Annotated in this window: 54 protein-coding genes, 2 tRNA genes and 1 pseudogene (2 of these 57 only partly in view); 17 read left to right on the plus strand and 40 right to left on the minus strand. The window is 72.3% G+C overall.

The genetic code is table 11. The features are described 5' to 3' along the window. Positions 1-737 carry the 3' portion of a Ppx/GppA phosphatase family protein gene (locus ABZK10_RS16990; protein ID WP_353810470.1) on the plus strand. It extends 190 nt beyond the left edge of the window, so only the last 737 of its 927 coding nucleotides appear in the window; its start codon lies beyond the left edge, outside the window; its stop codon occupies positions 735-737. 46 nt (positions 738-783) lie between these two features. Here the strand turns inward: ABZK10_RS16990 and ABZK10_RS16995 are convergent, their stop codons facing one another. Together ABZK10_RS16995 and ABZK10_RS17000 are read right to left on the minus strand one after the other, a co-directional pair. Next, the gene (locus ABZK10_RS16995) at positions 784-2,394 is read right to left on the minus strand and encodes an ABC transporter permease (RefSeq protein ID WP_353810471.1); all 1,611 of its coding nucleotides are present in this window, start codon (positions 2,392-2,394) and stop codon (positions 784-786) included. Continuing rightward, on the minus strand, positions 2,391-3,287 hold the full coding sequence (locus ABZK10_RS17000; protein ID WP_353810472.1) for an ABC transporter ATP-binding protein: 897 nt from the start codon (positions 3,285-3,287) through the stop codon (positions 2,391-2,393). Before ABZK10_RS17000 ends, ABZK10_RS16995 begins: the two co-directional genes overlap by 4 nt. A 143-nt stretch (positions 3,288-3,430) precedes the next feature. Between ABZK10_RS17000 and ABZK10_RS17005 the strand changes: the two genes are divergently transcribed. From ABZK10_RS17005 to ABZK10_RS17020, 4 genes and pseudogenes are all read left to right on the plus strand, one after another. After that, complete coding sequence (locus tag ABZK10_RS17005; RefSeq protein ID WP_353810568.1) at positions 3,431-3,820, plus strand: PadR family transcriptional regulator; 390 nt, start codon at positions 3,431-3,433, stop codon at positions 3,818-3,820. Between the two features lies 1 nt (position 3,821). After that, positions 3,822-4,181, plus strand: a pseudogene (locus tag ABZK10_RS17010) (DUF1048 domain-containing protein); the annotation flags it as partial. Positions 4,182-4,309: 128 nt separating this feature from the next. Beyond that, complete coding sequence (locus ABZK10_RS17015) at positions 4,310-5,110, plus strand: ABC transporter ATP-binding protein (protein WP_353810473.1); 801 nt, start codon at positions 4,310-4,312, stop codon at positions 5,108-5,110. Next, positions 5,107-5,871, plus strand: a complete 765-nt coding sequence (locus ABZK10_RS17020) for an ABC transporter permease (RefSeq protein WP_353810474.1) — start codon at positions 5,107-5,109, stop codon at positions 5,869-5,871. Before ABZK10_RS17015 ends, ABZK10_RS17020 begins: the two co-directional genes overlap by 4 nt. 104 nt (positions 5,872-5,975) lie before the next feature. Here the strand turns inward: ABZK10_RS17020 and ABZK10_RS17025 are convergent, their stop codons facing one another. The 10 genes from ABZK10_RS17025 to ABZK10_RS17070 form a co-directional block, all read right to left on the minus strand. Continuing rightward, a complete protein-coding gene (locus ABZK10_RS17025; protein ID WP_353810475.1) occupies positions 5,976-6,212 on the minus strand; it encodes a hypothetical protein in 237 nt (78 codons plus the stop codon). A gap of 116 nt (positions 6,213-6,328) precedes the next feature. Continuing rightward, positions 6,329-6,402, minus strand: a tRNA-Leu gene (locus tag ABZK10_RS17030). Between the two features lie 126 nt (positions 6,403-6,528). Beyond that, positions 6,529-7,935 (minus strand): NAD(P)/FAD-dependent oxidoreductase, encoded by a 1,407-nt coding sequence (locus tag ABZK10_RS17035; protein ID WP_353810476.1) that lies wholly within the window; start codon positions 7,933-7,935, stop codon positions 6,529-6,531. Positions 7,936-7,999: 64 nt separating this feature from the next. Then, positions 8,000-9,301, minus strand: a complete 1,302-nt coding sequence (locus tag ABZK10_RS17040; protein ID WP_353810477.1) for a S8 family serine peptidase — start codon at positions 9,299-9,301, stop codon at positions 8,000-8,002. Next, positions 9,298-9,858 carry a DUF501 domain-containing protein gene (locus ABZK10_RS17045; protein WP_353810569.1) on the minus strand — a complete coding sequence of 187 codons (561 nt, stop codon included), beginning with the start codon at positions 9,856-9,858 and terminating at the stop codon, positions 9,298-9,300. Before ABZK10_RS17045 ends, ABZK10_RS17040 begins: the two co-directional genes overlap by 4 nt. Then, entirely contained in the window at positions 9,855-10,295 is a 441-nt protein-coding gene (locus tag ABZK10_RS17050) for an FtsB family cell division protein (RefSeq protein WP_353810478.1), read from the minus strand. Before ABZK10_RS17050 ends, ABZK10_RS17045 begins: the two co-directional genes overlap by 4 nt. Positions 10,296-10,356: 61 nt before the next feature. Then, positions 10,357-11,637 (minus strand): phosphopyruvate hydratase, encoded by a 1,281-nt coding sequence (gene eno / locus ABZK10_RS17055; RefSeq protein ID WP_353810479.1) that lies wholly within the window; start codon positions 11,635-11,637, stop codon positions 10,357-10,359. A 115-nt stretch (positions 11,638-11,752) separates the two neighbouring features. After that, the gene (locus ABZK10_RS17060; protein WP_353810480.1) at positions 11,753-12,793 is read right to left on the minus strand and encodes a glycosyltransferase family 2 protein; all 1,041 of its coding nucleotides are present in this window, start codon (positions 12,791-12,793) and stop codon (positions 11,753-11,755) included. A gap of 43 nt (positions 12,794-12,836) precedes the next feature. Next, a complete protein-coding gene (hisS, locus tag ABZK10_RS17065; RefSeq protein WP_353810481.1) occupies positions 12,837-14,093 on the minus strand; it encodes a histidine--tRNA ligase in 1,257 nt (418 codons plus the stop codon). Between the two features lie 166 nt (positions 14,094-14,259). Then, complete coding sequence (locus tag ABZK10_RS17070; RefSeq protein ID WP_353810482.1) at positions 14,260-15,033, minus strand: MazG family protein; 774 nt, start codon at positions 15,031-15,033, stop codon at positions 14,260-14,262. Positions 15,034-15,282: 249 nt separating this feature from the next. Between ABZK10_RS17070 and nhaA the strand changes: the two genes are divergently transcribed. Beyond that, positions 15,283-16,560 (plus strand): Na+/H+ antiporter NhaA, encoded by a 1,278-nt coding sequence (gene nhaA / locus ABZK10_RS17075; protein ID WP_353810483.1) that lies wholly within the window; start codon positions 15,283-15,285, stop codon positions 16,558-16,560. A 302-nt stretch (positions 16,561-16,862) separates the two neighbouring features. Here nhaA and mfd read toward each other — a convergent pair whose 3' ends face one another. Both mfd and ABZK10_RS17085 read right to left on the minus strand, forming a co-directional pair. After that, positions 16,863-20,681: a transcription-repair coupling factor gene (mfd, locus tag ABZK10_RS17080; protein WP_353810484.1), complete on the minus strand. Its 3,819-nt coding sequence runs from the start codon at positions 20,679-20,681 to the stop codon at positions 16,863-16,865. A gap of 196 nt (positions 20,682-20,877) precedes the next feature. Further along, positions 20,878-22,248, minus strand: coding sequence for an HNH endonuclease signature motif containing protein (locus tag ABZK10_RS17085; protein ID WP_353810485.1), 1,371 nt, complete (start codon positions 22,246-22,248; stop codon positions 20,878-20,880). 117 nt (positions 22,249-22,365) lie between these two features. Here ABZK10_RS17085 and ABZK10_RS17090 point away from each other — a divergent pair, with 117 nt between their 5' ends. After that, positions 22,366-23,271, plus strand: a complete 906-nt coding sequence (locus ABZK10_RS17090; RefSeq protein ID WP_353810486.1) for a ribonuclease H family protein — start codon at positions 22,366-22,368, stop codon at positions 23,269-23,271. A gap of 327 nt (positions 23,272-23,598) precedes the next feature. Here the strand turns inward: ABZK10_RS17090 and pth are convergent, their stop codons facing one another. After that, positions 23,599-24,225 carry an aminoacyl-tRNA hydrolase gene (pth, locus tag ABZK10_RS17095; RefSeq protein WP_353810487.1) on the minus strand — a complete coding sequence of 209 codons (627 nt, stop codon included), beginning with the start codon at positions 24,223-24,225 and terminating at the stop codon, positions 23,599-23,601. Positions 24,226-24,446: 221 nt separating this feature from the next. Further along, the gene (locus ABZK10_RS17100) at positions 24,447-25,073 is read right to left on the minus strand and encodes a 50S ribosomal protein L25/general stress protein Ctc (protein ID WP_353810488.1); all 627 of its coding nucleotides are present in this window, start codon (positions 25,071-25,073) and stop codon (positions 24,447-24,449) included. A gap of 281 nt (positions 25,074-25,354) precedes the next feature. Between ABZK10_RS17100 and gnd the strand changes: the two genes are divergently transcribed. From gnd to ABZK10_RS17120, 4 genes are read left to right on the plus strand one after another with little or no spacing between them, the layout of a single operon-like run. Beyond that, positions 25,355-26,812: an NADP-dependent phosphogluconate dehydrogenase gene (gene gnd / locus ABZK10_RS17105; protein ID WP_353810489.1), complete on the plus strand. Its 1,458-nt coding sequence runs from the start codon at positions 25,355-25,357 to the stop codon at positions 26,810-26,812. Positions 26,813-26,849: 37 nt separating this feature from the next. Beyond that, on the plus strand, positions 26,850-27,203 hold the full coding sequence (locus ABZK10_RS17110) for a YidH family protein (protein WP_353810491.1): 354 nt from the start codon (positions 26,850-26,852) through the stop codon (positions 27,201-27,203). 7 nt (positions 27,204-27,210) lie between these two features. Next, the gene (locus tag ABZK10_RS17115) at positions 27,211-27,552 is read left to right on the plus strand and encodes a DUF202 domain-containing protein (protein WP_353810492.1); all 342 of its coding nucleotides are present in this window, start codon (positions 27,211-27,213) and stop codon (positions 27,550-27,552) included. Then, complete coding sequence (locus tag ABZK10_RS17120; protein WP_353810493.1) at positions 27,549-27,902, plus strand: hypothetical protein; 354 nt, start codon at positions 27,549-27,551, stop codon at positions 27,900-27,902. The genes ABZK10_RS17115 and ABZK10_RS17120 overlap by 4 nt, the downstream gene beginning before the upstream one ends. A gap of 111 nt (positions 27,903-28,013) precedes the next feature. On the opposite strand, the gene ABZK10_RS17125 is transcribed toward ABZK10_RS17120, so the two are convergent. The 15 genes from ABZK10_RS17125 to ABZK10_RS17195 all read right to left on the minus strand — a co-directional run bounded on the left by ABZK10_RS17125 (position 28,014) and on the right by ABZK10_RS17195 (position 39,139). Beyond that, entirely contained in the window at positions 28,014-28,334 is a 321-nt protein-coding gene (locus tag ABZK10_RS17125) for a hypothetical protein (RefSeq protein WP_353810494.1), read from the minus strand. A gap of 268 nt (positions 28,335-28,602) precedes the next feature. After that, positions 28,603-28,932 (minus strand): hypothetical protein, encoded by a 330-nt coding sequence (locus tag ABZK10_RS17130; protein WP_353810495.1) that lies wholly within the window; start codon positions 28,930-28,932, stop codon positions 28,603-28,605. Between the two features lie 140 nt (positions 28,933-29,072). Then, the gene (locus tag ABZK10_RS17135; RefSeq protein WP_353810496.1) at positions 29,073-29,390 is read right to left on the minus strand and encodes a hypothetical protein; all 318 of its coding nucleotides are present in this window, start codon (positions 29,388-29,390) and stop codon (positions 29,073-29,075) included. Beyond that, positions 29,308-29,697 carry a Hint domain-containing protein gene (locus tag ABZK10_RS17140; RefSeq protein ID WP_353810572.1) on the minus strand — a complete coding sequence of 130 codons (390 nt, stop codon included), beginning with the start codon at positions 29,695-29,697 and terminating at the stop codon, positions 29,308-29,310. The genes ABZK10_RS17135 and ABZK10_RS17140 overlap by 83 nt, the downstream gene beginning before the upstream one ends. 231 nt (positions 29,698-29,928) lie before the next feature. Beyond that, positions 29,929-30,279, minus strand: a complete 351-nt coding sequence (locus ABZK10_RS17145; protein ID WP_353810497.1) for a hypothetical protein — start codon at positions 30,277-30,279, stop codon at positions 29,929-29,931. Then, positions 30,279-30,719 carry an Imm26 family immunity protein gene (locus ABZK10_RS17150; protein WP_353810498.1) on the minus strand — a complete coding sequence of 147 codons (441 nt, stop codon included), beginning with the start codon at positions 30,717-30,719 and terminating at the stop codon, positions 30,279-30,281. Before ABZK10_RS17150 ends, ABZK10_RS17145 begins: the two co-directional genes overlap by 1 nt. A 64-nt stretch (positions 30,720-30,783) precedes the next feature. After that, positions 30,784-31,227, minus strand: coding sequence for an SRPBCC family protein (locus tag ABZK10_RS17155; protein WP_436408541.1), 444 nt, complete (start codon positions 31,225-31,227; stop codon positions 30,784-30,786). Between the two features lie 19 nt (positions 31,228-31,246). Beyond that, positions 31,247-32,551, minus strand: a complete 1,305-nt coding sequence (locus ABZK10_RS17160; RefSeq protein WP_353810499.1) for an MFS transporter — start codon at positions 32,549-32,551, stop codon at positions 31,247-31,249. Continuing rightward, a complete protein-coding gene (locus tag ABZK10_RS17165; protein ID WP_353810500.1) occupies positions 32,548-33,195 on the minus strand; it encodes an ArsR/SmtB family transcription factor in 648 nt (215 codons plus the stop codon). The genes ABZK10_RS17160 and ABZK10_RS17165 overlap by 4 nt, the downstream gene beginning before the upstream one ends. Before the next feature lie 116 nt (positions 33,196-33,311). Next, positions 33,312-35,009 carry a long-chain-fatty-acid--CoA ligase gene (locus ABZK10_RS17170; RefSeq protein ID WP_353810501.1) on the minus strand — a complete coding sequence of 566 codons (1,698 nt, stop codon included), beginning with the start codon at positions 35,007-35,009 and terminating at the stop codon, positions 33,312-33,314. Further along, positions 35,010-35,987 carry a ribose-phosphate diphosphokinase gene (locus ABZK10_RS17175; protein ID WP_353810502.1) on the minus strand — a complete coding sequence of 326 codons (978 nt, stop codon included), beginning with the start codon at positions 35,985-35,987 and terminating at the stop codon, positions 35,010-35,012. 23 nt (positions 35,988-36,010) lie between these two features. After that, complete coding sequence (glmU, locus tag ABZK10_RS17180) at positions 36,011-37,465, minus strand: bifunctional UDP-N-acetylglucosamine diphosphorylase/glucosamine-1-phosphate N-acetyltransferase GlmU (RefSeq protein WP_353810503.1); 1,455 nt, start codon at positions 37,463-37,465, stop codon at positions 36,011-36,013. A gap of 1 nt (position 37,466) precedes the next feature. Continuing rightward, positions 37,467-37,538 (minus strand) — tRNA-Gln (locus ABZK10_RS17185). Positions 37,539-37,632: 94 nt separating this feature from the next. Next, positions 37,633-38,142: a flavodoxin domain-containing protein gene (locus ABZK10_RS17190; protein ID WP_353810504.1), complete on the minus strand. Its 510-nt coding sequence runs from the start codon at positions 38,140-38,142 to the stop codon at positions 37,633-37,635. Positions 38,143-38,272: 130 nt separating this feature from the next. Further along, on the minus strand, positions 38,273-39,139 hold the full coding sequence (locus ABZK10_RS17195; protein WP_353810505.1) for an ETEC_3214 domain-containing protein: 867 nt from the start codon (positions 39,137-39,139) through the stop codon (positions 38,273-38,275). Positions 39,140-39,229: 90 nt separating this feature from the next. Here ABZK10_RS17195 and ABZK10_RS17200 point away from each other — a divergent pair, with 90 nt between their 5' ends. Then, positions 39,230-39,733: a MarR family winged helix-turn-helix transcriptional regulator gene (locus ABZK10_RS17200; protein WP_353810506.1), complete on the plus strand. Its 504-nt coding sequence runs from the start codon at positions 39,230-39,232 to the stop codon at positions 39,731-39,733. Positions 39,734-39,950: 217 nt separating this feature from the next. Here the strand turns inward: ABZK10_RS17200 and ABZK10_RS17205 are convergent, their stop codons facing one another. The 8 genes from ABZK10_RS17205 to rsmI all read right to left on the minus strand — a co-directional run bounded on the left by ABZK10_RS17205 (position 39,951) and on the right by rsmI (position 48,922). Further along, positions 39,951-41,777 carry an ABC-F family ATP-binding cassette domain-containing protein gene (locus ABZK10_RS17205; RefSeq protein ID WP_353810507.1) on the minus strand — a complete coding sequence of 609 codons (1,827 nt, stop codon included), beginning with the start codon at positions 41,775-41,777 and terminating at the stop codon, positions 39,951-39,953. A 34-nt stretch (positions 41,778-41,811) separates the two neighbouring features. After that, on the minus strand, positions 41,812-42,738 hold the full coding sequence (locus ABZK10_RS17210; RefSeq protein ID WP_353810508.1) for a 4-(cytidine 5'-diphospho)-2-C-methyl-D-erythritol kinase: 927 nt from the start codon (positions 42,736-42,738) through the stop codon (positions 41,812-41,814). A gap of 9 nt (positions 42,739-42,747) precedes the next feature. After that, positions 42,748-43,290 (minus strand): hypothetical protein, encoded by a 543-nt coding sequence (locus ABZK10_RS17215; protein WP_353810509.1) that lies wholly within the window; start codon positions 43,288-43,290, stop codon positions 42,748-42,750. 10 nt (positions 43,291-43,300) lie between these two features. Next, the gene (gene rsmA, locus ABZK10_RS17220; RefSeq protein WP_353810510.1) at positions 43,301-44,191 is read right to left on the minus strand and encodes a 16S rRNA (adenine(1518)-N(6)/adenine(1519)-N(6))-dimethyltransferase RsmA; all 891 of its coding nucleotides are present in this window, start codon (positions 44,189-44,191) and stop codon (positions 43,301-43,303) included. A 25-nt stretch (positions 44,192-44,216) separates the two neighbouring features. Beyond that, a complete protein-coding gene (locus tag ABZK10_RS17225; RefSeq protein WP_353810511.1) occupies positions 44,217-45,230 on the minus strand; it encodes a TatD family hydrolase in 1,014 nt (337 codons plus the stop codon). Next, a complete protein-coding gene (gene metG / locus ABZK10_RS17230) occupies positions 45,227-46,786 on the minus strand; it encodes a methionine--tRNA ligase (protein WP_353810512.1) in 1,560 nt (519 codons plus the stop codon). Before metG ends, ABZK10_RS17225 begins: the two co-directional genes overlap by 4 nt. Before the next feature lie 42 nt (positions 46,787-46,828). Beyond that, entirely contained in the window at positions 46,829-47,926 is a 1,098-nt protein-coding gene (locus ABZK10_RS17235; protein ID WP_353810513.1) for an NADP-dependent oxidoreductase, read from the minus strand. A gap of 171 nt (positions 47,927-48,097) precedes the next feature. Then, on the minus strand, positions 48,098-48,922 hold the full coding sequence (gene rsmI, locus ABZK10_RS17240; RefSeq protein ID WP_353810514.1) for a 16S rRNA (cytidine(1402)-2'-O)-methyltransferase: 825 nt from the start codon (positions 48,920-48,922) through the stop codon (positions 48,098-48,100). A gap of 55 nt (positions 48,923-48,977) precedes the next feature. Between rsmI and ABZK10_RS17245 the strand changes: the two genes are divergently transcribed. The 4 genes from ABZK10_RS17245 to ABZK10_RS17260 all read left to right on the plus strand — a co-directional run bounded on the left by ABZK10_RS17245 (position 48,978) and on the right by ABZK10_RS17260 (position 53,643). After that, positions 48,978-50,777, plus strand: a complete 1,800-nt coding sequence (locus tag ABZK10_RS17245) for a dolichyl-phosphate-mannose--protein mannosyltransferase (protein WP_353810515.1) — start codon at positions 48,978-48,980, stop codon at positions 50,775-50,777. A 199-nt stretch (positions 50,778-50,976) separates the two neighbouring features. Continuing rightward, positions 50,977-51,528, plus strand: coding sequence for a cysteine hydrolase family protein (locus ABZK10_RS17250; protein WP_353810516.1), 552 nt, complete (start codon positions 50,977-50,979; stop codon positions 51,526-51,528). Positions 51,529-51,745: 217 nt separating this feature from the next. After that, positions 51,746-53,038, plus strand: a complete 1,293-nt coding sequence (locus ABZK10_RS17255; protein WP_353810517.1) for an O-acetylhomoserine aminocarboxypropyltransferase/cysteine synthase family protein — start codon at positions 51,746-51,748, stop codon at positions 53,036-53,038. Next, positions 53,038-53,643, plus strand: coding sequence for a CoA-binding protein (locus tag ABZK10_RS17260; RefSeq protein ID WP_353810518.1), 606 nt, complete (start codon positions 53,038-53,040; stop codon positions 53,641-53,643). Before ABZK10_RS17255 ends, ABZK10_RS17260 begins: the two co-directional genes overlap by 1 nt. A 59-nt stretch (positions 53,644-53,702) precedes the next feature. On the opposite strand, the gene ABZK10_RS17265 is transcribed toward ABZK10_RS17260, so the two are convergent. Next, positions 53,703-54,704, minus strand: coding sequence for a calcium/sodium antiporter (locus ABZK10_RS17265; RefSeq protein WP_353810519.1), 1,002 nt, complete (start codon positions 54,702-54,704; stop codon positions 53,703-53,705). Positions 54,705-54,962: 258 nt separating this feature from the next. Between ABZK10_RS17265 and ABZK10_RS17270 the strand changes: the two genes are divergently transcribed. Continuing rightward, positions 54,963-56,176, plus strand: partial view of an ABC transporter substrate-binding protein gene (locus tag ABZK10_RS17270; protein ID WP_353810520.1) — the 5' portion only. The gene runs 64 nt beyond the window's last position; 1,214 of the gene's 1,278 nt are visible here — the first part of the coding sequence; its start codon is at positions 54,963-54,965; the stop codon falls past the right edge of the window.

The following is a 56,176-nucleotide window of genomic DNA, read 5'->3' on the forward strand; positions in this document are numbered from 1 at the left end:
TCGCGACCGCCGAGGAGGCGGGCGTGGAGGAGCTGCTTCCGCTGGCGACCTCGGCGCTGCGCGAGGCACGCAACGGCGAGGAGGTGCTCGCGCTCATCGAACGCGAGACCGGCGTCGAGCTGCGGGTGCTCTCGGGCGAGGACGAGGCGCGCATCACCTTCCTCGCCGTGCGCCGCTGGTACGGCTGGTCGGCCGAGCAGATCCTGCTGTTCGACATCGGCGGCGGGTCGCTCGAGATCGCCGCGGGCGGCGACGAGCAGCCCGAGGTGGCCATCTCGGTGCCGCTCGGCGCCGGACGTTCGACCATCGGCTTCCTGCCGCACGACCCGCCCACCGAGGACGAGCTCGACGCGCTGCGCGCCCACGCCGCCGAGGTGCTGGGCGAGGCGCGGGAGGCGTTCGCCGACCTGCCCGCGCCGGCGCACGTCGTCGGCTCGTCGAAGACGATCCGCTCGCTCGCCCGGCTCGCCGGATCGGTCGTCGACGGCATCGGCACGAACGAGCGGAGCCTGCTCCGTCGCAGCCAGCTCGACGACTGGGTGCCGCGTCTGGCGAAGATCCCCGCCGACGCGCGCACGGCGCTGCCCGGCATCACGGCAGACCGCACGTTCCAGATCGTCGCGGGCGGCGTCGTGCTCGCCGAGACCATGCGGGCGTTCGACGTGAAGGAGCTCGAGGTCTCGCCGTGGGCGCTCCGCGAGGGCGTGCTGCTGCGCTACCTCGACCTGCTCGCCTGAGTCGGCCTCGGGCGAGGGGCGAGCGGATGCCTCCGGCGGGCCTCGCTCAGCTCGGCACGTCGCGACGGCGGAACGCCAGGAGCCCGACGAGCGCCGTGGCGGCGGCGACCGCGCCGAGCCACGCCTCGGCCGCTCCGTCGACGTCGGTCGCGGGCACGTCGCCGACCACGTGCGTCGGCGAGAGCGCGAGCGCCTGGTCGGGCATGGAGAGCGTGCCGCCGAGCAGGTCGGCGAACACGGCGTAGGCGACGAACAGCCAGAGCACGCTCGTGAACCGCGGGAGTGCGCCGAGCAGCAGCATCCCGACACCGCCGAAGACCAGCAGCGCCGGCAGGTACGCGATGGTCGCCGCGGCCACCCCGTCGACCCGGTCGCCCGAGGTCCAGGCGAGTCCGGCGCCGCCCGCGAGCAGCACGAGGCACGCGAGCACCGCGGCCGTGAGGGCGTGCGTGCCGAGCCAGCCGGAGCGGCGCACGGCGCGCGCGAGCGTCGGCTCGAGGCGCCCGCCGGTCTCCTCGGCGCGAAGGCGGCCGATCGCCTGCACGAGGCATCCGATCGCCATGTAGGCGAGGATCAGCAGCGTGAGGCCCGCGTACGACTCGTTCACGGAATCGGCCGCGTCGGCGCCGAGCATGCCGGCGAGCGCGGGGTTCGCGGCGACCGCGTCGGCGATGTCGTCGGTGAACGCGCCGAACACGACGCCCACCACGGCGGCGCCGGCGATCCAGCCGACGCCGGCGGGCACGTGGGCGCGCACGGCGAGCCCGAGGGTGGACGCCTGGAACCGGCCCGCGCGCCGCGGACCCGTGCGCGACGGCACCACCGCCGCGCCCAGGTCGCGTCCGCCGACGAGCGCGAGCCCGGCGACGACGAGGGCCGCCGCCACGCCGAGCGCCAGCAGCAGCGGCCAGATGCGGGGGTCGTCGGTGAACGGGCGCGTCTCCTGCTGCCAGGCGAGCGGCGAGAGCCACTTCCATGCGTTGTCGCGCACGTCGCCGACCGCGCGCAGCAGGTACGCGCCGCCGAGCACGACGATGCCGACCGCGGTCACCCCGGCGGCCCGGCGCACGAGCTGGCCGACGAACGTCGCGAGCCCGGCGAACACCGCGCCGAGGCCGGCCATCGAGGCGCCGTAGCGCCATGCGGCGTCGGCCGGTTCCCCGTAGGCGAGCAGCACGGCCGCCATGCCCGCGCCCACCAACGTCAGCGCCACCAGCGCGACGAGCACCGCTGCCGACCAGGGCGCGCGTCGCCCGACCGCGCGTGAGCGCAGCAGCTCGAGCAGCCCGGTCTCCTCGAGCGCCCGGGTCTGGCGGGTGACGAGGAACAGCCCCATGAGCGGCACCGCGATCGCCGCGATGAAGCCGAACTCGTTCGCCGCGACGCCGCCGAGGGTGTCGGCGCCGTAGGGCGTGCCGTTGATCGCGGCCATCGCGGGGTCGGAGGCGACCGTCGCGTCGTAGGTCGCGAGCTGCTCGGGCGTGGGGTAGGTGCCGTCGACCGCGGCCACGGTCGCGAGGTAGCCGCCCACGAGCCCGGCCACCCAGATGACGGGCGCCTTCCACCCGGTGCGCAGCTGCACGCCGAGCACGGCGCGGAAGCCGCCGCCTGAGTGGCGGGTCGTCGCCTGGGCGGGAGTCGCGGTCGCGGTGGTCACCCGACGTCCTCGTACTCGCTGAGGAACAGCTCGTCGAGGCTCGGCGGTCGCACCGTGAGCGCGGTCACGCCTGCGGCGAGCACGGGCGGCAGCACGTCGTCGAGCGCGGCCGGGTCGACCGAGAACGACAGCTCCGTGCCGTCGCCGACGGGCGTGCGCTCGACGCCCGACACCGACGGGTGGTCGAGCTCGGGTGCGGGCGTGCGGGTCACGGCGTGCACGGCGGTGCGCGAGAGGCTGCGCAGCTCGGCGACGCTGCCGTCGCGCACGATGCGGCCGCGGCGCACGATGGCGACGTCCTGGCAGAGCGCGTCGACCTCGCTCAGGATGTGGCTGGACAGCAGCACGGATGCGCCCGCCGCCGCGCGCTCCTGCACGCACGCGCGGAAGACCTCCTCCATGAGCGGGTCGAGTCCCGAGGTCGGCTCGTCGAGCACGAGCAGGTCGGCGTCGGCGGCGAACGCGGCGACGAGGGCGACCTTCTGCCGGTTGCCCTTGGAGTAGTCGCGGATGCGCTTCGTGGGGTCGAGGTCGAATCGCTCGATGAGCGACTCGCGGCGCGCGGCATCCGTCGGCGGCCCCGACGAGGCGAGCACGTCGATGCACTGCCCGCCGGTGAGCTGCGGCCAGAGCGCCACGTCGCCGGGTACGTACGCGAGGCGGCGGTGCAGGCGCACGGCGTGCGACCACGGGTCCTCGCCGAACAGGCGCACCGAGCCGGAGGTCTTGCGCATCAGCCCGAGCACCACGCGTATGGTCGTCGACTTGCCGGCGCCGTTCGGCCCGAGGAAGCCGAGCACCTGCCCCTCGCGCAGTCGCAGGTCGAGGCCGTCGAGGGCCCGCACCTTCCCGAAGTGCTTGTGCAGCCCCTCGATCTCGATTACCTCCGCCATTCGGCCCCTCCGCCCGATCGATTCGGATGTCCCCGTTCGGGGTGAGTGTATCGAGATCCGCTACTCGGTCTTGCCAAGTACCGGTACTCGGCGTTACTATCTACCAGTACCTAGCGCGACAGATGACCGACGGGACGGCGATCGTGGGCAAGCAGATGACCGAGTTGCTCAAGGGCACCCTGGAGGGCATCGTGCTCGCGCTGCTCGTGGTGCGGCCCGCCTACGGGTACGAGATCACCGCACGCCTGCGCGAGCAGGGCTTCGCCGACATCGCCGAGGGCACCGTCTACGCGCTGCTCGTACGCATCGAGCAGCGCGGGCTCGTCGACGTCGTGAAGGTGCCCTCGGAGAAGGGCCCGCCCCGCAAGGTCTACTCGCTGAATGCGTCGGGCCGTGCGGTGCTCGCCGAGTTCTGGGCGGGCTGGGACTTCCTCGCCGACCGCATCGGGCACCTCCGGCCGGCGCCGGGCGATGCGCCGCACGACGACATCACCACCGACGACAGCATCACCGACGACGAAGGAGCGCGCTGACATGGCCGCCAAGTGGATCGAGGCCCTCACGGGCTCGCTCGAGCAGAAGAAGCAGTACCGACAGGACCGCGCGCGCATCGCCGGGCTCCCCGAGCCGTACCGCACCGCCGCGCAGGGCATGCACCGCTACCTCATGTACGCCGGCGGCATCACCGACGGCGACACGCTCATCACGATGTTCGGCGACCTCGCCGACCTGTGGGAGCGCGCCGCCGTCGACGGCACGCCCGTGCGCGACATCGCCGGCGACGACCCCGTCGGGTTCGCCGAGGACTTCGCGCGCGCCTACGCCGGGAAGCAGTGGATCGACCGCGAGCGCGCACGCCTGGTCGCCGCCTTCGAGGGCGCCGAGGAGGCGGATGCCCCGGGCTCGACCACATCGGGCTCGACCACATCGGGCTCGACCGGCTCAGCCCCGACCAGCTCAGCCCCGACCGGCTCGGAGCCGGCCAGCTCGGACCCGGCGGCCCCGCGCACCGACGAGGAGGCATGACCGTGGCCACCGCCATCCGCCTGCGCGGCATCGAGAAGTCGTTCGGCGACGTCGACGTGCTGCGCGGGGTCGACCTGGACGTCGCGGCGGGCAGCATCCTCGCCCTGCTCGGCGCGAACGGGGCGGGCAAGACCACCCTGGTCCGCATCCTCTCGACGCTGCTGCACGCCGATGCGGGCACCGCGACGGTGCTGGGGGCGGATGTCGCGGGCGACCCCGGCCGGGTGCGCGCATCGATCAGCCTGACCGGCCAGTTCGCCGCGGTCGACGAGGTGCTCACGGGGCGCGAGAACCTCGTGCTCGTGGGGCGCCTCCGCCACCTGCCGCACCCGGGCGCCGTCGCCGACGACCTGCTCGCACGGTTCGCCCTCGCCGACGCCGCCGACCGGCGCGTCGCCACCTACTCGGGCGGCATGCGGCGGCGCCTCGACATCGCGATGAGCCTGGTCGGTGACCCGCCGGTCATCGTGCTCGACGAGCCCACGACCGGGCTCGACCCGCAGGCGCGCATCGAGGTCTGGGACACGATCGCCTCGCTCGCCGCGGCCGGCACCACCGTGCTGCTCACCACGCAGACCCTCGACGAGGCGGAGCGCCTCGCCGACCGCATCGCGATCCTGCACGACGGCACGATCCTGCACGAGGGCACCCTCGACGAGCTGCGGCGGCTGCTGCCGCCCGCGGCGGTCGAGGTCGTCGAGCGGCAGCCGTCGCTCGAGGAGGTCTTCCTGGCGGTCGTGGGCTACCGGTCGACGGATGCCTCCTCCTCCCCTGCCACCGGAACGGAACGCCCATGACCTCCCACGCCCTCGCCGACACCCGCGTGCTCACGGGCCGCTCGCTGAGGCACGTGCTCCGCAGCCCCGACACCATCCTCACCACCGCCGTCACGCCGATCGCGCTCCTGCTGCTGTTCGTCTACGTGCTCGGCGGGGCGATCGATGTGGGCGGCAACGTGTCGTACGTCGACTACCTGCTGCCGGGCATCCTCCTCATCACCATCGCGTCCGGCGTCGCCTACACGGCGTACCGGTTGTTCCTCGACCTGCAGGGCGGCATCTTCGACCGCTTCCGCACGATGCCGATCGCGGGTTCGAGCGTGCTCTGGGCGCACGTGCTCACCTCGCTCGTCGCGAACCTCGCGTCGGTCGCCATCGTGGTCGGCGTCGCGCTGCTGATGGGCTTCCGCACCGGGGCATCCGTCGCCGCCTGGTTCGCCGTCACCGGCATCCTGGTGCTGTTCACGCTCGCCCTCACCTGGCTCGCGGTGATCGCGGGCCTCTCGGCGACGTCGGTCGACGGCGCCAGCGCGTTCAGCTATCCGCTCATCTTCCTGCCGTTCATCAGCTCGGCGTTCGTGCCGACCGACTCGATGCCGGCGCCCGTCGCGTGGTTCGCCGAGCACCAGCCGGTCACGGCGATCGTCGACTCGCTGCGCGCGCTGTTCGCGGGCGCGCCGGTCGGCGCCGACCTCTGGGTCGCGCTGGCGTGGCTCGTGGGCATCCTCGCGGTCGCCTGGACGGTGGCGCTGCTGCTGCATCGACGGCGCGTGCGGTGAGCGCCGAGTCGCGGCGCGGCGCCGCACCGAGCGCGGGCAGCGCCGACGGCCCGGAGCTCGCGCTCCGAGCCGCCGACGGCTCCCCCGTTCCCCCAGGGGGCGTGTCAGTCGGCCGCTGCGCAGACGCCCGTGGCGGTGGCGTTCTTGGCCTGGCCGCCGACGGCCTTGACGACGTCGCCGACGTTCGTGAAGCCGAGCGCGCCGACGGTGTTGATGGTCTTGTGCACCTGCCCGAAGCAGGCGTTGTCGTTGGGGCCCATGTGGCCCGCGGCCTGCGCCGGTGCGGCGAAGCCGACCACAGCGAGGCCGACGATGAATCCGGTGGCGAGAATGCGCTTCATTGGACTTTCCCTTTCAATCGGCGGGTGCCTGACGACCCGATTACCTGTAGTTCCGGCCGAGGCAGGTGTTCGGATGCACGCCGATCGAAGAATTTCCCGCGAAGGCGCGGGCACGGTGCTCCCGCTGGGATTCGAACCCAGACTCGGGCGAGTTTAAGTCGCCTGCCTCTGCCAGTTGGGCTACGGGAGCGCGGCGGCGGGCCGCGCCCTCACCTTACCGAGCGGATGCCTCGCGGCAGCCCGCGAACGCGAACGCGAACGCGCCGCCGACCTGCGTGATGCAGGCGGGCGGCGCGTTCGAACGAGGGGCGAACCGCTACTTGGCGGCTGCCGCCTCGGCGGGCTTCTTCGCGGGCGTGCGGGGCTTCTTCGCGGCGGGCGCCTTCGGGGCCTCCGCGGCCGGGGGCTTCGGGCGCGCGGCGAACTCCTCGAACGCGGCACGCGGGTGCTCGCGGGCCTCGAGCGAGACGATGTCGCGGCCGAGCCAGAAGTTGTTCCACCAGCCCCAGAAGACGCGGAGCTTGCGCTCCCAGCTCGGGATGGCGAGGCCGTGGTAGCCGCGGTGGGCGAACCAGGCGATGAGGCCCTTCATGGCGAACTTGCCCGACTGGAATGCGCCCGAGCCGATGCCGAGACCGGCGACCGCGCCGAGGTTCTTGTGCACGTACTGCTTCGGCTCCTCGCCGCGCAGCACCGCCACGATGTTCTTCGCGAGCAGCTTGCCCTGGCGCACGGCGTGCTGGGCGTTCGGCACGCAGAAGCCGCCGACGCCGCCGCCGGTGAGGTCGGGCACGGCACTGATGTCGCCGGCCGCCCAGGCGTCCTCGACGATGTCGTCCTCGTCGCCCACGCGCAGGTCGGGGCGGGTGACGATGCGACCGCGCTCCTCGACGGGCAGGTCGCTGTTGCGCACGATCTGCGGGTTCGCCATGACGCCGGCGGTCCACACGATGAGGTCGGTGTCGAAGGTCCGGCCGGTCGAGAGCTCGATGTGGCCGTCGACGGCCGACTTCAGCTGCGTGTCGAGGTGGATCTCGGCGCCGCGCTGGGCGAGGTGCTTGATGACCCAGTGGCTCGTGGGCAGCGACACCTCGGGCATGATGCGGCCCATCGCCTCGATGAGGTGGAAGTGCGTGTCGTCGAAGCTCAGCTGCGGGTAGAACTCGAGCAGCGAGCTGGCGAACGAGCGGAGCTCGGCGAACACCTCGATGCCGGCGAAGCCGCCGCCGACGACGACGACCGTCAGCAGGCGGTCGCGCTCGGGGCCGGCCGGCAGGTTCGCGGCCTTGTCGAAGTTGGTGAGCAGGCGGTCGCGGATCGCGGCGGCCTCCTCGACGGTCTTCAGGCCGTAGGCGTTCTCGGCGATGCCCGGGATGGGGAAGGTGCGCGAGACGGCGCCGCCGGTCACCACGACGATGTCGTAGTCGAACTGGTAGTCGTCGGCGCCCTCGGGCGAGATGGTCGCCTGCTTCGACGCGTGGTCGATCTTGGTGACCTTGGCGGTGACGACGTTGGTCTTGCGCAGGTGACGACGCAACGCCACCACCGAGTGACGCGGCTCGATCGAGCCGGCGGCGACCTCGGGGAGGAACGGCTGGTAGGTCATGTAGGGAAGCGGGTCGACAACCGTGACCTCGGCCTCTCCGGCCCGCAGCCACTTCTCGAGCTTCCACGCGGTGTAGAACCCGGCATAGCCGCCACCGACGATGAGAATCTTGGGCACGGTGAATGAACTCCTCAGTTGGTGGGTGCGTGGGGGCGTGCGAACACTGTACTCCCGACCGCGGTCACGTTTCATGGCGCGACGTGCGCCGGATATGCCGAGTGGCACCGATGCCCAACAGCGTTGCCAGCGTACCAAACCCCAGCAGCAGGGCGAGCGGCAGCGTGATGTAGGCGAGGCTCGAGGGGGTCGGCAGCAGCGTGAGCGCGACGCGCGACTGCGGCTCCGGCGGGTCGGGGAACGGCACGACCTCCTGCTCCTCGTCGTCCACCTCCTCGCCGCCCGTCGGCAGGTCGGCCCGGCGGTGGATGGTGACCCACTGCGACAGGTCGCCCATCGGGTTCGCACTCACCGGCTCGACCTCGGCGGTGAGGGCCGCGGGCGGGTCGATCAGTCCGTAGCCGTAGAGCGGGCTCGGCACCTCGTGCCCGTCGGGGTCGGCGGTCGCGATGACCCGCTGGATGACGTTGTTCGCGTCGAGGTCGGGGTACGCCGAGCGCACCAGTGCGACGAGTCCGCTGACCAGCGGCGCCGCGCCGCTCGTGCCCTCCCAGAGCACGTAGCCCGCGTTGCCGGGCTGCACGCCGACGAGCTCCTCGCTCGGCGCCGACACCCCGATGGTGATGCCCTGGGAGGACGCGTCGAAGCTGACCTCCTTGTCGATGTCGACGCCGGCGACGGTCAGCACGCCCGGGATCGTCGCGGGTGCGCCGACCTCGGTCGTGCCGCTCCCCCGGTTGCCCGCCGCAGCGACCACGACCACGTCGTTGGCGAAGGCGTAGCCGAACGCGTCGTCCCAGCTCTCCGGCCAGTCGCGGGTGTTGCGGGTCAGCGACATGTTGATCACGTCGGCGCCGTTGTCGACCGCCCAGCGCACGCCCGCGGCGATCTGGTCGTCGGTGCTCACGGCACCCTCGTCGGACTGGCCGAACGCGACCGAGATCGACAGCAGGTCGGCCTGCGGGGCGACGCCGATCACGCCGTTGCCCTCGCCCGTGCCGCGGCCGGCGAGCAGCGACGCCACCCACGTGCCGTGGTTCGCGTCGTCGCCGACGGGCGTCTGCCCGTCGGGCGAGCCGATGCCCGAGACATCCGTGCCGCCGACGACCGCGTCCGCCAGCTCCGTGACCGACGAGTCGATGCCGGTGTCGATGACTGCGACCGTGACGCCCGCGCCCTGCGTGGTCTGCCAGGCGGTGGTGAAGCCGTAGTCGGTGAGCCAGTACTGGCGGTCGCGCACGGTGTCGGCCTGCGCGGGCAGCGGCACCGCGACCAGCACGGCGACGGCGGTCGCGGTCGCGACGACGCGGGCCAGGCGGCGGGCGGCGCGACGAGAACGACGGCGGGGCGGATGCTCCGGGCTCACGAGGCTCCGTCGTCGGGCGTGCCGCCCGCGGCATCCGGCTCGTCGTCGACGCCGTAGTCGACGCAGACGCACACGGTCGGCTTCCACGACGACGCCTCGAGCGCGAGGTCGCCGATGGGGTTGAGGCCCGGGCCGGCGGCGAGCGCGTGGGCGGCGAGCGCGTGCAGGCACTTGACGCGCACGGGCATGCCGCCCGCGGAGACGCCGTGCAGCTCGGGCACGACGAGGAAGCTCTCGCGGTCGGCGAGGTACGACTCGTGGGCGGCGACGTACGCGGCGCGCACCTCGTCGTCCTGCTCGAGCAGCTCGGCGTACTCGACCATGAGGTGCGCGGCCTCGAGGTAGCTCATCGCCGCCGTGGCCGCCGGGTGGGTCAGGTAGTAGAGCGTGGGGAACGGGGTGCCGTCGGCGAGGCGCGGCGCGGTCGCGACGACCGTCGGCGCACCGCAGACGCAGCGCGCGGGAATGCCGATGACGTCGCGCGCCGGGCGACCCAGTTGGGCGGAGACGACGCGGATGTCGCGTGCGCTCGCCTGCTCGAACGGTGGTCGCATCAGCCGTCTCCCTCGGATGCATCGGTGGCGGTGCCCGCCGCGATCAACGACGCCAGCAGCGTGCGCGACCAGTCGGCCTGCGCCTGCTCGACCTCGGTCGAGATCGGCGCGGCCTCCTCGGCCACGTCGGCGGGCTCGAGGTCGTCGATCACGAGGTAGCTGACCTCGCCCGGCAGCACGTAGTAGAGGCGCTCGCGGGCCTGCGACATGACGAACGTGCGGTCGTCCCATCGCTCGCGCTCGGCGCGCAGGTCGCGCACGTCGGCCCGCTGCGCGGCCACGTCGGCCTCGAGCGCCGCGATCTCGGCACGCTGCTCGGCCCAGACGCGGAGGGTGGGGGCCAGCACCACGACGGCGAGCACCGCCAGGGCCAGCATGATGATGGTGAAGCCGGAGAAGCGGATGCCGCGCAGCCAGGCGCCCACGGAGGACTCGGGCATGCGACTCCTCCCCGGCACGGCGCGGTCGGGGCGGCCCCGCGGCCCCCCCGACCCCCGTGCGTCAGGCGGAGAAGCGGGGGAACGCCGCGCGGCCCGCGTACACCGCGGCCTCGCCGAGCTCCTCTTCGATCCTCAGGAGTTGATTGTACTTGGCGACCCGCTCGCTCCGGGCCGGCGCGCCCGTCTTGATCTGGCCGCAGTCGGTGGCGACGGCGAGGTCGGCGATCGTCGTGTCCTCGGTCTCGCCCGAACGGTGCGAGAGCACGGCGGTGTAGCCGCTGCGCTGGGCGAGGGCGACCGCGTCGAGCGTCTCGGTGAGCGTGCCGATCTGGTTCACCTTCACCAGGATCGAGTTCGCGGCCGACATCGAGATGCCCTTGGCGAGACGCGACGGGTTGGTGACGAAGAAGTCGTCGCCGACCAGCTGCACCTTGCTGCCGACCTGGGCGGTGAGGGACGCGTAGCCCTCCCAGTCGTCCTCGGCCAGAGGGTCCTCGATGGAGACCAGCGGGTAGTTCGCGAGCAGCTCCTCGTAGTACGCGACCATCTCGTCGGCGCTGCGGGCCTTGCCCTCGAACGTGTAGGTGCCGTCGTCGAAGAACTCGGTCGACGCGACGTCGAGGCCGAGCGCGATGTCGGAGCCGACGGTGAAGCCGGCCTTCCCGATCGCCTCGGAGATGAGGTCGAGCGCGGCGGCGTTGCTGGCGAGGTCGGGGGCGAACCCGCCCTCGTCGCCGAGGCCGGTGGAGAGGCCCTTCGACTTCAGCAGGCTCTTCAGCGCGTGGTACGACTCGGCGCCCCAGCGCAGCGCCTCGGAGAACGACTCGGCACCGATCGGCAGGAGCATGAACTCCTGGATGTCGACGCCGGTGTCGGCGTGCGCGCCGCCGTTGATGACGTTCATCATCGGCACGGGCAGCGTGTGGGCGTTGGGTCCGCCGAGGTAGCGGAACAGCGGCAGGTCGGCCGAGTCGGCCGCGGCCTTCGCCGTGGCGAGGCTCACGCCGAGGATGGCGTTCGCGCCGAGGCGGCTCTTGTTCTCGGTGCCGTCGGCGTCGACGAGCGCGGCGTCGACCACGCGCTGGTCGCTGGCCTCGAGGTCTTCGATGGCCGGGCCGAGCACGTCGAGCACCGACTCGACGGCCTTCTGCACGCCCTTGCCGAGGTAGCGGTCGGAATCGCCGTCGCGCAGCTCGTACGCCTCGAATGCGCCGGTGGACGCGCCCGAGGGCACCGCGGCGCGGGCGAGCGAGCCGTCGTCGAGCAGCACCTCGACCTCGACCGTCGGGTTGCCGCGCGAATCCAGAATCTCGCGGGCGCCTACTGCTTCGATGAATGCCACGATCTCTCCTTACGTGGTGGTGGTGTCCCGGACGACCCCATCGTGGTCCGCGTTCCCGAGTCTAGTGACGGGCCCGGCGACGAACCCAAGTCGCGCCGGACGGCCGGACCTCGGCTCACGGCGCCCGCTCGAGGGTGACCGGCGTCTCGCCGAGCGAGCGGGGTGCGGATGCCACGGGGGCGCGCCAGCTCCGCAACGGCCGGAGGAGCAGTCGATGCCCGACGGCATCCGCGATGCGCAGGATGCCGGCGACGGGGCGCCCCCGGCGGAGGAGTCGTCGACCGTCGGCGAACTTCTCGGCGGACCGCCGCTGCTGGTGCGCACGCCAGATGGCCGCGAGCGCGGCGGCCTGCTCCGGCGTGTTCGCCGGCGAGTGGTACGTCGTCGACCAGACGCGGCGGATCGTGCGCACGGCGAGCGCGTCGTCGTTCGAGAGGTTCGACCCGTGCCGCCGGTAGGCGACCAGCGGGCGGTCGACGAGGCGCAGCGGACCGAGTCGCGCGAGCCGCGAGATGAAGTCCCAGTCGCTGCCGACCGGGTAGCTCGGGTCGAATCCGCCGGTGCGGGCGAATGCGTCGCGTCGGACCATGAGGCAACTCATCGGCACCACGGGAAGGGCGAGGAACACGTGCTCCAGGCCCCGCTCGGCGCCGAGCTCGGGGCCGCCGGGATCGGCCATGCGTTCGCGCCCGCGCATCTGCCGTCGGAAGAGCCCGGGACGCACGGGCGCACCCTCGGCATCGATCAGCTCGGCACGCGTGAAGGCCCCGACGGCGGCCGGGTGCGACGCCAACGTGTCGACCAGGGTCGCGAGCACCCCCTCCGACCATGCGTCGTCGTCGTCCAGGAAGATCAAGTGGGTCGCCTCCGGCGAGGCGAGCGCGGCTCCGGCGTTCCGATTGCCGGCGACGCCGGTGTGGGCCTTCAGCGCCAGTGACACCCGGGAATCGCCGAGGAATCCGCGCACCACGTCGGGCCCGTCGTCCACCGAGCCGTCGTCGATCACGATCACCTCGAACCGCTCGTACGTCTGCGCGAGCACCGACCCGAGCGTCTGCGCGACGTAGTGCCCGCGGTTGTGGAGCGTGAGGACGACGGTCACGAGCGGGCGGGCACCGTCGGGAGCACCCGCCTCCGCATCCCCGATCGCCGTCACGGTCCGAGGATCCCACGATTCGCCCGGCCCGCGCCGAGCGAGGTCAGTCGAGCGGGCGGAACTCCAGCTCCGCGGCATCCGTCACCCCTGCGTTCACGAACGCGAACCGGGCGAACCCGTCGGCGGCGACCCGTTCGAGCAGCGCCCGGGTGTTCTTCACGCGCCGCTCCAGGCGCACGCGCGACCCCGCGGCCACGAGCTGCGCCTTGAGCCCCACGAGCACCGCCGGGTCGATGTCGCGGTCGTGCACGAGCACGACGTCGTCGTGCGCGCCGTCGCCGCCGAGCTCGACGAGGTCGACGATGCGCTCGAACCCAATCGAGAAGCCGCAGGCGGGCACCTCCTGGCCGAGGAACCGGCCGATCATGTGGTCGTAGCGTCCGCCGCCGCCGAGCGAGTAGCCGTGGTCGGGGTGCGCGATCTCGAAGATCGTGCCGGTGTAGTAGCCCATGCCGCGCACCAGCGTGGGGTCGAAGTCGACGGATGCGCCGGGCAGCGCGTCGCGCAGCGCACGCAGCTCGCCGAACGCCTCCGCGTCGAGCCACGCGGGCGCGCCGTCGTCGACGACGCTCCAGTCGGCCGCGGCGAGCGCCTCGATCTCCGCGACGATGCCGGGCCGGTCGATGCCGATCGTGGCGAGCTCGTCGGCGACTCCGGTCGCGCCGATCTTGTCGAGCTTGTCGAGCGTGATCAGCGCGCGCTCGCGCAGCCCCGGGTCGTCGACGCCCCAGCTGCCGAGCAGCCCCTGCAGGATGCGGCGGTCGTTCAGGCGGATGCGGCAGCCCGCGAGCCCCAGCGCATCGAGGGTCGCGAGCGTCGCCTGCAGCAGCTCGAGCTCGGCGACCGGGCCGGCCTCGCCGATGATGTCGATGTCGCACTGCATGAACTGGCGGTACCGGCCCTTCTGCGGGCGCTCGGCGCGCCACACCGGGGCGACCTGCACCGCGCGGAACACGGGCGGCAGCGCGCCGCGGTTCGACGCGTAGAAGCGGGCGAGCGGCACCGTGAGGTCGAACCGCAGGCCGAGGTCGGCGAGGGCGAGGCTGTCGCCGGATGCCGCCGCGGCGGCCAGGTCGTCGGCGGTGAGGCCGCGCTTCATGACCGCGAAGGCGAGCTTCTCGTTGTCGCCGCCGAGGCCGGCGTGCAGGCGGTCGGAGTCCTCGACGACCGGGGTCTCGATCTCGTCGAACCCGTGCACGCGGTACGTCTCCCGGATCACGGCGAGCGCGCGCTCGCGGCGCGCCTTCTCGGCGGGGAGGAAGTCGCGCATTCCGCGCGGGGGCGTCACGGTCTTCGGCATGACGGCCATTCTTCCAGTCGCAGGCGATGGCGGCGTGCGCGTGACGGCCGGCGGTCTGCCACGCCGCGGCTCCAGGAGCGGGGCGGCCGGGGCCGCGAGGGGCTGGGCGGCCGGGGCCGCGAGGGGCTGGGCGGCCGGGGCCGCGAGGGGCGGGGGGCGGATGCCGCTAGGCCGACGCGGCTTCGGCGGCGCGCACGTCGTCCTCGAGGCGGCGCGTCGCGGCGCGCAGTGCGCGTTCGGCGTCGAGCCCGTCGGCGCGGGCCCGAGCGACGATCGCGAGGAGTTGGTCGCCGAGCGCGGTCTCGTCGGCGGGCGCGACGTCGGGCGCTGCGCCGGGGACGACGTCGGATGCGTCGGCCGGCGCGGGGATGGGGTCCGGGCCGGGTTCGCCGGAGGCATCCGCCCGCCCCTCCCCTGCGCCTGCGGGCGCCACGCCGACGCGACCGGCACGGCCGAGCACCTTGTCGGCGCGTGCGAGGGCGGGCATGCCGCGCGGGATGCCGTCGAGCACGCTGGTGCGGTGCGGCTTCTCCTCGGCCTTCAGGTCGTCCCAGAAGCCGACCACGTCGTCGGCCGACTCCGCCTGCCGGTCGCCGAACACGTGCGGGTGGCGCGAGATCATCTTGGCGCTCATGTGGTCGGCGACGTCGTCGATGTCGAAGCCCTCGTCGGGATCGTGCGCGGCGAGGTCGGCGTGGAAGAGCACCTGGTAGAGCACGTCGCCGAGCTCCTCGATGAGCTCGGCGCGGTCGCCCGCCTCGATCGCGTCGATCAGCTCCCACGACTCCTCGACGAGGTACTGCACGAGCGACTCGTGGGTCTGGTCGGCGTCCCAGGGGCATCCGCCCGGCCCGCGGAGGCGTGCGGTGAGCCGCACGAGCCCGTCGAGGCCGCGGTAGTCGTCGAGGGTCTCCTGCTGTTGCGCCTGCGCGTCGCCCATGCGCCCATCACATCACGCGGGCCCGGGCGCCGCACACGCGCACGCACGTTCGCGCAGACGCACACGCGCATGCACGCGGGGGCGAGTACACGCAGGAGCGCGTGCAGCGCTGCCCCGTCACGCGTCCGGGCGCGACGTTAGACTGTCGCGCAGGTGTGCCGGGAAGTCTGGTCGGCCGGCGTGCGCGTCGTGATTCCCTCGGCGTCGCGCCGCCAGCGATGCAGCTTCCCTCCCCGACGAAAGGCCTTCATGACCTTCCTCCGCTCCGAGCGCAACGCCGCCCTGCTGCTGCTCTCCGCCGCCGTGCTCGGCCTCGTGATCGCGAACTCGCCGGTCGGCGAGCAGGCGCTGCACCTCATCGAGGCGCACATCGACATGCCGTGGATCGGGCTCGACCTCTCGGCCGAGCACTGGATCGCCGACGGCCTGCTCGCGATCTTCTTCTTCGTCGTGGCTGTGGAGCTGAAGCGCGAGTTGGTGCTCGGCGAACTGAACTCGGTGCGGAAGGCCGCCCTCCCGACGATCGCCGCCCTCGGCGGCGTGCTCGTGCCCGCGGGCGTCTACCTCGCGTTCGCGGCGGGCACCCCGGAGCTCGTCAACGGCTGGCCCGTGCCGACCGCGACCGACATCGCTTTCGCGCTCGGCGTGCTCGCGCTGTTCGGCCGCTGGATCCCGACCCGCGTGCGCGTGTTCCTGCTCGCGTTGGCGGTGCTCGACGACCTGGTCGCGATCCTCATCATCGCCTTCTTCTTCACCGCCGACGTGCGGCTCGACTACCTCGGCTTCGCCGCGATCGCGCTCGTCGCGTTCGCCGGGCTCAGCCGGTTCATGAACCCGCGCTCGCGCTGGATCCTCGCCCGCCGGCCGCAGGTGCCCATCACGCTCGCGCTCATCGTGCTCGCGGCGCTCACCTGGTACTTCGTCTACCTGTCGGGCGTGCACGCCACGATCGCCGGCGTGCTGCTCGGCTTCGTGATCGCGCGTCGCCCCGGCGGCCGCGTCGCGCACATCGTCGAGCCGTGGTCGAACGGCGTGATCCTGCCGCTGTTCGCCCTCACGGCCGCGATGGTGCCGTTCCCCGAGGTCAGCCCGAGCGAGCTCAGCCCCGCGTTCTGGGGCATCGCGGTCGCACTGCCGTTCGGCAAGATCGTCGGCATCACGCTCGCCGGCTTCTTCGGCGGGCTGCTCACGCATCGCAACGCCGAATCGAAACCGCTCACGTTCAGCGACCTCATCGGCGTGGGCGCGCTCGGCGGCATCGGCTTCACGGTGGCGCTGCTCATGAACGAGCTGGCGTTCCGCAGCGACGTGCTCGTGCGCAACGAGGGCGTGCTCGCGGTGCTGCTCGGGTCGGGCGTCGCGATCCTGATGTCGGCGGTCATCGTGTCGCTGCTGTCGGCGCGGTACAAGAAGGCCGCGCAGGCGCCGAAGCACGAGGAGACGGTCGGCGAGGCGCCGAGCGTCATCGTCGGCGAGGGTCCCGAGTTCGAGGGCGAGATCGACGGGCCCGAGACGCCGAAGCGCTAGGTTCCGGATGCCTCGGGGCGGCGCGCGCGGGGGGCGGCGCCGGCTCCGGGGCATCCGTCGTCTCGGTGCTCGCGGTGCGTCGCTCGCGTCGGTGGACCTGTCACTGATGGTTCCGTAGGTCGTGGCGTGCCTACGTCCGCGCGGGCGCGCCACCGCGGGCGCGCCACCGCGGGCGCGCCACCGCGGTACGCGCGCCCACGCGTCCGCGCGCCCACGCGTCCGCGCGTCTGCGCACCCGCGCGGCTTTCGGGCGCCCACGCGACTGCGCGCCACAGGTTCGGCGCGCGGCCCGGGGCATCCGCTCAGGCCTGCGCCGCCGCCGCGGGCTCGGGCTCGGGGTAGAGCGCGCCGATGAGGTCGCCGACCCAGGCGATGAGGGCGGCGTCCTGCAGCGGTTCGCCGTGCTTCACCGGCAGCGGCACGAGGATCACGTCGTTCTGCGGGAAGTGCTTCGCGCCCGGGTAGAGGCGCTGCATGCGCACGAGCTTCGAGTCGGGCAGGCGCGCCGGGCCGATGCGCAGCTTCGAGCCGGTCGCGACCAGTTCGCCGATGCCGGCGCGCTGGGCCCGGCGACGCAGGCGCGAGACGAGCACGAGGTTCGCGACCTCCTCGGGCGGGGTGCCATAGCGGTCGGAGAGCTCCTCGACCACGAGGTCGATCTGGTCGTCCTTCGCGTTCGGTCCGCTCGCGGCCGAGAGCTTCTGGTACGCCTCGAGGCGCAGGCGCTCGCTGTCGACGTACGCGTCGGGGATGTGCGCGTCGACCGGCAGCTCGAGCCGCAGCTCGGTCTGCCCCTCGGCGACGTCGCCGCGGAACGCCGACACCGCCTCGCCGATCATGCGCAGGTACAGGTCGAAGCCGACGCCGGCGATGTGCCCGGCCTGCTCGGCGCCGAGCAGGTTGCCCGCGCCGCGGATCTCGAGGTCCTTCAGCGCGACCTGCATGCCGCTGCCGAGCTCGTTGTTCGCGGCGATCGTCGAGAGGCGGTCGTGGGCGGTCTCGCTGAGCGGCTTCTGCTCGTCGTAGAGGAAGTACGCGTAGGCGCGCTCGCGGCTGCGGCCGACGCGGCCGCGCAGCTGGTGCAGCTGGCTGAGGCCGTACTTGTCGGCGCGGTCGATGATGATCGTGTTCGCGTTCGAGATGTCGAGGCCGGTCTCGATGATGGTCGTCGAGACGAGCACGTCGAACTTGCGCTCCCAGAAGTCGACGACGATCTGCTCGAGCACGTGCTCGTTGAGCTGGCCGTGGGCGACGGCGATGCGCGCCTCGGGCACGAGCTCGGCGAGCTGGGCGGCGACGCGGTTGATCGACGAGACGCGGTTGTGCACGAAGAACACCTGCCCCTCGCGCAGCATCTCGCGGCGGATCGCGGCGCCCACCTGCTTGTCGGAGTACGGGCCGACGAAGGTGAGGATCGGATGCCGGTCCTCCGGCGCCGTCGCGAGCGTCGACATCTCGCGGATGCCCGTGACCGCCATCTCGAGCGTGCGCGGAATGGGCGTGGCGCTCATCGCGAGGATGTCGACGTTGGTCTTCAGCTGCTTGATGCGGTCCTTGTGCTCGACGCCGAAGCGCTGCTCCTCGTCGATGACGAGCAGCCCGAGGTTCTTGAACACGATCTTCTCGGTGAGCAGGCGGTGGGTGCCGATGACCATGTCCACGCTGCCGTCGGCGAGGCCCGCGATCGCCTCCTTGGCCTCCTTGTCGGTCTGGAACCGGCTGAGGGCGCGCACATGCACGGGGAATCCGGCGAACCGCTCCTGGAACGTCTCGAGGTGCTGCTTCACGAGCAGGGTCGTGGGCACGAGCATGGCGACCTGCGTGCCGTCCTGGATCGCCTTGAACGCGGCGCGCACGGCCACCTCGGTCTTGCCGAAGCCGACGTCGCCGGCGAGCAGGCGGTCCATGGGGATGGGCCGCTCCATGTCGGCCTTGACCTCGTCGATGGTCTGCAGCTGGTCGGGCGTCTCGGCGTACGGGAACGCCTCCTCGAGCTCGTGCTGCCACGGGGTGTCGGGGCCGAACGCGTGGCCCTTCGCCGCCATGCGGGCGGAGTAGAGCTTCACGAGTTCGACGGCGATGTCGCGCACGGCGCGGCGGGCCTTGCCCTTGGCCTGCGCCCAGTCACTGCCGCCCATCTTGCTGAGCGACGGCGCCTCGCCGCCGACGTAGCGGCTGAGCAGGTCGAGCTGGTCGGTCGGCACGTACAGTCGGTCGCCGGCCTGACCGCGCTTGCTGGGTGCGTACTCGAGCACGAGATACTCGCGCACGATGGTCGGCGCCTGCTGCACGCCCGCGGTGCGACTGGGGCCGGTTGGCCGGGCGCCGGCGGCGACCTCGCGCTGCACCATCTCGACGAAGCGGCCGATGCCGTGGGTCTGGTGCACGACGTGGTCGCCGGGCTTCAGCTGGAGCGGGTCGACGACGTTGCGGCGGCGGCTGGCGAGCTTCTTGCCCTGGCGGGCGTCGTAGCCGGCGGCGCGGCCGTAGAACTCGGCCTCGGAGATGAGGCCCAGCTTCGCGTCGGGCAGGTCGAAGCCGGTGGATGCCTCGGCCTGCACGAGGTACGCGACGCCGAGTTCGGGGTCGGCGGGCACGGCGTCGACGATGCGGCCGGCGAGCTCGTGCTCGGCGAGCACGTCGCGGGCGCGTTCGACGAGGCCGGATCCGGCGGCGGCGATGACGAGGCTCCAGCCGTCGCGGAGGCGTGCGGCGACGTGCGCGACGGCGCCGTCGACGTTGCCGTGGAAGCTCGGGACGGGGGTGGCGACGACGCGCAGGGCGGAGCCGGGGGTCGAGGCGGAGGAGGGCGGGGCGGCGGATGCTGCGGGGCCGGCGCTCGCCGCGGCGGAGACGCTCGACCCGCCACCCGTGGTCGCGAACCCGCCGGCCGTGGTCGCGTTCGTGTTCGAGGGGCCTGCGCTGCCGGAGGCATCCGCTCGCCCTGCACCCGTGCCGGCGTCGCCGACGACGTCGACGGCATCGCCCATGTCGAAGGCGGTGAAGGTCCACCAGACGCGGCCGGGGTCGGGTTCGCCGGGGGCGCTGAAGAGGGCGTCCTCGCGGAGTTCGGCGACGGAGAGGAAGTCGCCGGAGGCGAGGTCGATGGGTGCGGCCGCGCCGGCGGTGGCGGCGCTCCAGGCGGCGGAGAGGAACTCCTGGTTCGTCTCGGCGAGGCTGACGGCGCGGCTCTCGACGCGTTCGGGTGAGATGACGGCGACGGCGGCGCCTTCGGGTAGGTAGTGCGTGATCGGCACGAGGCGTTCGAGGAGCGCAGGGGCGAGCGATTCCATGCCCTCGACGGGGATGCCCTCGGCGACCTTCTCGAGCATGCCGGCGAGGCCGGGGAACTCGTGCACCATCTCGCGGGCGCGCTGGCGCACCGGCGGGGTGAGCAGCAGTTCGCGGCTGGGGGCGAGCACGGCCTCGTCGATGGGCTCTGCGAGGGAGCGCTGGTCGGCGACCGAGAAGGCGCGGAGCTGTTCGACCTCGTCGCCGAAGAACTCGATGCGCAGGGGGTGGTCGGCGGTGGGCGGGAACACGTCGAGGATGCCGCCGCGCACGGCGAACTCACCGCGGCGGGCGACCATGTCGACGCGCGAGTAGGCGAGGTCGACGAGCTGTTCGCTGATGCGGGCGAGGTCGTGGCCGCGGGACCCGGCGCGGAGGCGGATGGGTTCGAGCGCCGCGAGGTTGTCGGCGACGGGCTGGAGGGCTGCGCGCACCGAGGCGGTGACGATGAGCGGATGCCGCGGGCGTTCGGATTCCGTCCACTCGCGCATGCGGCGGATAGCGTGGAGGCGTCGGCCGACGGTCTCGGCGCTGGGGCTCAGGCGTTCGTGCGGGAGCGTCTCCCAGGCGGGGAACTCGAGGAGTTCGGTGTCGTCGGGCAGGTAGGGGGCGAGGGCGCCGCGGAGCGATTCGGCCTCGCGGCTGGTAGGTGCGATGAGCAGCAGGGCGGGCGGTTCGTCGGCCTCGATGCGGCGGCTCAGGAGTCCCGCGATGAGCGGTGCGTCGAGCCCCGGGAGCGCCGAGAAGTCGGCGCTGCGCGTTGCCTGCGCGAGGGCTTCGTCGAACGTGGAGGCGCGCGAAAGCGCCGTGAGAAAGCCCTGGAGGATCACCGGGCAAGTCTACGCGGGGCTGCAGACATGGAGGCTGAGGGCAAGCGGCTGAGTACGCGAGTGACGGCCGTCGCCGGGTCGGGGCGGCCTGGTCCGCGGTCACTCGGGCCCGGCAGCCGGGGTCGCTGCGTGCCACCGGGACACCGGGTCGCCGGTCGCCAGGTCACCCGAGCACCGGGTAGGTACACCCGCGCGGCTACGCGGCCGCGTCGATGCGCACCTCGAAGCGGGCGCGGCCGCCGAGGCGTGGAGCTCGGGTGGGGTCGACGTGCGGGGGTGGGATGAACCAGACATTGCCGTCGCGCACGGTGATGGTCCAGCCGTCGTCGTGGACGCGGTGGTGACAGAAGCTGCAGAGGAGCACGCCGTTGTCGAGGTCGGTCGGGCCGGCGTCGCGCTCCCACCAGCGGATGTGGTGGGCCTCGACGTAGCTGATGTTCTGGCCGCAACTGGCGCAGCCGCCGTCGCGTTCGCCGAGCGCGAGGCGCTGCTCCTTCGTGAAGAGGCGTGCGGCACGACCCAGGTCGAGCGGCACGCTGTCGCCGCCGAGCACGGCGGGGATGAGCTCGGCGTCGGCCGCCATGCGCCGGGCCGTCGCGGCCGAGACCGGCTGGTCGATGCCGTCGATTGTCGCAACGCCGAGCCCCTCGCGGAGGGTCTCGAGGTCGACGCGCACCACGGCGGTCGTCTTCGCGAGCGGTGGAAGCGTGTCGCGGCAGCCCAGGCAGTGCCGGGCGAGGTCGGCGAGCGCATCGGCCTGCAGCTGCGGGATCGTGCGGAGATCTTCGATGGGTGCGTCGGGCCGCCGGCGCAGGGCATCGCTCACGAGCGACTCGAGCGCGGCCTTCACGGGTGCGGCGGTCTCGGGGTCGAGCCGACCTGACACGTGCACCATGCCGTCGCGTCCCTCGCGCAGCGTGATGCCGCGCTGCTGGCGCAGTTCCTCCTCGCGGGGCGCCACCCCATCGACGTCGAGCATCGCCTCGGCCTGCCGGATCGCCCGCTGCAGCATCGCCAGCGGCAACGATGCCGCGTGCGAGACGAGCGTCTCCTCGACCCCGCGCATCGCCTCGGGGTCGGCGCGCAGCGCCACCCGCTCGAGCATCGACGTGATCGCGGACGCCGCGTCGAGGCTGATCGACCCGGCACCCACGGCCGCGGCGACGGAGGGGTGCTTCGCGGGCATCCGCTCGCCTGAGAACGACTCGCGCTCGCGCGTCGCCGCGCCGACGCTGAGCAGCCGCATGGCATCACCGGTCGACCCGCCGGTCGACGACGCCACCAGCCGCGCCGGGTTGTGGAACCCCTGCTGTTTCGCCAGCCCCTCCGACCCGAACTCCGACCGCGACCGCCGCGCCACCTCGTCGGCGACCCGCGCGAGCAGCGCTTCGGTATCGCGACGCACCTGCGCCACCGCATCCGTCACCCGCACCAGCCCGGCGTCGCTCATGCGCTCGACCTCGGACTGCAGGTCACCGCGCACCCCACCGCCCGCAGGCAGCGCCCCGAGCCACTCGCCACCCAGCGCATCGACGTGCGACGCGAGCACTGCGAGCGGGTTCGACATGCCTCTATTCTGGCAGAGATCGACCCAACATTCGAAACTTTGTTCGAACAGTGGAGAACTCGAAGGGCGCCTGTGGATAGCATGGTCGCCGCCCCGCACGCCCGAGGAAGGACCCGCATGATCATCGCCGCCGCCGACGGATCCGCACTCGGCAACCCCGGCCCCGCCGGGTGGGCCTGGTACGTCGACGACGGCTGCTGGGCCGCGGGCGGCTGGCCGCACGGCACCAACAACCAGGGCGAGCTGACGGCGGTGCTCGAGCTGCTGCGCGCGACGGCGCACCTCGACGACGAGCTCGTGATCCACTGCGACAGCCGTTACGTCATCGACGCGATCACCAAGTGGATGCCCGGCTGGAAGCGCAAGGGCTGGCGCAAGCGCGACGGCTCCCCCGTGCTCAACCTCGAGATCATGCAGGCACTCGACGCCGAGTTCGCCGGCCGCAACGCCCGCTTCGAGTGGGTGCGCGGCCACACCGGCCACGACCTCAACGAGGCCGCCGACGACCGGGCGCGCGCCGCCGCCACCGCGTACCAGCGCAAGACCGAGGTGCCCACGGGTCCGGGCTGGTCGAACGCCTGCGTGACGGATGCCTCCGAAGGCGACGCCTCGAATGCGGCGACGGATGCCCCTGAGCCCGACGCCCCCGAGACCGCGACGGATGCCCCTGAGCCGACGCCCGCCGACGCTGACGCGCAGCCGGCGCCCGCAGGTCCGACCCCTGCCGCGACGACGGCGCGTGCCAGCGCGACCTCTGCGTCGACAGCGCCCGCGGGCGCGACCCCAGCCGCGACAAAGGCGCGTTCCAGCGCGACCCCGGCGTCGACGTCCGCGCGCGGCCCCGCGGCATCCGCTCGCCCCGACCGCGCCGACGACGACGCCGCCCTCTTCGACTTCGACGAGCCCGAGGCCGACTGGCGCACGCTGCAGCTCGAGCTCACGACCGAGGAGCACACGCGCCTCACCGAGCGCGCCCGCGCCGCGGGCATCACCCCCGAGGAGTTCCTCCGCGGCCTGATCTGAGCCGCTGGCGCGCTCCGCGCGCTCCGTCGTCCGCTCGCGCACCCGCCCGAGAGCCGAATCTTGGCCCGAGTGCTGAAGCTTTGGCCCTCAGACCAAGGAACGGCCCTCAGACCGAAATGGGGGCACGGAGGGCGGTCGCTGGCGAGCGTGACGGGCGGGCATGCTCCACCGCCTGAGGGCCAAATCTTGGGCTGAGGGCGAAAGGAATCGCCCTCAGCGCGAGGAACGGCCCTCAGACCGAAATGGGGGGGGCGCGAGAGGCGGGCGTGAGGGGCGGGCGCGACGGCGGGCGACCGTGACGGACGCGGGCGGACGCGCGCGGCGCGCCTACGCCGGCGAGTGGAAGCGCTGCTGCGCCGCCACGAGGCCGTCGTCGACGATCGCCTCGACGGCATCCGCGGCATCCGACAGCAGCGAGGGCAGTGCCTGGCGCTCGGCGCCGGCGAAGTCGCGCAGCACGAAGTCGGCCGGGTCCTGGCGGCCGGGCGGACGCCCGATGCCCACGCGCACGCGCACGAAGTCGGGCGTCGAGAGCGCCTTGGCGATGTCGCGCAGGCCGTTGTGGCCGCCGTGTCCGCCACCGCGCTTCAACCGAACCGTGTCGAACGGGATGTCGAGCTCGTCGTGCACGACGATCACCCGGTCGGCGGGCACCGACGCGAACTTCACGAGCGCCGACACGGGGCCGCCCGACGTGTTCATGTAGCTGTTGGGCTTGGCGATGATGAGCTTCGCTCCGCCGGGGCGCACGAAGCCCTCCGCGACGCGCGACGGTGTGCGGTGCGAGCGGAAGGTCGCGCCGATGCGGCCCGCGAGCTCGTCGGCGACCATCTGGCCGACGTTGTGGCGGTTGCCGGCGTACTGGGATCCGGGGTTGCCGAGGCCCACGACGAGCCAGGTGTTCGCGGCCACTGCGGGGTCCTCTCGGCGGCGCAGGCGATCGAACAGGCCCATGCGCCCTCCTGCGGTCTCAAGTGAATGGTAGAGCGGATGCGGCGTCCAGCCGCGACCGGCACGTCGGCGCCCGACGGGCGCCGACGCAGTCGACGGGTCGACCCGAGCGACCGGCCGGCTCAGGGGCATCCGCTCGCCGAATCGCCCCTGGAAACGAGCAGGGCCCGCACCGACACCCCGAGCGTACCCGGGGGCGGTGCGGGCCCCGACGAAGCGAATGCCTACTCGGCGGCCTCGGCCGACTCCTCGGCAGCAGCCTCGGCCGGCTCCTCGGCAGCAGCCTCGGCGGGCTCCTCGCCCAGGTCGACCTTCTGCGGCTCGTGCACGTGCACGACGAGCACCTCGCCGTCGGTGAGCAGCGACGCGCCCTTGGGGAGCTTCACGTCGGAGGCGTGGATCTGCGAGCCGTCCTCGAGGCCCTCGACCGACACGACGACGTTCTCGGGGATGTGGGTCGCCTCGACCTCGAGCTCGAGCGTGTGCGCGTCGAGGTCGGCGATGAGGCCCGCGGCGGGCTCGCCCTCGAGGTGCACGGGCACCTCGACGTGGACCTTCTCGCCCTTCTTCACGACGATGAGGTCGAGGTGCTCGATGAGCTGGCGCACCGGGTCGCGCTGCACGTCCTTCACCAGGGCGAGCTGCGTGCCGCCCTCGATGTCGAGCGTGAGCACGGCGTTGGCCTTGCGCACGATGAGCGCGGTCTCGTGACCGGGCAGCGTGAGGTGCTGCGGGTCGGTGCCGTGGCCGTAGAGCACGGCGGGGATCTTGTCGGCGGCGCGGATCTTGCGGGCCGCACCCTTGCCGAACTGGGTGCGGAGCTCTGCGCTCAGCTTGTTGTCGTCAGCCATGGCTGTCTCTTCTCCTCATCGGGACGTGTCGCCCCAGGTCTTGTGTTGTTCAACTCGAACGCTCGTCAGCGTGAGGAATGACCGAAAGCCACATCCACCGCGTCGATCACGGATGCCGCGAGCCGGCGAAGCACCGGCCGCGAGGCATCCCTCGCCGAAGTCCAATCGCCCACTCTACCAGCCGTCGCGCGACGTCTCCGAACTCGGGGCTTGCGCCCGGGAACACTACGCTGGGGTGCGTATCGATTCGAGGGCGGATTCACACGAGGGAGTCACGGAACGTGGCAGCAACAGAGTCAACTGCGAACATCGGCGTCGTCGGACTGGCGGTGATGGGCTCGAACCTGGCCCGCAACCTGGCCAGCCGCGAGGGCAACACGGTCGCCGTGTTCAACCGCACGTGGTCGAAGACCGAGACGCTCATCAGCGAGCACCCCGAGGCGGGGTTCATCGCGTCCGAGGAGATCGACGACTTCGTCGCGTCCCTCCAGAAGCCGCGCACCGCGATCATCATGGTCAAGGCGGGCGCCGGCACGGATGCCGTCATCAACGAGCTGGCAGACCGCTTCGAGCCGGGCGACATCATCGTCGACGGCGGCAACGCGCTGTTCACCGACACGATCCGCCGCGAGAAGGCGCTGCGCGACCGCGGTCTGAACTTCGTCGGCGCCGGCATCTCCGGCGGCGAGGAGGGCGCCCTGCTCGGCCCGTCGATCATGCCCGGCGGTTCGGCCGAGGCGTGGCAGACGCTCGGCCCCATTCTGAAGTCGATCGCGGCGGTCGCCGAGGGCGAGCCGTGCGTGACGCACATCGGCACCGACGGCGCCGGCCACTTCGTGAAGATGATCCACAACGGCATCGAGTACGCCGACATGCAGTTGATCGCCGAGGCCTACGACCTGATCCGCCGAGGCACCGGCAAGTCGCCGGCCGAGATCGCCGAGGTCTTCGCCGAGTGGAACCGCGGCGAGCTCGAGAGCTACCTCATCGAGATCACCGCCGAGGTGCTCCGCCAGGTCGACGCCGAGACCGGCAAGCCGCTCGTCGACGTCATCCTCGACCAGGCGGGCGCGAAGGGCACCGGCGCGTGGACCGTGAAGAGCGCGCTCGACCTGGGCATCCCCGTGTCGGGCATCGCGGAGGCCGTGTTCGCACGGTCGCTGTCGTCGAAGCCGGCACAGCGCGCCGCGGCATCCGACCTGCCCGGCCCCGCCGAGGCGTGGACCGTCGACGACGCCGACGCCTTCATCGAGGACGTGCGCAAGGCGCTCTTCGCCTCGAAGATCGTCGCCTACTCGCAGGGCTTCGACGAGATCGTCGCGGGGGCCGAGGAGTACGGCTGGGACATCCACAAGGGCGAGGTCGCGAAGATCTGGCGGGGCGGATGCATCATCCGCGCCCAGTTCCTCAACCGCATCACCGACGCGTACGCCGCCGACCCGGGTCTCGTGGCGCTGCTGACCGCACCGTACTTCCGCGACGCGCTGACCGAGTCGCAGGAGGCGTGGCGCCGCGTGGTCGTGGCGGCCGCGCAGGCGGGCATCCCCTCGCCGGCGTTCTCGTCGTCGCTCGCCTACTACGACGGGCTGCGGGCCGACCGCCTGCCGGCCGCACTCGTGCAGGGGCAGCGCGACTTCTTCGGCGCGCACACCTACCGGCGCGTCGACAAGGACGGCATCTTCCACACGCTCTGGTCGGGCGACCGCACCGAGATCGAGACCGACGGCCCGAGCCACTAGGCCCGGAACTCTCGACCCGGAAACGGCGGAACGACCCATGGCACAACCGCGCTGGCGCTCGGAGGGCACCGACCCGGACTACCGATTCACGCTCGCCAACGAGCGCACGTTCCTCGCGTGGATACGCACGGCACTCGCCCTGCTCGCCGGCGGCGTGCTGCTGTTCGAGTTCGCGTCGACGATCGGGCCGCGCGTGCTGGTCGTCGTGCTCGCCGTCGGGCTCGCGGTGGTCGCCGCGGCGCTCGGCGGCCTGTCGTACGTGCGCTGGCGGGCCAACGAGATCGCGATGCGCCACGAGCGCCCGCTGCCGTACAGCATCGCCGTGCCCCTGCTCGCGGCCGTCGCCCTGCTGGCCGCGGCGATCATCGCCGTGATGATCCTGCTGGGCTGAGCCGCTCGTGAGCGCCGCCGTTCCCTCGTACCAGGGTCGTGACCCCGGGCTCCAGCCCGAGCGCACTGCCCTGGCGTGGGGGCGCACGGCGCTCGCGATCGCGGTGAACGCCCTGCTCGTGCTGCGCTCGGGGTTCGTCTCCGACCAGCCGGTGCTCGCGGCGCTCGGCGTCGTGCTCTTCGCGTCGGCCGCCGCGGCGGCGGCCTACGGGGTCGTGCGGGCGCGCGAGCTCTCGCACGACGGCGGACTCGTCATGCCCTCGGCCTGGCCGCTGCTGGCCGTTGCGGCGGTCGTGCTGCTCGCCGCTGCGGGCGGGGTCGTGTCGATCGCGGTGGAGGCGGGGCGATGACCGACGAGCATCCGGAGCTGGCCGGCTACGAGGCATCCGACGGCCCCTACCGCCCCCGCCGCGCGAAGGTCATGCGCGCGGTCGTGCTCGTCGCGCTCGCCGCCATGCTGCTGCCGCTCGTGCTCTCGGCCGTGTCGGTCGCCCGCTCGACCGCGGCGCGCGCCTGCTTCGTCTACGTCGAGACCTACGTGCCCGACGCCGCCGCCTCCCACGTGCGCTTCGACCTCTTCGAGGAGACCGGCGCCGGCTGGCAATGCGACTGGATCACCACCAGCGGCGTCACCCACCACCTCGGCAGCCTCGGCCTGATCCCGTCGGGCGCGGTCGTGCCGCCGGGCGTGCGGACCTGAGTAGGAGTTACTCGTCGAATCGGTGCCCCATTGCATCCCAATCGGTAGGGCCGAGTTGCGCGGACGACTCATCGTCGAGCGCAGCGACGGCACGTGCCCCCAGATTCACGATCACTCGGAGCTCCTGGGTTGCACCGACCGAATTGCTCTGAGCAGGAGTGCGATCAGCGCTCCACCCGTCGAGGCGAACCAGAACGCGACAGCTGCGGTCGGCGCGCCGAGTGCGATTCCCAGTGCGCCGCTCCCCAGACAGAGCGCGGCCGCGGCGCCGAGCGCCGCACTACGACGTCCCGATTGCCAGAAGACCAGCGCGAGGGTGACACCGGCGAAGAACGCGCAGATCATCAGCGCCTGCAGCAGCGCGACCCACCACACGATGGGCACCCCGAGGCTGACCGCACAGAGCACGAGCACGACGAGCAGGGTGATCACGGACGCGGTCGGAAGTATTCGCCGCCGCAGTGGGCGGCCGGAGACTCCTAGGAGTGCGAGAGGGACGAATGCGAACAGCCCCGTTCCGGCTGGGATCAGACCCTGCTCCGGCAACGTCGCGACACCGAAGATGCCCACCGCGACGAACCATCCCCACCAGACGGCGACTCCTGTCACACCCGCGACGACACCCACCACCGTGACTCGTACGACGAACCCCAGAAGCTGAGTCCTGGATTCCTTCGTCGGGCTCACTACGTCCCCGCGATCAGGTCGGATCTTCAAGGAGAGTACGCGCGTCCTTGCGAACGAACTGGTCCAGGTGACCCGCAGCGGCTGCCGCCCGAAGGTCAGCAAGTGTCGCGATTCCTTCCGCCACCCCAGCGAGCGCCTCGACAAGGGCGACGATCCCTGCCCTTCGTTCGTCGTCGAGCAGTCCGCTGTCGCAATCAAGTGCCCGCCACGCATCCCATCGATCGTGCCCGAGCAGGTCCACACCGCCGCCTGCGGGATCAATGATGATCGGGCATTCAGTGGCCCGCGCGGGCCACCCGTCAGGCGAGAGAGCCGCAGGACACACCCCGATGGACACGCCCACGCGCGAGGTTCTTGGCACGAGCTCGAGTTGAACAAGCCAAGCGAGCTCTGGATGGACAACCCGGAAGTTGCGCCCGCGTCCGGTGAAGCCCAACCCAGCGAGGGTCTGGCCAAGTAGTCGAATTGCAGCTTCGGGCTTCATCAGGGGGAGTACACGTCCAGTTGCGCGGTCCAAGGTTGACCGGTGAGTTCCTCAAGGTAGTCCTTGTACCTTGTTACCTGCCTCCAGCCGCTTGAGATCGCCGACGGGTTCGACGGCTTCAACTCGGCGACAATTCGCTGAGTCCAATTGATTGCATCGGGCCGAAGTGAAGTTCCCGGAATGGCTCGGTTGAACCAAGCACCATTCCCACCCCATCCAAGCGCGAGCTGATAGCTAGAGTGGGCGGATCGACCCGCGGCCGTCGCTGACGACTCTCCTCCCGCACCCGACGTGAACTGCGACCCACACCCCGGCATCCGGCACCCAGAACGGATGCCCCGCCGTGGCCACCACGCTCCCGGACACCCCGCCCTCGTCCGCGACGGTGACCGTGACCAGGTCCTTCACCCCGTCACCGGTGATCAGCCGCACCACCTCACGCGGCGCCGACTCCCCCGTCACCGGATCCGACGCCCACACCACGTCCCCGAGCCCGACCTCCTCGATCGGCACCTCCGAACCGTCGCACACGGCACGAGGACCGCCCTCGTCGGCAACGGCGAGCATCGGGGCGGCCAGCAGCACCGCCACCGCCACCGCGACCCCCGTCAGCGCACGAGCCACCCACCGACGCAGAACAAGCCGAGCGGATGCCACCCCGGCAGCCTCCCACGACCCACCGCTGCACGATCAACCGCTCCACAGGCGCGCGGACGACAGGCGACGAGCACCCGGAGCTGGCCGGCTACGAGGCATCCGACGGCCCCTACCGCCCCCGCCGCGCGACGGTCATGAGCGCGGTCGTGCTCGCCGCACAGCACCCATTGCAGTTGGTGGCTGCTGCGCCCTTCGGGATCACTTGGGCGAAACGTGCAGATGTGTCGGGGCGGGCCAGACTCTTGGCGTCTCGTCTGTGTACCACGCCTGCTCCAAGCCGATCAGCCTGCCGCCCCTCAGCCAGAGGAGCACCTCACCAACGATGACGTCGCCGATCAGCACAAATGCTTCGACGGGGGCCGGACCATCGGGAAGGTTCACCCGTTCGGCGCACGGCGGCACTTCCACGTCCACCATCGTGGGCAACAGCCGGATGACACGGGCCGACTCCGCTTGACGCACAAGGGACCGAGCTGCGGACGCGTCCAGCGGCTCGACGACTCTCTGAATGAGCGCCAGTACGCCTGCGCTCAGGCCAGCTGCCGCCATCACTGATCTCCCGGGTCCGTCAGGAACCACGGATTCTCACCTGTGACGAGGCGGGGCAGCAAGTGCACGAGGGCCCATGCCGCCACCGGCTCGAGTCCCGCCACCTCCGCCTCCGTTGCGGGCCGCAAGACCCCACGCTCGTAGCGCTGCACGCTGCCGTCGATCGGGTCCCTGACCACCTGCGGCGGTGGCCACTCATCCTCCTCGCTGACGCCTGGGTCGAACCCCACGACCGGGACGTCGTCGGAGCGAAGCGTGTCGTTGGAGACCCCGACGACGAACTGGTAGTCACGGTCGCCGATCGGCGGCACGCCGGGCTCGTCGGACGTCCTGCGGTAGAACGCGACCGCGCCGTCCCTCAGTACCCGCCCGTACGCGTACCGGCCATCCGGCAGCGAGATCTGGACGACCGAGCCGAGCTTCGGGCGACGGGACCTCACTTGTTACCTCCGAGGTAGTTCGGATCGTAGCGGGGCGAGACAAGAACGACATTGGCGGTCATGCTCATGCCAGCGCCGCGAGCAGATGGGCGTTCCGCTTCGCGATGAGTCGGCGCAGGTAGGGCACGAGCACCAGACGCTCGGCGAGGCGGCCGAAGATCGGGGACGCGACCGTGATGCGGTCGGTCATCCGCGTTCCGGTGCCGGACGCCTCGAACTCGTGGACGTGCGTGAACGCCCGGAACGGCCCCCGCACCTGCCGGTCGACGAACCGAGACGGACGCTCCAACTCGGCGATCTCCGACGTCATGGTGAACCAGATGCCGAAGTGACGCGCCCGCCAGGTCACGGTCTCGCCGAGGCCAATCTGCCCGGTGGTCACCCCGGCGACCGCACGTTCCCCCGACTGCGCCATCGACGACACATGCGCGTCGATGTCGAGCGAGATGTCGAACATCGCCTCGACGCCGTACGGCGCCTCGGTCGTCATGACGAAGGTGGAAGGCACCGTGCCATTCTGCCGAGCTTCAGACGCTCGGATCTGTGGCTGGGGATGCTTCGACCGAGTGCGCGTCGGCCACTTCGGTCGAGCCCACCCCCAAGGCATCCGCCCGCACCCGCCGCGGCCACACCGCCGCAACCGCCGAGCCGAGCACGACGAGCACGTTCGCCACGATGAGCAGCCGGTAGTCGACGATGCCGAGCAGGGCGGCGCCGAGCAGCGTCGCGAGGGTCTGCGGCACATTGATCGCGAGGTTCGCGGCGGCGCCGACGCGGCCCTGCAGGCGGGCGGGGGTGGTGCGCTGGCGGTGGGTCGCGTAGGCGACGATGACCCAGACGACGCCGAGGCCGACGAACGGGATCGCGGCGACCGCGAGCCACGCCCACCAGCCGGCGGTCGGCAGCAGGCCGAGACCGACGATGGCGACGCCGAGCGCGATGGTGCGCGACTCCCCCAGCCGGCCGACGACGCGCGCCGCGGTGAGCCCGCCGACGAGCGAGCCCACGCCCTGCGCGGTGACGATGATGCCGAGCCATGCGCTGTCGAGCCCGAGGCCGCCGAGCGCCGGGAACACGGTCGCGTTCGACAGGCCGGTCGCCGCGAACGCCACGGCGATCACGATCGTGAAGACCGCGAGCATGGGCGAGGCGGCGATGTGACGCACGCCCGCGCCGAGCTCGGTCCAGTAGCGCTTGCGCTCGGCGGCGGGCGTCGGCGGGGTCTCCTGCAGATCGATGCGGGCGATGAGCACCGACGCGACGGCGAACGTCGCCATGGTCGTGCCGACGACCCAGACGGGGCCGGCGAAGACGTACAGCGCCGTGCCGATGAGCGGCGAGAGCAGGCGCGCGGCCTGGTCGATCGTCGAGAGCAGGCCGTTGCCCGAGGCGAGCTCCTCGTCGGGCAGCAGGTCGCGGATCAGCCCCGACTGCGCGGCCGCCGTGAGGTACCCGATGCAGCCGTAGAGCAGCATGACGACGTAGATGATCCAGACATCGGATGCCTCCTGCACGAACAGCAGCACGAGCAGCAGCGGCACCATGGCGGCGTTCGCGAGCACGAGCAGCTTGCGGCGCGAGAACCGGTCGGCGACCTCGCCGAGGAACGGGGCGCTGAGCGCGGCGAGCCCGAACATCACGAAGACGATCGCCGCGGCGGAGCCCGAGCCGGTGAGGTCGTTCACCCAGACCGCCATCATCAGGAACAACGCGCTGTCGCCGATGTTGCTGAACACCCACGCGCCGGCGAGGCGGCGGAACGGTCGGCGCTGCCAGGCGGCGGGCATGCGGCGCCGGGCATCCGTCGCCTGGGTCTCGGGCGCGGCGGTCATGCCTGGGCTCCTGTCTCGTCGGTCTCGGTCTCGTCGGCGGGCGCACCCGGCGCCCCGGTGGGCACGGAGTCGGGGTCGGCGTTGAGGGTCGCGAACATGCGCGCGAGCCGGGCACCCTCGGGCCGCAGCGTCGGGTCGGCGATGCGGCCCTGGAGCGGTTCGAGGAGGGCGAGGATGCTCTCGCCGAGCTCGGCCAGCTCGTCGCGGGTCGCCCAGAAGCTCGACGTGCCGACCATCGACGAGCCCAGCCAGTCGCCCTCGAGGCCGCCGCGCTCGGCGACGGCGATGTACTCGCGCAGGCGGGCGTACTGGCGGTCGATGACGATGCCGGCGAGGCCGAGCACCGACGCCATCGAGTCGGCGACGTCGGGGGTGGGCGCCGGATGCCGCACCGTACGGGCCACGAGCCGCCAGGGCTTCTCGCGCCCGCGCGGCTCGGCGCGCTCGATGTAGCCGTACTTCTCGAGCTGCCGCAGGTGGAACGACGCGCTCGCGACCGACTCCCCCACCTGCTCGGCGCACTCGGTGGCGGTCGCGTCGACCACATCGCCGAGCACCTCGAGGAGCGCGAGGCGGATGGGGTGCGCGAGGGCGCGGATACGTGCCGGGTCGTCGGGGTGCATCCGCTCGTCTGAACCTGCCATGTGGCGAGACTACAACCCTAAAGACTCCTTGTGCAAGATATCTTTAGGATTGGATCGCGACCGGTCACGGGGCGAACGAACGGCGCCTCAGGGGCATCCGCTCGGCCCTTCGGCTCCTACGCCTCCAGCTGCTCGCGCACCTGCCGGCGGATGACCTTGCCGATCAGCGAGCGCGGCAGGTCGTCGACCTCGACGACGCGGCGCGGCACCTTGTAGGGCGTCAGCCGGTCGCGCACGGCGGTGCGAATCGCCTCGGGGTCGAGCGTCGCGCCCGGCTGGAGCACAACCGCGGCGACGACCTGCTCCCCCAAGTGCTCGTCGGGCATGCCGACGACGGCGCAGTCGGCGACGTCGGGGTGCTGGCGGATGACGTCTTCGACCTCGCTCGGCGCGACGTTGAAGCCGCCCGTGATGATGAGCTCCTTGATGCGGTCGACGATGCGCACGAAGCCGCCGTCGTCGATCGTGACGATGTCGCCGGTGCGGAACCAGGGCGCGCCGCCGTCGGGGTCGTCGACGAAGACCTCGGCGGTCTCCTCGGGGCGGTTCCAGTAGCCGCTGAACACCTGCGGGCCGCGTACGACGAGCTCGCCGCGCTCGCCCGCGGGCACGTCCTGCATCGGGGCGTCGGGGTCGACCACGCGCACCTCGGTGTCGGGCAGCGGCAGGCCGACCGTGCCCGCGCGGCGGGTCGTCGCGACCGGGTTCGCCATGAGCACGGGCGACGTCTCCGAGAGGCCGTACCCCTCGACGAGATACCCGCCGGTCTTCGCCTCCCACGGCTCGACGACCGACGCCGACAGCGGCATCGCCCCCGAGATCGCGATCGCGATGCCCTCGAGCGAGACGCCCTTCGCGTCGGCGGCCGCGGTCAGGCGCTCGTAGATCGGCGGCACCGCCGGCAGGAACGTCGGCGGGTGCTTGCGCACCACCTTCAGCACCAGGTCGGGGTCGAAGCGCGGGAACAGCACGAGGCGCGCGCCCATGCTCATCGCGAAGGTGAGGCAGAGCGTCAGGCCGTAGGCGTGGAACATCGGCAGCACGGCGTAGACGACCGACGTGCCGCGCGGAATCTCGGGCACCCACGCGCGCGCCTGCGCGGCGTTCGCGAGCAGGTTCGCGTGCGTGAGCGTCGCGCCCTTCGGCCGGCCGGTGGTGCCGCTCGTGTACTGGATGAGCGCCACGTCGCCGACGCGCGGCGCGTGGATGTGGGGCTCGATGCGATCGGATGCCACGAGCTCGCGCCAGGTCACGGTGTCGTGCACGTCCGTGGTGAGCGCCTCGCGCGCCTCGCGGGCCTTCGCGATCGGCAGGCGCAGCGCTGCGCGCGTGGTGAACGGCATCGCGCGGGTGACGTCGACCGACACGATGTGGCGCTGGGCGATGTCGTCGGGGAAGTCCTGGATGGTCGCGACGACCTTGCTCCAGGCGACCACGACGCGGGCGCCGTGGTCCTCGAACTGATGGCGCAGCTCGCGCGGCGTGTAGAGCGGGTTGTGCTCGACGACGATCGCGCCGAGCCGGAGGATCGCGTAGAACGCCACGATGTGCTGCGGGCAGTTCGGCAGCACGATCGCGACCGGGTCGCCGGCCTGCACGCCGAGCTTGCGCAGCCCCTCGGCGGCGCGGTCGATCTGCTCGCCGAGCTCAGCGTACGTCGTGACGCGGCCGAAGAACTCGAGCGCCGGCCGGTCGGGGTACTGCGCGACCGACTCGTGGATGAGGTCGATGAGCGACCCCGTGGGCGCGTCGAGGTGGTGCGGCACGCCCGGCGCGTAGCTTGCGAGCCAGGGCGTGCCGGAGGCATCCGCCATCTATGCGGCCCCGTCGAACATGCTCGTGACCGACCCGTCGTCGAAGACCTCGTGGATCGCGCGGGCGAGCAGCGGGGCGATCGACAGCACGGTCAGGCGGTCCCAGTGCTTCTCGGGCGGCAGCGGCAGGGTGTCGGTGACGACGACCTCGTCGATGAACTCGCTCTGCAGCAGTTCGGTCGCGGGCGGCGAGAACACCGCGTGGGTCGCGGCGACGACGATGTTGGTCGCACCGTTGGCCTTCAGCGCCTCGGCGGCCTTGACGATGGTGCGGCCGGTGTCGATCAGGTCGTCGACCAGCAGGCAGGTGCGGCCCTCGACCTCGCCGACGATCTCGTGCACCGAGACCTGGTTCGGCACGAGCGGGTCGCGGCGCTTGTGGATGATGGCGAGCGGGGCGCCGAGCTTGTCGCTCCAGATGTCGGCGACGCGCACGCGGCCCATGTCGGGCGAGACGACGGTGAGCGTCTCGGGGTCGAGCTTCTTCTTGAAGTGCTCGAGCAGCACCGGCATCGCGAACAGGTGGTCGACGGGCCCGTCGAAGAAGCCCTGGATCTGCGCCGCGTGCAGGTCGACCGACATGATGCGGTCGGCGCCCGCGGTCTTGTACAGGTCGGCGACCAGGCGCGCCGAGATCGGCTCGCGGCCGCGGCCCTTCTTGTCCTGCCGGGCGTACGGATAGAACGGCGAGACCACGGTGATGCGCTTGGCCGACGCGCGCTTCAGCGCGTCGAGCATGATGAGCTGCTCCATGAGCCACTCGTTGATGGGCGACGGATGCGACTGGATGACGAACACGTCGCAGCCGCGCACGCTCTGGCTGAAGCGCGCGTAGATCTCGCCGTTCGCGAAGGTGCGCGAGTCCGACTCGACGAGCTCGGTGTCGAGCTCCCGCGCGATCTCTTCGGCGAGCGCCGGGTGCGCGCGCCCCGTCACGAGCACGAGCTGCTTCGTGGTCTTGCTCTTGATGTTCGACATCCGCTGGTGGTCCCTCCCCCGGCTCAGCCGGCGTCCGTCTCGTCGTCCGTCGCAGCGGGTGCCGCGGCCTCCGCCGCCTCCGCCGCGGCCGACCCGGGTCGGTGCTCCTGCACCCACCCCGGCAGGTTGCGCTGGGGGGCGACGTTCACCGCGAGCGCGCCGGCCGGTACGTCCTTGCGCACGACCGTCCCCGCTCCCGTGTACGCTCCGTCGCCAATCCTAACGGGCGCGACGAACACGCCGTGGGAGCCCGTGCGCACGTGCGAGCCGATCTCCGAGTGGTGCTTGTTCACGCCGTCGTAGTTGGCGAAGATCGACCCGGCGCCGATGTTCGCACCGTCGCCGATCGTCGCGTCGCCCACGTACGACAGGTGCGGCACCTTGCTGCCCATGCCGATGGTGGCATTCTTCGTCTCGACGAACGTGCCGATCTTGCCGTCCGCGCCGAGCGCGGTGCCCGGGCGCAGGTAGGAGAAGGGCCCGACGGATGCCCCTGCGCCGATGACCGACAGGGTGGCATCCGTGCGCTTGACCGTCGCCCCCGCGCCGACCTCGCAGTCGAGCAGCGTGGTGTCGGGCCCGATCACGGCGCCCGTCTCGATGACGGTCGCGCCCTGGATGTGCGAGCCGGGGAGGATCGTCACGTCGGGCGCGATGCGCGCCTTCAGGTCGATCCAGGTCGAGGCCGGGTCCTGCACGGTCACGCCGTTCAGCTGCCAGCCGCGGATGATGAGGGCGTTCAGCCTGAGGGCCGCCTCCGAGAGCTGCGCGCGGTCGTTCACGCCCGCGACGAGCCACGGCTCCGACACCGGCACGGCCGACACCTCGGAGCCCGCGCGGCGCAGCAGCGCGATCATGTCGGTGAGGTACTTCTCGCCCTGCGCGTTGTCGGTGGTGAGGTTCGCGAGCTGGTCGCGCAGCTCCTGCACGCCGAACGCGTACACCCCGGCGTTCGCCTCCTGCAGGGCGAGCTCCGCGGCCGTGGCATCCTTCTGCTCCACGATGCGGTCGAGCGCCCCCTCGGCGGTGCGCACGATGCGGCCGTAGCCCGTGGCGTCGTCGTAGATCGCAGACAGCACGGATGCGGCCGCCGGCGCGTCCCTGTGGCGCGCGAGGAAGCTCTGCAGCGTGCGGGCGTTCAGCAGCGGCACGTCGCCGTTCAGCACCAGCACGTCGCCGTCGAAGTCGTCGGGCAGCGCCGCGACGGCCTGCTCGACCGCACGGCCGGTGCCGGGCACCTCGTCCTGGTCGACGATGATCGCGTCTGGGTACTCGGCGAGGATCGCCTCGGCGACCTGGTCGCGCTCGTGCCGCACCACCGCGACGACGTACGCCGCGTCGAGCTCGCGCGCCGTGGCGAGCACGTGCGCGATCATCGGCGCGCCCGCGAGCGGGTGCAGCAGCTTCGGAACGGCGGACTTCATGCGCGTGCCCTGCCCGGCGGCGAGGACGACGACGGCGAGCTTCTCATCGGTCATGCTCCGCCACCAGGATTCGAACCTGGACTTCACAGCTCCAAAGGCTGTCGTGCTGCCGTTACACCATGGCGGACCGCGCTCCCGCAGGCGGGCACGCGCGCGTCCAAGTCTGCCATGCGGGGTGCGCGCGGAGCGGTGTCGGCGCGGCCTGCCGGGTGCGGAACCGCTCAGGCCGGCAGCGCGTCGGCGATACGGCCGGCCCAGGCGCGGATCTCGTCCCAGTCGCGGCGGTCGCGGAACTGTTCCGGGGTGTTCTCGAGCATCGAGCGTTCGACGAAGTTGCCGGGATCCTCCGGCACGCGACCTCCGAACACCACGTGCTCGCGCACGCCCAGCGCCTCTGCGCGCTCGATCACCTTGGCGGGTTCGAGCCACTTGTCGTCCTCCGGCGGCGCATCGGCCTTCGGCTCGCCGATCGGGCCGGAGCTGAACACCCAGAACGGCACCTCCGCCAGTCGGCCGCGTTCGTGGGAAAGGAAGTGGCGCGCCTCGCGACGCCATCGACCCATGTACACGGCGCTGCCGAGCACGACGGCGTCGAAGCCGTCGGCCGTCGCGCTGCCCGCCTCCACGGCTTCGGCGTCGTGGCCCCGGGCGCGGAGCGTCTCGGCGATCGCCTCGGCGATCTCCGCGGTCGAGTGGTGCTTGGTCGCGTACGCGACGAGGACGCGTGCCATGCGTCCAGCCTGCCGCCGTCGCGAACGGCGACGGGGACCTTCGGCCCGCGGGGTGAGCCGCTGGGCACTCGACTTCTCGCCGGGAGCGCCGTGCTCGGCGCGACTCGATCACCGGCCGCCGAAGTGGTGCTCAGAACTCGGTGCCGAGGTACAGCACCCGAGTCGGTTCCTGCATGACGAACCCCGCCACGAACCCGCCGTCGTCACGGAACTCGCCGAAGGTGTTCGGTGTGGTGCCGGCGCGGAAGCGAGCGAGCTCCTCGCCATACACCTCGCCAGTCTCGGCGGTCATCAGGTCGAACGTCACCGCCTGCACGTCGGACGCCCCATCGAGGTCGAACGACATGCCCTCGCCGGCGTAGCCGTCCGGCGCCCAGCCGAGGAAGAGGCCGCGGTAGTTCGCCGGAGCACCGCCGGCGAACCCCTCACCGTACGCGACCGACTGCGGGCCCATGAACAGCAGCGCGTGGGTCGGCGCGTCCAGGCCCGGCACCGCGAAGGCCTCCGCGAACGTCACCTCGCCGAGCTTGCCCAGGTCGTGGCCGAGCCACGACATCTCGGGGGTGATGCCCTCCTCCATGATCGTGATCGCGTAGAACTCCAGTTGCTCGCCCTCGAAGATCGCGCGAACGGTCACGCCCTCGCCCTCGTGCACCACGAGGCGGAGGTCCTCGTCGTAGCCCTCCGGGCACTGAGCGAACTGCTCGCACAGGTCGTAGACGCTCTTCACCTCGCCGACGTTGTTCGCGAAGTACGCCTCCGTGCTGTCGAGGTCGACCTGGGCGAGCGCGTCGAACAGCTCGGCGTGCGGTTCGAGCCAGGCGCCGACCCACGTCGCCACCTGTTGCTGCGCCTGGATCGCACCGACCACCAGCCCGAAGAGGAAGAGCGCGAACGCGGGCACCGCGATGAGCGGATGCTTCTTCGCAGCGTCGATCCACCGCGTGACGGCCGAGGTCTTCTCGGTCGTCTCCGCGTCCGGGGCGTTCGGCGCCATGGCCGGAGGCTACTCCCCCGAGCACGCCGGCGACCTCCGGGAACACACCGATCGCCCGAATGCGGCCCGGCGACCCGCGATACTGGAGCAATGGCCGAAGCAGACGAGGTCGACCGCATCGTCGACGACTGGGAGCGCGAGCGCCCCGACCTCGACTTCGCGCCGCTGCAGGTGCTGAGCCGCGTCGCGCGCCTCGCGAAGCACCTCGACCGCGCGCGCCGCACCGCGTTCGCGCGCTCCGAGCTGGAGTCGTGGGAGTTCGACGTGCTCTCGGCGCTGCGCCGCGCCGGCGAGCCGTACCGCCTCTCCCCCAAGGCGCTGCTGCAGCAGACGCTCGTCTCCAGCGGCACCATGACGAACCGCATCGACCGCCTCGTCGAACGCGGGCTCGTGTCGCGCCAGACCGACCCGAACGACGGCCGCGGCATCCTCGTCGTCATGTCGACCGCGGGCCTCAACCGCGTCGACGCGGCCATCACGCGCCTCGTCGACGCCGAGGCCGAACTGCTCGGTTCGCTGCCCGCCGCCGAACGCAACCGGCTCGCGAACCTGCTGCGGAAGCTCAGTCTCGGGTTCGACGAGCAGGGTGCGTAGGCCCGGCGCACCCGCTCTCCGCGGGTCGTCCGCACGGTCCGCACGCCGCGCCATCCCAGCCTGAGGGCCATTCCTTGGGTTGAGGGCTGAAGCTTTCGCCCTCAGCCCAAGAAGTGTCCCTCAGCCGGAGGTGCACCCTCGGCCCTGGCGCGGGGAATGGCCCTCAGTCGGCGGCGGGAGCGGCGGTCGCAGGCCCGGGCGAGCGAGGGCGCGCCGGCTACGCCTCGAGGCGCTCCGAGACCTCGAGCCAGCGGGTCTCCAGGTCGGCGACGGATGCCTCGAGCTCGCCGAGCTCCACGGTGAGCACGCCGAGCCCGGTGAAGTCCGTCTGGTCGTGCGCCGCGAGGCGCTCGTGCGCCTGGGCGATCTCGACCCGCAGCTTCTCGAGCCGGCGGTCGATCGATGCGAGCTCCTTCTCGGCCGTGCGGCGCTCGGCGCCGGACAGCGCCGACGCGGACGGCGCGACGGGCGCCTGCGTGGTCGTGGCCGCGGCGACGGCGGACGCGCCGGCACCCGCATCCGTCGACCGCCGCCGGAGGTCGAGGTACTGCTCGACGCCGCCGGGCAGGTGGCGCAGGTGGCCGTCCATGACGGCGTACTGCTGGTCGGTGACGCGCTCGACCAGGTAGCGGTCGTGGCTCACGACGAGCAGCGTGCCCGGCCAGGAGTCGAGGAGGTCCTCGATGGCGGCGAGCATGTCGGTGTCGAGGTCGTTGGTCGGCTCGTCGAGGATGAGCACGTTCGGCTCCTCGAGCAGGATGAGCAGCAGCTGCAGTCGGCGCTTCTGGCCGCCCGAGAGGTCCTTCACCGGGGTCGAGAGCTGCGCGCTCGTGAAGCCGAGGCGCTCGAGCAGCTGGCCCGGCGTGAGCTCGGTGCCGCCGGCGACGTAACTCGACTTCTGGCGGCCGATGATCGCGCTGACCCGCTCGTCGCCGAGGCCCTCCAGCTCGTCGAGCTGCTGCGTGAGGCTCGCGATGCGCACCGTCTTGCCGCGCTTCACGCGACCGCTGGTCGGCGCGACCGCGCCCGTCACGAGACCCAGCAGCGTGGACTTGCCCGCGCCGTTCACGCCCAGGATGCCGGTGCGCTCGCCCGGGGCGATGCGCCATTCGATGTCGCGCAGGATCTGCCGCGGCTCGCCCGTCGTGGCATCCGTCACCTCGACCCCCGCGTCGAGCAGGTCGACGACGTCCTTGCCGAGGCGCGCGACCGCGAGGCCCGACAGCTCGACGCTGTCGCGCACCGGCGGCTCGCCCTCGATGAGCTGGTTCGCCGCCTCGATGCGGAACTTCGGCTTGCTCGTGCGGGCCGGGGCGCCGCGGCGGAGCCAGGCGAGCTCCTTGCGCGCAAGGTTGCGGCGCTTCGCCTCGGTCGCCGCGGCCATCGTGTCGCGCTCGACGCGCTGCAGGATGTAGGCCGCGTAGCCGCCCTCGAACGGCTCGAGGATACGGTCGTGCACCTCCCACGTCGCCGTGCACACCTCGTCGAGGAACCAGCGGTCGTGCGTCACGACCACGAACGCGCCCTGGCCGGCGGGCCAGCGGGTCTTGATGTGGGCGGCGAGCCAGGCGATGCCCTCGACGTCGAGGTGGTTCGTCGGCTCGTCGAGGAAGAGCACGTCCCAGTCGCCGACGAGCAGCGCCGCGAGCGCCACGCGCCGCCGCTGCCCGCCGCTCAGGTCGCCGACGCGCGCCTGCCACGGCACATCCGCCAGCAGCCCGCCGATCACGTCGCGCGTGCGCGCGTCGCCCGCCCACTCGTGCTCGTCGATGCCGCCGACGACGACGTGCGCGACCGTGTGCTCGAGGTCGATCGTGTCGGCCTGGTCGAGCATGCCGACGCGGATGCCCCTACGCCGCGTCACCCGCCCGGCATCCGGCTCCAGCCTGCCTGCCAGCAACCGCAGCAGCGTCGACTTGCCGTCGCCGTTGCGGCCGACGATGCCGACCCGGTCGCCCTCGTCGAGCCCGACCGTCACCTCGTCGAAGACGACGCGGGTGGGGTACTCGAGGTGCAGCCGTTCGCCGCCGAGGAGGTGTGCCATGACCGTCCGAGCCTACCCGCGCGCGGAGCGCGCGTCAGGCCGGGAGGACGCGGGCGCCGTGCACGGGCCCGTGGGCACGGATCGCCGTGAGGCGCGACGCCGAGAGGGCGACCTGCAGCTCGAGGGCCGCGTCGGTGTCGGCCGCGAGGAACGCGACCGTGGGGCCCGAGCCGGAGACGAGGCCCGCGAGGGCGCCGTGGTCGGAGCCGAGCTGCAGGATGCCGCCGAGGCCCGGCGCCAGCTCGAGGGTCGCGGCCTGCAGGTCGTTGTGCAGCACCGCGGCGAGGCGCTCGGGGTCTCCGGCGCGCAGCGCCTGCAGCACCGGCGCGTCGACCGCGGGGCGACGCTCGCCGGGTGCGGCCGCGACGCCGCGCAGGCGATCGAGCTCGGCATAGACGGCGGGCGTGGAGATGCCGAACTCGGCGATCGCGAGCACCCAGTGGAACGAGCCGGTGGCCAGCGCGGGGCTCAGCCGGTCGCCGCGCCCGGTGCCGATCGCGGTGCCGCCGGTGAGCGCGAACGGCACGTCGGCGCCGAGCCGCGCGGCGAGCGCGTGCAGCTCGTCCTTGCCGAGGCCGACCTCCCAGAGCGCGTCGCACGCGACGAGTGCGGCCGCGGCGTCCGCCGACCCGCCGCCCATCCCGCCGGCGATGGGCACGTGCTTCTCGATGGCCAGGTGCACGCCGCTGTCGATGCCGACGTGCGTCGCGAGCATCCGCGCCGCACGCAGCGCCAGGTTCGAGTCGTCGACCGGCAGCGCGGAGGTGTCGATCGACCCGCTGAACGCGACCGAGAAGTCCTCCGCCGGGTACGCCCGCAGGTCCTCGTACAGCGACACCGCCTGGTAGGCCGTGGCGACGTCGTGGTACCCGTCGGGCTGCAGTCCGCCGACCCGCATGAAGAGGTTGATCTTGCCGGGAGCCCGCACGTGCACGACCGGTGTGGCTTCGGCGAGGGTCATTGCTCCAACCTATCCCGCGGCTCGGGCGAGCCATGCGCGCAGCCGGTCCTTCACCTCGGCGAACCGCTCGCCGTCGGCCATGCGGCTCCGGGTGAGGGTGACCGAGGTGCGCTCGCCGCCGGGCGTGGCCTGCGCGGCGAGCCGTTCGCCGTCGTCGAGGTTCCATCGCGCGTTCGGGTACTTCGCGGTGCGGTTCTGCGCGTCGGGCGTCCGCCCGAGCTCGGCGGCGACGACCGCGATCACGGCGTCGAGCGCCGCATCCGTGCCGAACGGCAGGGTCTTCGACACGGATGCCTCGAAGCTGCCGTCCTGCCGCTGCCCCGGTCGACGGATGCCGCGCGCCTGCTGATACCCGACGACGATGCCCTGCGTCCACCACGGGTCCACACCGTGCTCGGCGACCAGCCACTTCACGGTCGCGGGGTGCGTCCACGACGCCGCGCCGGCCGCGTCGAGCACCGCGAACCAACCCTCCCAGTCGCGCCCGGTCGCGGCCTCGAGCGCCTCGGCGCCCATCGCCTGCTGCATGCCCCCCACGGGCGTCTCCGCCATGGGGCTCACGCTACCGCGCGGCGCGGGCGACGGCGAGGAACTGCTCGATGCCGAGCTCCTCGCCACGAGCCTGCGGGTCGACGCCCGCGGCCTCGAGCACGGCGGATGCCTCGGAGCTGGTGCCGCCCAGCACGCCCGCGAGCGCCTGTCGGAGCATCTTGCGACGCTGCTGGAAGGCGGCGTCGATGATCGCGAACGTGGCCTTCCGCTCGGCCTCGGTGCCGGGCTCGTCGTCGGCGCGTGCGAACCCGACGAGCACCGAGTCGACGTTCGGCACGGGCCAGAACACGGTGCGCGACACCTGCCCGGCGACGCGCCAGTCGCCGTACCAGGCGGCCTTGGCGCTCGGCGCGCCGTAGACCTTCGACCCGGGGCGGGCGGCGAGCCGGTGGCCCACCTCGGCCTGCACCATGACGATGCCGCTCGCGAGCGACCCGAAGTGCTCGAGCAGGTGCAGGAGCACCGGCACGGAGACGTTGTACGGCAGGTTCGCGACCAGGCGCACGGGCGCGGCGGGCAGCTCGGTGACGCGCAGTGCATCGGCGTGCACGACGTCGATGCGGGTGCCCGGCTGCATGACGGCGACCGTGTGCGGCAGCTGCTCGGCGAGGCGCCCGTCGATCTCGACGGCCACGACGTGCGCGCCGGCCTCGAGCAGCCCGAGCGTGAGCGACCCGAGCCCGGGGCCGACCTCGAGCACCACGTCGCCGGGGGCGACCTCGGCGAGCTGCACGATGCGCCGCACGGTGTTGGCGTCGTGCACGAAGTTCTGGCCGAGCTTCTTCGTCGGGCTCACGCCGAGGTGCGCGGCGAGGTCGCGGATCTCGGCCGGGCCGAGCAGGCGCGGTTCGGGCGCGGGCGCGCCGGAGGCATCCGTCGCCTCGTGCCGGTGCGCGTTCATCGCCGTCCCCCCACGACCATGATGCTCACGCATCCCCGGGCGGCGCCACCGGTGCCGCGCCGCCGGCGCGCGAAACCGATGCCGCGCCGTCGGCACCGGAAGCCGGCTCCGCGCCGTCGGCACCCGAAACGTACCCCGCGCCATCGGCGCCCGACACCGGCGCCGCGTCCCACCGGCCGTACGCGCGCTCGGTGTTCGCCGCGATCGTCGCCGACAGCTCGTCGACGTCGGCGCCGAGCACCTCGGCCATGAACCGCACGGTGTGCGGCACGAGGTACGGCGCGTTCGGGCGCCCGCGGTTCGGGGCGGGCGTGAGGTACGGGGCATCCGTCTCGACCATGACGAGCTCGCGCGGCGCGGCGCGCAGCCCCTCGCGCAGGTTCTCGGCGTTCTTGAACGTCACGTTGCCCGCGAACGACAGGTACCAGCCGTGCTCGGCACAGACCGCGGCGAGCGCCGCGTCGCCCGAGAAGCAGTGGAACACGGTGCGCTCGGGCGCGCCGACCCGCAGCAGGGTCGCGACCACGTCGTCGTGCGCATCGCGGTCGTGGATCTGCAGGGCGAGGCCGTGGCGCTTCGCGATGTCGATGTGGGCCTCGAACGACGCGAACTGGGCGTCGCGCCCGTCGTCGCCGGTGCGGAACCAGTCGAGGCCGGTCTCCCCCACGGCGACGACGCGCGGCCGGGCGGCCAGCCCGTCGATCGCGGCGAGTGCGTCATCGAGGGCATCGGCGGCCGCGAGTTCGGGCGCGTCGTTCGGGTGGATCGCCACGGCCGCGAGCACCCGCGCATCACGCGAAGCGAGCTCCGCCGACCACTTCGACGTCGCCACGTCGGTACCGACCTGCACGACGCCCGCGATGCCGACCGCGCCCGCCCGATCGAGGTGCTCGGCGGGCGTGATCGGCATCGCCCCGTCGGCCACCTCGAGGTGGGTGTGGTTGTCGTAGACGGGAACCGCGAGCGGCTCGGGCGCCGCCGGGTAGGCCGGCGACCCGCCGTCGCGGGCAGCCCGGGAGCGGAGGTGGCCCGAGGTCACGCCGCGCTCTCGATGCGCGGGAACAGCGGCTCGAGCGGGCGCACCGAAGCGGCACCCTCCCAGTCGGCGGCGCGGTCGATGCGCTGCGCCGAGATCTCGCCCGACCCGCCGAGCGCCGACCACAGCTTCGCGGTCGCGACCGGCAGCACCGGCGTCAGCAGCACGGCGAGCGTGCCGAGCCCGCGGTACGCGGTGTGCAGCACCGTGCCGAGTCGCTCGCGCTCGTCGGGGTCCTTCGCCAGCGCCCACGGCTCCTGCTCGGTGATGTACCCGTTCAGCACGTCGACGAGCTCCCAGACGCTGGCCAGCGCGTCGTGCGGCGCGAAGCGGTCGATGGCCGTCTGGGCGGCATCCGTCACCCGCCGTGCCGTGTCGAGCACGTGCGCGTCCGCCTCGGTGAGCTCCCCCGCCGCCGGCACGGCGCCGTCGAAGTACCGCGTGATCATCGCGACCACGCGCGAGCCGAGATTGCCGAAGCCGTTCGCGAGCTCGGCCTGGTAGCGCGCCGCGAGGTCCTCCCACGAGAACGATCCGTCCTGGCCGAACGCGATCGCCCGCATGAAGTAGTAGCGGAACGCGTCGGAGCCGAAGGTCGACGTGATCTCCTCGGGCGCGATGCCCGTGAGCTTCGACTTCGACATCTTCTCGCCGCCGACGAGCAGCCAGCCGTGTCCGAAGACGCCCTTGGGCACGTCGAGCCCGGCGGCCATGAGCATGGCCGGCCAGATGACGGCGTGGAAGCGCAGGATGTCCTTGCCCACGATGTGGTGCGCCGGCCAGCGGCGGGCGAGCTGCTCGTCGTCCTCGCCGTACCCGACCGCGGTGATGTAGTTCAGCAGCGCGTCGAACCACACGTAGACCACGTGCGACTCGTCCCACGGCACCTTCACGCCCCAGTCGAACGTCGAGCGCGAGATCGACAGGTCGCTGAGCCCCTGCTTCACGAACGAGACCACCTCGTTGCGCGCCGACTCGGGCTGCACGAAGTCGGGCTGCTCCTCGTAGAGCGCGAGCAGCTGCTCGGCGAACGCCGACATGCGGAAGAAGTAGTTCTTCTCGTTCAGCAGTTCGACGGGCTTGGAGTGGATGGCGCACACCTGCTGGCCCGCGTACTCGCCCGTGCCGGCGATGAGGTCGGACGGCTGCTTGTACTCCTCGCAGCCGACGCAGTAGTAGCCCTCGTACTCGCCCGTGTAGATGTGGCCCTCGTCGTAGAGCTTCTGGATGAACTTCCGCACGCCCTCCTCGTGGCGCGCGTCGGTCGTGCGGATGAAGTCGTCGTTGGCGACGTCGATCGTGCCGAGCAGCGGGAACCACGACTCGGTGACGAGCTTGTCGGCCCACTCCTGCGGCGTCACGCCGTTGGCGGTCGCGGTGCGCAGGATCTTCTGGCCGTGCTCGTCGGTGCCGGTCAGCATCCAGGTGTCGTCGCCCCGCTGCCGGTGCCAGCGCGCCAGCACGTCCGCCGCGACCTCCGTGTACGCGTGCCCGATGTGGGGCACGTCGTTGACGTAGAAGATGGGCGTGGTGATGTAGAACGAGGAGCCGTCGGCCATGCCCTCGATTCTATTGGGGGCGGCGGATGCCCCGAGCCCGTGTTACCTCGCCGCGGAGCGCCCTCCCCCGCCGCCTGCGGCGGCCGCGCGACGGGCGTGCGCCGTGGGGCTCGCGACCACCGGCGGCAGGTGCTCCTGCACCTCCAGGTGCTCGTGCACCGTGGGCACGTCGAGCGTCGACTCCTGCTCCTTGAGGGCCGGACCGCGCACCTTCTGCCCGGGGTAGTCCACCAGCTGCATGCCGATCACGATCTTGCCCGGCGCCTCGCGCTTCTCCATCGCGCGGTAGGCGTCCTGCACGCGCTCGAGCGGGAAGATGTCGGCGACGGGCAGCCGGATCTGCCGGTCCTCCACGAGCCGCGCGACCCGCTCGAGCGTGATCATGTCGCCCGCGGAGGCCCTCGCCACGCCGCGCTCGTCTACCGCGTCCCAGTCGGTCAGGGTCGTGATGCGCTGTGGCGGCACGCCGAGCGCCTCGGCGACCGCGACGTCGCCGGCGCCGAGGAAGTCGATGAACGCGTCGACCCCCTGGGGCGCCTCCTCGCGGAGTCGGGCGGCGAGGTCGTCGCCGTAGGCGAGCGGATGCACCCCGAGCTGCCGCAGGAAGTCGAACCGCTCGGGCACCGACGTGCCGAACACGGTCGCGCCCCGCTGCACGGCGATCTGCGCCGCGATGCAGCCGAGCCCACCGGCGGCCGCGGTGATGACGACCGTGTCGCCCTCGCCGACGCCCGTCTGCCGCAGCGCGCCCCACGCGGTGGTGCCCGCCACGTACAGCGAGCCCGCGACCTCCCAGGTCACGTGCGGGGGCTTCTTCATCAGCTGCGAGTCGGGCACCGCGACGAACGTCGCCTGCGCGCCCTCGGCCCACCCCATCACGGCGTCGTTCGGGTGGAACCGGGTCACCCCCGGACCGACCGCGGCGACGATGCCGGCCAGGTCGCGCCCCTCGCCGGCCGGGAACGTCGACGGCGAGCGATCGGGGTGCTCCCCGCGCCGCCGGGCGCTCTCGACGGGGTTGACCCCGGATGCGACCACCTCGACGAGCACCTCGCCGGGGCCCGGCCGCGGCGCGTCGACCTCGACGACCTCGAGCACTTCCGGGCCGCCGAACCTGTTGAACTGAACTGCCTGTGCCATCACGCACCTCCAACTTCCGTTATCGGTGCCTCCACGTCCCATTGTCCCCCCTTCGGGGGTGGATGGGCTGGGAATCGGCGGGGATTCCGAGCGAGGCTCATTCGTCGGGCGGGCGCAGGCCGGCGCGCGCAGGCCGGCGCACGAGGCGCGGCCCACGCGCGCCGGCGCGGATCAGCGCCCGTCGCGCGCGGCGAGCGCCGCCTCGTACAGCTCCCGCTTGCCGAGGCCGGTGTCGGCGGCGACCTCCGCGGCGGCGTGCTTCAGCCGGGCGCCGCCGGCGACGAGGGCCTGCACGCGCGTCAGCGCCTCGGCGGCATCCGCCTGCTTCGGCTCGGCCCCGGCGACCACGATGCAGATCTCGCCGCGCACGCCGTGCTCGGCCCAGGCCGCCAGTTCGCGCAGCCCGCCGCGGCGCACCTCCTCGTGCAGCTTCGTGAGCTCGCGGGCCACGGCCGCACGGCGCTCGTCGCCGAACGCCTCGGCCAGGTCGGCGAGGCTCGCGGCGATGCGGCTCGGCGCCTCGAAGAAGACGAGCGTGCGCGGGTCGTCGGCGAGGTCGGCGAGTCGCCGCATGCGCTCCCCGTGCTTGCGCGGCAGGAACCCCTCGAACGCGAACCGGTCGGTCGGCAGGCCGGAGATCGACAGGGCGGTCACGACCGCGCTCGGGCCGGGGATGCAGGTGACCCGCACGTCGGCCTCGACCGCGGCCTCGACCAGCGGGAACCCGGGGTCGGAGACCGTGGGCATGCCCGCGTCGGTCAGCACGAGCACGTCGGCGTCGCGCGCGTGCGCGACGAGCTCCGCCGCGCGTGCGCGCTCGTTGTGCTCGTGCAGCGGAATGAGGCGGGGACGGTTCGCGATGCCGAGCGCGGCGAGCAGTCGCTGGGTCACCCGGGTGTCCTCGGATGCCACGACGGTCGCCTCGGCGAGCGCATCGCGCAGCCGGGCCGACGCGTCGCCGAGGTTGCCGATGGGCGTCGCCGCGAGGATGATCACCACCCCAGTGTGCCCGACCGATGCGGGCGGCGCCCGTGGCCTAGCATGATGCGGGATGGCTGTGCAGGACGCCCACGGCCCCGAGTCGGGCGCGGTCCCGGCGCGCCGCGACGACGGCGGGGCGCCCGCGACGGACGGCGCCTCGGCCCCGACCACGGCTGCCGGGCGCACGTCGCCGGAGCGGCATCCGCCCGTGCCCGGCCTCTCGCTGCCCGAGTCGGCGTACCTCGCCGGACGGCCCGCGGCCCGGACGGCGCCCCCGTCGCACCCCTCCGAACCCGCCGAACCCGCCGACGACACCCCGGGCGGCAGCACGCTCGACGCCTGGTGGGCGCGCGTGCTCTCGACCCCGCGCCGGCAACGCCTCTGGTACTGGGGCGGACCGATCCTCGTGACGCTCATCGCCGCCGTGCTGCGGTTCTGGAACCTCGGGCATCCGCAGCAGATCGTGTTCGACGAGACCTACTACGTCAAGGACGCGTGGACGCTGTGGCACCTCGGCTACGAGGCGCGCTGGCCCGAGGGCGCCGACGAGGGCTTCGCCGCGGGCGACACCGACACGTACCTCGACGAGGGCTCGTACGTCGTGCACCCGCCGCTCGGCAAGTGGCTGATCGGGCTCGGCATGGCCGCGTTTGGCGCCGACGCCGCCTTCTGGTGGCGCGCCTCGACCGCGCTGGCGGGCACGCTCGCCGTGTTCTTCGTCACGATCGTCGCGCGACGCCTCACCGGTACCACGGCGATCGCCGTGCTGACCGGCCTGTTCCTCGCCATCGACGGCAACGCGATCGTGATGTCGCGCGTCGCGCTGCTCGACGGCTGGCTCATGCTGTTCGCGCTGCTCGGGTTCTGGTTCGTGCTGCTCGACCGCGACCGCACCTGGCGGAGGCTCTCGCGCTCGGTCGTGTCGGCCCGCGCGGGCAGTCGCGAGTCCGCGGTGGGCCCCGCCCTGTGGAACCGCCCATGGGTGCTCGCCGCGGGCGCCGCGTTCGGCGCCGCCTGCGCGGTGAAGTGGTCGGGCGTCTGGTTCCTCGCCGCGTTCGGCCTGTACCTCGTGCTCGTCGACGCGCTGGCCCGTCGCCGCCTCGGCGTCTCGTTCTGGCTGAGCGGCGGCATCCTGAAGCAGGGGCCGATCACGTTCCTGCTGTACGTGCCCGTCGCGCTCGCCGTGTACCTCGCGAGCTGGACCGGCTGGCTCGCGACCGACGGCGGCTACTACCGGCAGTGGGCCGCCGACCCCGACAACGCGATCGGCGCGCAGCTCGACTGGGTGCCGTCGGCGATCCAGTCGCTCTGGCACTACCACGAGTCGGCGTACGGGTACCACGTGGGCCTGCACTCGGAGCATCCGTGGCAGTCGAGCCCGCTCACGTGGCTGCTGATGATCCGGCCCGTCGCGATGTACCTGTCGACCGACCCGGCGTCGTGCGCGGCCGACGCGTGCCGCGAGGTCATCACCGGGCTCGGCAACCCCCTGCTGTGGTGGGGTGCCGCGCTCGCGGTCGGGTACCTGCTCTACCGGCTCGTGCGGTACCGGGAGTGGCAGGTCGGCGCGATCCTGCTCGGCGTGGCGGCCGGGTACCTGCCGTGGCTGATGTACCTCGACCGCACGGTGTTCCAGTTCTACTCGATCGCGTTCCAGCCGTTCACGTTCCTCGCGCTGGGGTACGCGGCGCACGTGATCCTCGGCCGGCGCGACGACCCGTGGTGGAAGCGCGACCGCGGCATCGGCGTGATCGCGGTCTTCACGGTGTTCGCGGTGCTCGTCTCGGCGTTCTACTACCCGCTCTGGACCGGCATCCCGATGGACGAGACGTTCTGGCGCCTGCACGTCTGGCTCCCGGGCTGGAGCTGACCTCCGCGTCTCGGCGTGCGCCGCGGGGGTGCCGCTGTTCAGGAACGACGAACGGCCGGCGGAGGAATGCTGCGCGCCCGGCGCCGGAAACCGCCGGTTCCGGCCACCCGGGCCGGAAATCCGGCCAATCCGTGCGGGGGCCCCGCCACGGGTCCTGAAAAGCGACACCACCCTCGCGCGACCGCAGCATGATGGGGGGATGCAGCCGAGCGACACCGCCCTCATCGTGATCGACGTCCAGCAGGGGTTCGACGACCCGCGCTGGGGGCCGCGGAACGCCCCCGGCGCCGAGGCGAACATCGAGCGACTGCTGGCGGCATGGGCGGATGCCTCGCAGCCGGTCGTCCTCGTGCGCCACGACTCCCGGGAGCACGGCTCGCCGCTGCGCCCGGGGCAGCCCGGCAACGACCTGCGGCCGTTCGTGGCGGGCGCGGCGCACGAGCTGCTCGTCACGAAGCACGTGAACTCGGCGTTCCACGGCGACCCCGACCTCGAGGGATGGCTCACCGCCCGTGGCATCCGGCGCATCGTGCTCTGCGGCGTGCAGACGAACATGTGCGTCGAGACGACCGCACGCGTCGGCGGCAACCTCGGCTTCGACGTGACCGTCGCGCTCGACGCCACCCACACCTTCGACCTGGAGGGGCCGGGCGGCCTGCGCCTCACCGCCGACGAGCTCGCCACCGCGACCGCCGTGAACCTCGCCGGCGGCGGCTTCGCCCGCATCGCCGCCACCGCCGACCTCACCTGAGGCCCACCCGAGCGGGCACCACCGCCTGTACGCGGATGCGGAGATCTACGGCGACACGCCGCGACAGGCTCCGGCGCCACCGGCGAGTCGCGCGGCATCTCCGCATCCGCGCACACGGCCGGGCAACGCGGTCGCCACGGGCCCGAGCACGCGCCCGCGTTTCGCTCGATTACGCAGGCGTCCGGACAACGCCATCCGCGCCACTACGGTGGAGCGCATGGCAGACCGCGAATACGGCTTCAAGACGCGTGCGATCCACGCGGGCAACATCCCCGATGCGGTGCACGGCAGCCGGGCGCTGCCGATCCACCAGTCGACCGCCTTCGTCTTCGACGACACGGCGGATGCGGCCGCGCGCTTCGCGCTGCAGAAGTACGGCAACATCTACTCCCGCCTCGCGAACCCGACCGTGGCGAGCTTCGAGGAGCGCGTCGCGAGCCTCGAGGGCGGCCTCGGCGCGGTCGCCACGGCGAGCGGCCTGAGCGCGCAGTACATCACCTTCGCGAGCCTCGCCGGTGCGGGCGACCACATCGTGGCATCCGCGAACCTCTACGGCGGGTCGATCACGCAGCTCGACGTGACGCTGCGCCGCTTCGGCATCGAGACCACGTTCGTGCAGTCGTCCGACCCGGCCGACTACGCCGCCGCGATCACCGAGCACACGAAGGCGCTGTTCGTCGAGACCATCGCGAACCCGTCGGGCGAGATCGCCGACCTCGAGGGCCTCGCCGACGTCGCGCGCGCCCATGGCGTTCCGTTCATCGTCGACTCGACCATCGCCACCCCCTACCTCAACCGCCCGATCGAGTGGGGCGCCGACATCGTCACCCACTCGGCCACGAAGTTCATCGGCGGCCACGGCACGACCCTCGGCGGCGTGGTCGTCGAGTCGGGCCGGTTCGACTGGCACTCCGACAAGTTCCCGCTGTTCAACCAGCCGGTGCCGAGCTACGGCGGCCTGCAGTGGAACGGCAACTTCGGCGAGTACGCGTTCCTCACGCGCCTGCGCGCCGAGCAGCTGCGCGACATCGGCCCGGCGCTCAGCCCGCACAGCGCGTGGCTGCTGGCGCAGGGCGTCGAGACGCTGCCGTACCGCATCCAGGCGCACGTCGACAACGCGCGCGCCGTGGCCGAGTGGCTCGAGCAGGACGACCGCGTCGCCCAGGTCTGGTGGGCGGGCCTGCCGAACCACCCGCACCACGACCGGGCGCAGAAGTACCTGCCGAAGGGCCCGGGCTCGGTGTTCAGCTTCGAGGTGAAGGGCGGCCGCGCCGTCGGCCAGAAGCTCATCGAGTCGGTGAACCTCGCCAGCCACCTCGCCAACATCGGCGACGCGAAGACGCTCATCATCCACCCCGCGTCGACCACGCACGCGCAGCTGACCGAGCAGCAGCTCGTCGACGCCGGCGTGCTCCCCGGCGTGGTGCGCATTAGCGTGGGCATCGAAGACGTCGAGGACATCATCGACGATCTCGACCAGGCCCTCGCGGCCGCGACCGGAGGCGAATGATGAGCACGGCGACGGATGCCACGAGCACGACGACCACGACCGACGACGTCGAGACGGTGCGCCTGGTCAACGGCCTGAGCTGCGAGATGCCGGCGAACTCGCCACTGGCGAAGCTGCTGCGCTCGCAGCGCACCTGGGAGGGGCCCGACGCGAAGGAACGCCTCGGCATCCTGCGGAAGGCGAAGTCCATCGCGATCGTGGGCGCCTCGTCGAACCCGGCCCGCTCGAGCTACTTCGTCTCGACGTACCTGCTGCAGTCGACCGACTACCGCGTCTACTTCGTGAACCCGAACGCGACCGAGATCCTCGGCCAGCCGGTCTACCCCGACCTGGCGTCGCTGCCGGAGGTGCCCGACATCGTCGACGTGTTCCGTCGCGGCAGCGACATCCCGAGCGTGGTCGACGACGTCCTGGCGTCCGGCGCGAAGACGATCTGGGTGCAGCTCGGCATCTGGAACGAGGAGGCCGCGTACTACGGCGAGGAGCAGGGCCTGACGGTGGTCATGGACCGCTGCATCAAGGTCGAGCACGCCCGCTTCCACGGCGGCCTGCACCTGCTCGGGTTCGACACCGGCCAGATCACGAGCCGCAAGACCCTGCGCTGACCCTGCGCTGACCCGAGCGGGTTCGCCCGGGCGGATGCCCCGGGGCATCCGCCCGCCCGTCAGGTGCGCGCGATGAGCAGGTAGGCCAGGTAGACGAGGTAGGCGGCGACGAACGCCGCACCCTCCAGGCGGCGGATGCGGCTGCCGCTGACGAACACGGGGATGCACGCGACCGCGGTCGCCACCATCACCGGCAGGTCGACCCGGATGATGTCCGGGTCGATGCCGATCGGCGCCGGTGAGACCACCACGGTGAGGCCCAGCACCAGCGCCAGGTTGTAGATGCTGCTGCCGAGCAGGTTGCCGATCGCGAGGTCGCGCGCGCCGCGGATGAGCGCGATGATCGCGGTCGCGAGCTCGGGCGCCGACGTGCCGAGCGCGACGATCGTGAGGCCGATGACCGCCTCCGAGACGCCGAGGGCGGTCGCGATGTCGACGGCGCCGGCGACGAGCCAGTCGGCGCCGACGAGGATCACGACGAGCCCGCCGACCACGTACGCGGCGTCGCGCACCGTCGCCCACCGGGACGGGCGCGGCGGGTGCACGTAGATGATGCTCCCGGTCTCGGTGCGGGTGTACGCGGCCTGCTCGCGGGCGCGCCGGGCGGATGCCGCCTGGCGGCGCGCCCCGCGCACGATCACGGCTGCGTAGGCGACGCCGGCGAGCAGCAGGACGCCGCCGTCGATGCGCCCGTAGGCCCCGTCGAGCGCGAGCAGGAGGGCCAGCACGCTCACGGCCACCATCGTGGGCAGGTCGACGCGGAGCGTGGCATCCGTCACCCGGACCGGCCGCACGAGGGCGACGAGTCCGAGGATCAGCAGGATGTTCAGGATGTTCGTGCCGGCGATATTGCCGACCACGAGCGCACCGCTGCCCTGCAGGGCGGCGTCGATGCCGATCGCGAGCTCGGGCACGCTCGTGCCGAACGCGACGACGGTGACGCCGACGACCATCGGCGAGACGCCGAGCCGCTCGGCGAGCCGCGAGCCTCCGCGCACGAGGAACTCCGCGCCGACGACCAGGGCGACGAGCCCGGCGAGGAAGGCGACGACCGGGGGCATGCGTCAGCCCGTGCGGTCGGTGTCGCGGCGCGCGGGCATGCGTCCAGCCTACGGCGCGCATGGCGCTCGCCGCCCGCGGCCTCCACCGTGCCCGCGCAGGCGAGTGATCGCCCGATCACTTGATGCCTCAGACGCGCGCGTTTTCGGGGGATATCCGTACGTTCGTACGTGAACCGTCATTCACAAAAGTCGTGACATCCGAGGTTCGGAATGTCATACTCGACCCCGCACCACGGTCCACATTCAAGGAGGAATCACATGGCCGCCACCCGTTCCGCACTGCGCCGCCCCGCCCTGTTGGGCATCGGGGCCGGTCTCGCCGTCACCGCCCTCGTCCTGTCCGGCTGCGCCGGGCGCGAGTCCTCCGGGGGCGACGCCCCGGACGCGGCGGCCTGCGACCCCGGCTTCACCGAGACCGAGGTCCGCATCGGCGTCAGCGTGCCGATGTCCGGGCCCGCCGCCGCCTACGGTCCGATCGGCACCGCCGTCCAGGCCTACTTCGACGACGTCAACGAGGCGGGCGGCCTCGAGTTCGCCGACGGCGTCACCCGCGACGTGGTCGTCACCGTGATGGACGACGGCTACGACCCCGCCAAGACCGCCGTCAACGTGCGCCAGCTCGTCGAGCAGGACGAGGTCTTCGCACTCGCCGGCGTGCTCGGCACGGGTGCCGCGATCGCGACCTCGGAGTACGTGACCGAGGAGGGCGTGCCCTACCTCTACGCGGGCACCGGCAGCGACGCGATCCTCGCGCTCAGCGCGGAGTCGCCCTACACGACGGGCTTCATGCCGCAGTACGACTTCGAGGTGCAGACGCTCTCCGACTACATCCTGGCGACCGACCCGGATGCCACGGTGGCGATCCTGTACCAGAACGACGAGTTCGGCGAGTCGATCCGGTCCAACTTCGAGGCGCGCTTCGCGGGCACCGGCGTGGAGATCGTCGCCGAGGAGTCGTACGAGGTGGCGTCGGGCACCGTCGACAGCCAGGTGACCAACCTCGCCGACTCGGGGGCCGACTGGTTCCTCGACTGGGCGGTCGGCACCTTCGCGACGCAGTCGCTGAAGAAGAAGGCCGAACTCGGCTGGGATGCGACCACGGTCATCAACGCGCCGGCCGCGGACGCGACGTTCTTCCTGCTCCCCGCGGGCGAGGGCGCCTCCGACGGCGTCGTGTCGATCGCCTACGCGAAGGACATCACCGACGCGTCGCTCGCCGGCGACCCCGGCTGGGACGCGTACGCCGCATTCGCCGAGGCGCACGCCGACGAGTACGACCCGCGCTCGGTGCCGGCCGCCGCGGGCTACTCCACGGCGCAGCTGCTCGAGCTGGCGCTCGCGAACATGGACGGCTGCACGCGCGACGCGCTGATCGAGTCGGCGTCCTCGTTCGACGGCGAGACGATCGACCTGCTGCCGAACGACGTCACGATCTCGACGTCGCCGGAGTACCCGTACGTGTTCTCCGAGCT

The sequence above is a fragment of the Agromyces sp. SYSU T00194 genome (assembly GCF_040496035.1).
Taxonomy (GTDB): Bacteria; Actinomycetota; Actinomycetes; order Actinomycetales; family Microbacteriaceae; genus Agromyces; species Agromyces chitinivorans.

Bases quoted from the DNA above. Each gene is read 5' to 3' on its own strand.
- ABZK10_RS17195 (WP_353810505.1), bottom strand. From the start codon at position 39,139: ATGGCGCCGAACGCCCCGGACGCGGAGACGACCGAGAAGACCTCGGCC.
- hisS (WP_353810481.1), bottom strand. From the start codon at position 14,093: ATGCCGAAGACCGTGACGCCCCCGCGCGGAATGCGCGACTTCCTCCCC.
- ABZK10_RS17145 (WP_353810497.1), bottom strand. From the start codon at position 30,279: ATGGCGGCAGCTGGCCTGAGCGCAGGCGTACTGGCGCTCATTCAGAGA.
- ABZK10_RS17015 (WP_353810473.1), top strand. From the start codon at position 4,310: ATGACCGTGGCCACCGCCATCCGCCTGCGCGGCATCGAGAAGTCGTTC.
- ABZK10_RS17255 (WP_353810517.1), top strand. From the start codon at position 51,746: ATGGCAGACCGCGAATACGGCTTCAAGACGCGTGCGATCCACGCGGGC.
- ABZK10_RS17085 (WP_353810485.1), bottom strand. From the start codon at position 22,248: ATGTCGAACCCGCTCGCAGTGCTCGCGTCGCACGTCGATGCGCTGGGT.
- ABZK10_RS17025 (WP_353810475.1), bottom strand. From the start codon at position 6,212: ATGAAGCGCATTCTCGCCACCGGATTCATCGTCGGCCTCGCTGTGGTC.
- ABZK10_RS17120 (WP_353810493.1), top strand. From the start codon at position 27,549: ATGACCGACGAGCATCCGGAGCTGGCCGGCTACGAGGCATCCGACGGC.
- ABZK10_RS17200 (WP_353810506.1), top strand. From the start codon at position 39,230: ATGGCCGAAGCAGACGAGGTCGACCGCATCGTCGACGACTGGGAGCGC.
- glmU (WP_353810503.1), bottom strand. From the start codon at position 37,465: ATGACCGATGAGAAGCTCGCCGTCGTCGTCCTCGCCGCCGGGCAGGGC.
- ABZK10_RS17235 (WP_353810513.1), bottom strand. From the start codon at position 47,926: ATGGCACAGGCAGTTCAGTTCAACAGGTTCGGCGGCCCGGAAGTGCTC.
- metG (WP_353810512.1), bottom strand. From the start codon at position 46,786: ATGGCCGACGGCTCCTCGTTCTACATCACCACGCCCATCTTCTACGTC.
- rsmA (WP_353810510.1), bottom strand. From the start codon at position 44,191: ATGAACGCGCACCGGCACGAGGCGACGGATGCCTCCGGCGCGCCCGCG.
- ABZK10_RS17135 (WP_353810496.1), bottom strand. From the start codon at position 29,390: ATGCCGGGGTGTGGGTCGCAGTTCACGTCGGGTGCGGGAGGAGAGTCG.
- ABZK10_RS17160 (WP_353810499.1), bottom strand. From the start codon at position 32,551: ATGACCGCCGCGCCCGAGACCCAGGCGACGGATGCCCGGCGCCGCATG.
- ABZK10_RS17020 (WP_353810474.1), top strand. From the start codon at position 5,107: ATGACCTCCCACGCCCTCGCCGACACCCGCGTGCTCACGGGCCGCTCG.
- ABZK10_RS17000 (WP_353810472.1), bottom strand. From the start codon at position 3,287: ATGGCGGAGGTAATCGAGATCGAGGGGCTGCACAAGCACTTCGGGAAG.
- ABZK10_RS17210 (WP_353810508.1), bottom strand. From the start codon at position 42,738: ATGACCCTCGCCGAAGCCACACCGGTCGTGCACGTGCGGGCTCCCGGC.
- ABZK10_RS17250 (WP_353810516.1), top strand. From the start codon at position 50,977: ATGCAGCCGAGCGACACCGCCCTCATCGTGATCGACGTCCAGCAGGGG.
- ABZK10_RS17070 (WP_353810482.1), bottom strand. From the start codon at position 15,033: ATGGGCGACGCGCAGGCGCAACAGCAGGAGACCCTCGACGACTACCGC.
- ABZK10_RS17175 (WP_353810502.1), bottom strand. From the start codon at position 35,987: ATGTCGAACATCAAGAGCAAGACCACGAAGCAGCTCGTGCTCGTGACG.
- ABZK10_RS17260 (WP_353810518.1), top strand. From the start codon at position 53,038: ATGAGCACGGCGACGGATGCCACGAGCACGACGACCACGACCGACGAC.
- ABZK10_RS17190 (WP_353810504.1), bottom strand. From the start codon at position 38,142: ATGGCACGCGTCCTCGTCGCGTACGCGACCAAGCACCACTCGACCGCG.
- ABZK10_RS17165 (WP_353810500.1), bottom strand. From the start codon at position 33,195: ATGGCAGGTTCAGACGAGCGGATGCACCCCGACGACCCGGCACGTATC.
- ABZK10_RS17215 (WP_353810509.1), bottom strand. From the start codon at position 43,290: ATGGCGGAGACGCCCGTGGGGGGCATGCAGCAGGCGATGGGCGCCGAG.
- ABZK10_RS17090 (WP_353810486.1), top strand. From the start codon at position 22,366: ATGATCATCGCCGCCGCCGACGGATCCGCACTCGGCAACCCCGGCCCC.
- ABZK10_RS17050 (WP_353810478.1), bottom strand. From the start codon at position 10,295: ATGCCCGAGTCCTCCGTGGGCGCCTGGCTGCGCGGCATCCGCTTCTCC.
- ABZK10_RS17110 (WP_353810491.1), top strand. From the start codon at position 26,850: ATGGCACAACCGCGCTGGCGCTCGGAGGGCACCGACCCGGACTACCGA.
- ABZK10_RS17245 (WP_353810515.1), top strand. From the start codon at position 48,978: ATGGCTGTGCAGGACGCCCACGGCCCCGAGTCGGGCGCGGTCCCGGCG.
- nhaA (WP_353810483.1), top strand. From the start codon at position 15,283: ATGACCTTCCTCCGCTCCGAGCGCAACGCCGCCCTGCTGCTGCTCTCC.
- ABZK10_RS17100 (WP_353810488.1), bottom strand. From the start codon at position 25,073: ATGGCTGACGACAACAAGCTGAGCGCAGAGCTCCGCACCCAGTTCGGC.
- ABZK10_RS17170 (WP_353810501.1), bottom strand. From the start codon at position 35,009: ATGGCGGATGCCTCCGGCACGCCCTGGCTCGCAAGCTACGCGCCGGGC.
- ABZK10_RS17205 (WP_353810507.1), bottom strand. From the start codon at position 41,777: ATGGCACACCTCCTCGGCGGCGAACGGCTGCACCTCGAGTACCCCACC.
- pth (WP_353810487.1), bottom strand. From the start codon at position 24,225: ATGGGCCTGTTCGATCGCCTGCGCCGCCGAGAGGACCCCGCAGTGGCC.
- ABZK10_RS17265 (WP_353810519.1), bottom strand. From the start codon at position 54,704: ATGCCCCCGGTCGTCGCCTTCCTCGCCGGGCTCGTCGCCCTGGTCGTC.